This is a genomic window from Natronomonas salina (assembly GCF_013391105.1).
Classification (GTDB): Archaea; Halobacteriota; Halobacteria; order Halobacteriales; family Haloarculaceae; genus Natronomonas; species Natronomonas salina.
Genome location: NZ_CP058335.1, coordinates 1,090,822 through 1,145,650, shown reverse-complemented (window position 1 = coordinate 1,145,650; position 54,829 = coordinate 1,090,822). Strand labels below are relative to the sequence as shown.

The 54,829-nt window shown below is 69.5% G+C and carries 55 protein-coding genes (1 of these 55 cut by a window edge); 29 read left to right on the top strand and 26 right to left on the bottom strand.

Features of this window, described 5'->3' with window-relative positions:
- The 3 genes from pabB to HWV07_RS06290 form a co-directional block, all read right to left on the bottom strand.
- Positions 1–395: the 5' end (the start) of an aminodeoxychorismate synthase, component I gene (gene pabB, locus HWV07_RS06300; RefSeq protein ID WP_178333485.1), read on the bottom strand. 1,153 nt of this gene lie to the left of the window's left edge; the window shows 395 of its 1,548 coding nt (coding positions 1–395); the start codon lies at positions 393–395; its stop codon lies off the left edge, out of view.
- 39 nt (positions 396–434) lie between these two features.
- Complete coding sequence (locus HWV07_RS19895) at positions 435–1,073, bottom strand: helix-hairpin-helix domain-containing protein (RefSeq protein WP_178333484.1); 639 nt, start codon at positions 1,071–1,073, stop codon at positions 435–437.
- Positions 1,074–1,146: 73 nt separating this feature from the next.
- Positions 1,147–1,944 (bottom strand): shikimate dehydrogenase, encoded by a 798-nt coding sequence (locus HWV07_RS06290; protein ID WP_178333483.1) that lies wholly within the window; start codon positions 1,942–1,944, stop codon positions 1,147–1,149.
- A 444-nt stretch (positions 1,945–2,388) separates the two neighbouring features.
- Here HWV07_RS06290 and HWV07_RS06285 point away from each other — a divergent pair, with 444 nt between their 5' ends.
- The 5 genes from HWV07_RS06285 to HWV07_RS06265 all read left to right on the top strand — a co-directional run bounded on the left by HWV07_RS06285 (position 2,389) and on the right by HWV07_RS06265 (position 7,346).
- The gene (locus HWV07_RS06285; protein ID WP_178333482.1) at positions 2,389–3,687 is read left to right on the top strand and encodes a twin-arginine translocation signal domain-containing protein; all 1,299 of its coding nucleotides are present in this window, start codon (positions 2,389–2,391) and stop codon (positions 3,685–3,687) included.
- 159 nt (positions 3,688–3,846) lie between these two features.
- Complete coding sequence (locus HWV07_RS06280; RefSeq protein ID WP_178333481.1) at positions 3,847–5,172, top strand: D-aminoacyl-tRNA deacylase; 1,326 nt, start codon at positions 3,847–3,849, stop codon at positions 5,170–5,172.
- A gap of 139 nt (positions 5,173–5,311) precedes the next feature.
- Complete coding sequence (gene ftsZ, locus HWV07_RS06275; protein ID WP_178333480.1) at positions 5,312–6,502, top strand: cell division protein FtsZ; 1,191 nt, start codon at positions 5,312–5,314, stop codon at positions 6,500–6,502.
- 233 nt (positions 6,503–6,735) lie between these two features.
- Complete coding sequence (locus HWV07_RS06270; RefSeq protein ID WP_178333479.1) at positions 6,736–6,909, top strand: protein translocase SEC61 complex subunit gamma; 174 nt, start codon at positions 6,736–6,738, stop codon at positions 6,907–6,909.
- Positions 6,909–7,346, top strand: coding sequence for a transcription elongation factor Spt5 (locus HWV07_RS06265; protein WP_178333478.1), 438 nt, complete (start codon positions 6,909–6,911; stop codon positions 7,344–7,346). Before HWV07_RS06270 ends, HWV07_RS06265 begins: the two co-directional genes overlap by 1 nt.
- Before the next feature lie 101 nt (positions 7,347–7,447).
- Here the strand turns inward: HWV07_RS06265 and HWV07_RS06260 are convergent, their stop codons facing one another.
- Complete coding sequence (locus tag HWV07_RS06260) at positions 7,448–7,747, bottom strand: DUF7565 family protein (protein ID WP_178333477.1); 300 nt, start codon at positions 7,745–7,747, stop codon at positions 7,448–7,450.
- Between the two features lie 80 nt (positions 7,748–7,827).
- Here HWV07_RS06260 and HWV07_RS06255 point away from each other — a divergent pair, with 80 nt between their 5' ends.
- Positions 7,828–8,583, top strand: a complete 756-nt coding sequence (locus HWV07_RS06255; protein ID WP_178333476.1) for a PHP-associated domain-containing protein — start codon at positions 7,828–7,830, stop codon at positions 8,581–8,583.
- Between the two features lie 6 nt (positions 8,584–8,589).
- Here the strand turns inward: HWV07_RS06255 and HWV07_RS06250 are convergent, their stop codons facing one another.
- Both HWV07_RS06250 and HWV07_RS06245 read right to left on the bottom strand, forming a co-directional pair.
- Positions 8,590–8,895, bottom strand: coding sequence for a winged helix-turn-helix domain-containing protein (locus HWV07_RS06250; RefSeq protein WP_178333475.1), 306 nt, complete (start codon positions 8,893–8,895; stop codon positions 8,590–8,592).
- 88 nt (positions 8,896–8,983) lie between these two features.
- Complete coding sequence (locus tag HWV07_RS06245) at positions 8,984–9,493, bottom strand: CinA family protein (protein WP_178333474.1); 510 nt, start codon at positions 9,491–9,493, stop codon at positions 8,984–8,986.
- Positions 9,494–9,602: 109 nt separating this feature from the next.
- On the opposite strand from HWV07_RS06245, the gene HWV07_RS06240 reads away from it, so the two are divergent.
- Together HWV07_RS06240 and HWV07_RS06235 are read left to right on the top strand one after the other, a co-directional pair.
- Positions 9,603–10,709: a pyridoxal phosphate-dependent aminotransferase gene (locus tag HWV07_RS06240; RefSeq protein WP_178333473.1), complete on the top strand. Its 1,107-nt coding sequence runs from the start codon at positions 9,603–9,605 to the stop codon at positions 10,707–10,709.
- A gap of 188 nt (positions 10,710–10,897) precedes the next feature.
- The gene (locus HWV07_RS06235; RefSeq protein ID WP_484549448.1) at positions 10,898–12,082 is read left to right on the top strand and encodes an ArsA family ATPase; all 1,185 of its coding nucleotides are present in this window, start codon (positions 10,898–10,900) and stop codon (positions 12,080–12,082) included.
- A gap of 9 nt (positions 12,083–12,091) precedes the next feature.
- Here the strand turns inward: HWV07_RS06235 and HWV07_RS06230 are convergent, their stop codons facing one another.
- From HWV07_RS06230 to HWV07_RS06220, 3 genes are read right to left on the bottom strand one after another with little or no spacing between them, the layout of a single operon-like run.
- On the bottom strand, positions 12,092–12,262 hold the full coding sequence (locus tag HWV07_RS06230) for a hypothetical protein (protein ID WP_178333471.1): 171 nt from the start codon (positions 12,260–12,262) through the stop codon (positions 12,092–12,094).
- A gap of 22 nt (positions 12,263–12,284) precedes the next feature.
- Positions 12,285–13,598 carry a glycerate kinase type-2 family protein gene (locus HWV07_RS06225; protein WP_178333470.1) on the bottom strand — a complete coding sequence of 438 codons (1,314 nt, stop codon included), beginning with the start codon at positions 13,596–13,598 and terminating at the stop codon, positions 12,285–12,287.
- A gap of 1 nt (position 13,599) precedes the next feature.
- On the bottom strand, positions 13,600–14,427 hold the full coding sequence (locus tag HWV07_RS06220) for an SDR family oxidoreductase (protein WP_178333469.1): 828 nt from the start codon (positions 14,425–14,427) through the stop codon (positions 13,600–13,602).
- A gap of 175 nt (positions 14,428–14,602) precedes the next feature.
- Here HWV07_RS06220 and HWV07_RS06215 point away from each other — a divergent pair, with 175 nt between their 5' ends.
- Positions 14,603–15,814 (top strand): hypothetical protein, encoded by a 1,212-nt coding sequence (locus HWV07_RS06215; RefSeq protein ID WP_178333468.1) that lies wholly within the window; start codon positions 14,603–14,605, stop codon positions 15,812–15,814.
- Positions 15,815–15,902: 88 nt separating this feature from the next.
- Here the strand turns inward: HWV07_RS06215 and HWV07_RS06210 are convergent, their stop codons facing one another.
- Both HWV07_RS06210 and HWV07_RS06205 read right to left on the bottom strand, forming a co-directional pair.
- Positions 15,903–16,640, bottom strand: a complete 738-nt coding sequence (locus HWV07_RS06210; protein WP_178333467.1) for an endonuclease V — start codon at positions 16,638–16,640, stop codon at positions 15,903–15,905.
- 2 nt (positions 16,641–16,642) lie between these two features.
- Complete coding sequence (locus HWV07_RS06205) at positions 16,643–17,557, bottom strand: rhomboid family intramembrane serine protease (protein WP_178333466.1); 915 nt, start codon at positions 17,555–17,557, stop codon at positions 16,643–16,645.
- A gap of 100 nt (positions 17,558–17,657) precedes the next feature.
- Here HWV07_RS06205 and HWV07_RS06200 point away from each other — a divergent pair, with 100 nt between their 5' ends.
- The 3 genes from HWV07_RS06200 (at position 17,658) to HWV07_RS06190 (ending at position 20,420) form a co-directional block, all read left to right on the top strand.
- Complete coding sequence (locus tag HWV07_RS06200; RefSeq protein WP_178333465.1) at positions 17,658–18,098, top strand: DUF5788 family protein; 441 nt, start codon at positions 17,658–17,660, stop codon at positions 18,096–18,098.
- 4 nt (positions 18,099–18,102) lie between these two features.
- Entirely contained in the window at positions 18,103–19,854 is a 1,752-nt protein-coding gene (gene polX / locus HWV07_RS06195) for a DNA polymerase/3'-5' exonuclease PolX (protein WP_178333464.1), read from the top strand.
- 149 nt (positions 19,855–20,003) lie between these two features.
- A complete protein-coding gene (locus HWV07_RS06190) occupies positions 20,004–20,420 on the top strand; it encodes a Mut7-C RNAse domain-containing protein (RefSeq protein WP_178336002.1) in 417 nt (138 codons plus the stop codon).
- A 2-nt stretch (positions 20,421–20,422) separates the two neighbouring features.
- Here HWV07_RS06190 and HWV07_RS06185 read toward each other — a convergent pair whose 3' ends face one another.
- Complete coding sequence (locus tag HWV07_RS06185; protein ID WP_178333463.1) at positions 20,423–21,931, bottom strand: amidase; 1,509 nt, start codon at positions 21,929–21,931, stop codon at positions 20,423–20,425.
- Positions 21,932–21,998: 67 nt separating this feature from the next.
- A complete protein-coding gene (locus HWV07_RS06180) occupies positions 21,999–22,985 on the bottom strand; it encodes a cell division protein CdpA domain-containing protein (RefSeq protein ID WP_178333462.1) in 987 nt (328 codons plus the stop codon).
- A gap of 269 nt (positions 22,986–23,254) precedes the next feature.
- Here HWV07_RS06180 and HWV07_RS06175 point away from each other — a divergent pair, with 269 nt between their 5' ends.
- Positions 23,255–23,563 (top strand): HalOD1 output domain-containing protein, encoded by a 309-nt coding sequence (locus tag HWV07_RS06175; RefSeq protein ID WP_178333461.1) that lies wholly within the window; start codon positions 23,255–23,257, stop codon positions 23,561–23,563.
- Between the two features lie 69 nt (positions 23,564–23,632).
- On the opposite strand, the gene HWV07_RS06170 is transcribed toward HWV07_RS06175, so the two are convergent.
- Entirely contained in the window at positions 23,633–24,376 is a 744-nt protein-coding gene (locus HWV07_RS06170) for a 4-phosphopantoate--beta-alanine ligase (protein WP_178333460.1), read from the bottom strand.
- 182 nt (positions 24,377–24,558) lie between these two features.
- On the opposite strand from HWV07_RS06170, the gene HWV07_RS06165 reads away from it, so the two are divergent.
- On the top strand, positions 24,559–24,816 hold the full coding sequence (locus tag HWV07_RS06165) for a HalOD1 output domain-containing protein (protein WP_178333459.1): 258 nt from the start codon (positions 24,559–24,561) through the stop codon (positions 24,814–24,816).
- A 93-nt stretch (positions 24,817–24,909) separates the two neighbouring features.
- Here the strand turns inward: HWV07_RS06165 and HWV07_RS06160 are convergent, their stop codons facing one another.
- Complete coding sequence (locus HWV07_RS06160; protein ID WP_178333458.1) at positions 24,910–26,226, bottom strand: hypothetical protein; 1,317 nt, start codon at positions 26,224–26,226, stop codon at positions 24,910–24,912.
- Between the two features lie 81 nt (positions 26,227–26,307).
- Positions 26,308–27,129, bottom strand: coding sequence for a pantoate kinase (locus tag HWV07_RS06155; RefSeq protein ID WP_178333457.1), 822 nt, complete (start codon positions 27,127–27,129; stop codon positions 26,308–26,310).
- Between the two features lie 202 nt (positions 27,130–27,331).
- On the opposite strand from HWV07_RS06155, the gene HWV07_RS06150 reads away from it, so the two are divergent.
- From HWV07_RS06150 to HWV07_RS06110, 9 genes are read left to right on the top strand one after another with little or no spacing between them, the layout of a single operon-like run.
- Entirely contained in the window at positions 27,332–28,369 is a 1,038-nt protein-coding gene (locus HWV07_RS06150; protein ID WP_178333456.1) for a monovalent cation/H+ antiporter subunit E, read from the top strand.
- Positions 28,369–28,638 (top strand): cation:proton antiporter, encoded by a 270-nt coding sequence (locus tag HWV07_RS06145; protein WP_178333455.1) that lies wholly within the window; start codon positions 28,369–28,371, stop codon positions 28,636–28,638. Before HWV07_RS06150 ends, HWV07_RS06145 begins: the two co-directional genes overlap by 1 nt.
- A complete protein-coding gene (gene mnhG / locus HWV07_RS06140) occupies positions 28,635–28,949 on the top strand; it encodes a monovalent cation/H(+) antiporter subunit G (RefSeq protein ID WP_178333454.1) in 315 nt (104 codons plus the stop codon). The genes HWV07_RS06145 and mnhG overlap by 4 nt, the downstream gene beginning before the upstream one ends.
- Entirely contained in the window at positions 28,946–29,488 is a 543-nt protein-coding gene (locus HWV07_RS06135) for a DUF4040 domain-containing protein (RefSeq protein ID WP_178333453.1), read from the top strand. The genes mnhG and HWV07_RS06135 overlap by 4 nt, the downstream gene beginning before the upstream one ends.
- A complete protein-coding gene (locus HWV07_RS06130) occupies positions 29,485–29,949 on the top strand; it encodes an MnhB domain-containing protein (RefSeq protein ID WP_178333452.1) in 465 nt (154 codons plus the stop codon). The genes HWV07_RS06135 and HWV07_RS06130 overlap by 4 nt, the downstream gene beginning before the upstream one ends.
- Complete coding sequence (locus tag HWV07_RS06125) at positions 29,946–30,332, top strand: cation:proton antiporter subunit C (RefSeq protein ID WP_178333451.1); 387 nt, start codon at positions 29,946–29,948, stop codon at positions 30,330–30,332. The genes HWV07_RS06130 and HWV07_RS06125 overlap by 4 nt, the downstream gene beginning before the upstream one ends.
- The gene (locus HWV07_RS06120) at positions 30,325–31,854 is read left to right on the top strand and encodes a proton-conducting transporter transmembrane domain-containing protein (protein WP_178333450.1); all 1,530 of its coding nucleotides are present in this window, start codon (positions 30,325–30,327) and stop codon (positions 31,852–31,854) included. Before HWV07_RS06125 ends, HWV07_RS06120 begins: the two co-directional genes overlap by 8 nt.
- Positions 31,854–33,782, top strand: coding sequence for a proton-conducting transporter transmembrane domain-containing protein (locus HWV07_RS06115; RefSeq protein ID WP_178333449.1), 1,929 nt, complete (start codon positions 31,854–31,856; stop codon positions 33,780–33,782). Before HWV07_RS06120 ends, HWV07_RS06115 begins: the two co-directional genes overlap by 1 nt.
- Positions 33,779–35,578, top strand: coding sequence for a Na(+)/H(+) antiporter subunit D (locus HWV07_RS06110; protein ID WP_178333448.1), 1,800 nt, complete (start codon positions 33,779–33,781; stop codon positions 35,576–35,578). Before HWV07_RS06115 ends, HWV07_RS06110 begins: the two co-directional genes overlap by 4 nt.
- Before the next feature lie 166 nt (positions 35,579–35,744).
- On the opposite strand, the gene HWV07_RS06105 is transcribed toward HWV07_RS06110, so the two are convergent.
- The 6 genes from HWV07_RS06105 to HWV07_RS06080 form a co-directional block, all read right to left on the bottom strand.
- On the bottom strand, positions 35,745–36,389 hold the full coding sequence (locus HWV07_RS06105) for a phosphate signaling complex PhoU family protein (RefSeq protein ID WP_178333447.1): 645 nt from the start codon (positions 36,387–36,389) through the stop codon (positions 35,745–35,747).
- A gap of 281 nt (positions 36,390–36,670) precedes the next feature.
- Positions 36,671–37,975, bottom strand: coding sequence for an aspartate--tRNA(Asn) ligase (aspS, locus tag HWV07_RS06100; protein WP_178333446.1), 1,305 nt, complete (start codon positions 37,973–37,975; stop codon positions 36,671–36,673).
- Positions 37,976–38,104: 129 nt separating this feature from the next.
- A complete protein-coding gene (locus tag HWV07_RS06095; protein WP_178333445.1) occupies positions 38,105–38,530 on the bottom strand; it encodes a CBS domain-containing protein in 426 nt (141 codons plus the stop codon).
- An 82-nt stretch (positions 38,531–38,612) separates the two neighbouring features.
- The gene (locus HWV07_RS06090) at positions 38,613–39,338 is read right to left on the bottom strand and encodes a phosphoglycerol geranylgeranyltransferase (RefSeq protein WP_178333444.1); all 726 of its coding nucleotides are present in this window, start codon (positions 39,336–39,338) and stop codon (positions 38,613–38,615) included.
- 44 nt (positions 39,339–39,382) lie between these two features.
- The gene (locus HWV07_RS06085) at positions 39,383–40,552 is read right to left on the bottom strand and encodes a DUF7261 family protein (protein ID WP_178333443.1); all 1,170 of its coding nucleotides are present in this window, start codon (positions 40,550–40,552) and stop codon (positions 39,383–39,385) included.
- 105 nt (positions 40,553–40,657) lie between these two features.
- Positions 40,658–43,162, bottom strand: coding sequence for a DNA topoisomerase I (locus tag HWV07_RS06080; protein ID WP_178333442.1), 2,505 nt, complete (start codon positions 43,160–43,162; stop codon positions 40,658–40,660).
- Positions 43,163–43,382: 220 nt separating this feature from the next.
- Between HWV07_RS06080 and HWV07_RS06075 the strand changes: the two genes are divergently transcribed.
- A complete protein-coding gene (locus HWV07_RS06075) occupies positions 43,383–43,967 on the top strand; it encodes a hypothetical protein (protein WP_178333441.1) in 585 nt (194 codons plus the stop codon).
- 24 nt (positions 43,968–43,991) lie between these two features.
- On the opposite strand, the gene gatB is transcribed toward HWV07_RS06075, so the two are convergent.
- Positions 43,992–45,479: an Asp-tRNA(Asn)/Glu-tRNA(Gln) amidotransferase subunit GatB gene (gatB, locus tag HWV07_RS06070; RefSeq protein WP_178333440.1), complete on the bottom strand. Its 1,488-nt coding sequence runs from the start codon at positions 45,477–45,479 to the stop codon at positions 43,992–43,994.
- Positions 45,480–45,784: 305 nt separating this feature from the next.
- Between gatB and HWV07_RS19630 the strand changes: the two genes are divergently transcribed.
- The 3 genes from HWV07_RS19630 to HWV07_RS06055 are packed head-to-tail and all read left to right on the top strand — an operon-like array spanning position 45,785 to position 50,920.
- Complete coding sequence (locus HWV07_RS19630; RefSeq protein WP_211694235.1) at positions 45,785–46,096, top strand: DUF7518 family protein; 312 nt, start codon at positions 45,785–45,787, stop codon at positions 46,094–46,096.
- Between the two features lie 26 nt (positions 46,097–46,122).
- Entirely contained in the window at positions 46,123–49,701 is a 3,579-nt protein-coding gene (gene smc, locus HWV07_RS06060; RefSeq protein ID WP_178333439.1) for a chromosome segregation protein SMC, read from the top strand.
- On the top strand, positions 49,694–50,920 hold the full coding sequence (locus tag HWV07_RS06055) for a segregation/condensation protein A (protein WP_178333438.1): 1,227 nt from the start codon (positions 49,694–49,696) through the stop codon (positions 50,918–50,920). Before smc ends, HWV07_RS06055 begins: the two co-directional genes overlap by 8 nt.
- A 209-nt stretch (positions 50,921–51,129) precedes the next feature.
- Here the strand turns inward: HWV07_RS06055 and mtnP are convergent, their stop codons facing one another.
- The gene (gene mtnP, locus HWV07_RS06050) at positions 51,130–51,969 is read right to left on the bottom strand and encodes an S-methyl-5'-thioadenosine phosphorylase (RefSeq protein WP_178333437.1); all 840 of its coding nucleotides are present in this window, start codon (positions 51,967–51,969) and stop codon (positions 51,130–51,132) included.
- A gap of 53 nt (positions 51,970–52,022) precedes the next feature.
- On the opposite strand from mtnP, the gene HWV07_RS06045 reads away from it, so the two are divergent.
- The gene (locus HWV07_RS06045; protein ID WP_178333436.1) at positions 52,023–52,610 is read left to right on the top strand and encodes a DUF7125 family protein; all 588 of its coding nucleotides are present in this window, start codon (positions 52,023–52,025) and stop codon (positions 52,608–52,610) included.
- A gap of 1 nt (position 52,611) precedes the next feature.
- Here HWV07_RS06045 and HWV07_RS06040 read toward each other — a convergent pair whose 3' ends face one another.
- Together HWV07_RS06040 and HWV07_RS06035 are read right to left on the bottom strand one after the other, a co-directional pair.
- Positions 52,612–53,568 carry an AEC family transporter gene (locus tag HWV07_RS06040; RefSeq protein WP_178333435.1) on the bottom strand — a complete coding sequence of 319 codons (957 nt, stop codon included), beginning with the start codon at positions 53,566–53,568 and terminating at the stop codon, positions 52,612–52,614.
- Positions 53,569–53,577: 9 nt separating this feature from the next.
- The gene (locus HWV07_RS06035; protein ID WP_178333434.1) at positions 53,578–54,270 is read right to left on the bottom strand and encodes a phosphoribosyltransferase; all 693 of its coding nucleotides are present in this window, start codon (positions 54,268–54,270) and stop codon (positions 53,578–53,580) included.
- A 79-nt stretch (positions 54,271–54,349) separates the two neighbouring features.
- Between HWV07_RS06035 and HWV07_RS06030 the strand changes: the two genes are divergently transcribed.
- The gene (locus HWV07_RS06030; RefSeq protein WP_178333433.1) at positions 54,350–54,799 is read left to right on the top strand and encodes a nucleoside deaminase; all 450 of its coding nucleotides are present in this window, start codon (positions 54,350–54,352) and stop codon (positions 54,797–54,799) included.
- Positions 54,800–54,829: the final 30 nt, after the last annotated feature.

The window sequence follows — 54,829 nt, the reverse complement described above, 5'->3', positions numbered from 1 at the left end:
CAGGGGTACGGGACGTCGCAGTCGCCGCGCTCGAGGGTCTCGTTCTCCAGAATCGCATCGAGCGTCGCCAGCGAGGGCGACCGGGGGGAGCCCTCGGAACCGTCGAACGACGAACTGGGTGAGTCGTGAGACAGCGACGGCGACCCGCCCTCGTCGATCGGTTCGGCGTCGGCGCCGACGGTCACCCGCTCGACGGGGTCGGTCGCGAAGTAGCCCCACCCGGACTGGCCGCCGGTCGTCTCGAGGTAGACGTCGCCGCCGTCGCCGCGGCGCGCCCGGCGGTAGGCCTCGAAGGGGTCGGCCACGCGGACCCGGAGTTCGACCGGCACGCGCGCGTCCGGCGGCGCGTCGGCCGCCGTCGCGGCGAAGCTCGACCGGTCGGTGACGACTCGCATCACCGGTGGAGAAGCGACCGAGAACTAACCGCTTTGCGGTTACAGGTCTTCCGCGCTCTCCTGCCAGCGCCCGATGCGCTTCTCGGAGACGTCGATCTGGCCCGCCAGTTCGTCGGGGTCGGCGTCGAGGAGTTCCTGGACGGTATCGATGCCGGCGTCGTTGAGTCGCTCCGCGTACGCGGGGCCGATGCCGCTGACGTTGTCGACGGGCTCGCTGCCCTCGTCGGGTTCCTCCTCGACGGGGCCGGCCGCCTCGGCGTCTTCCGTCGCGGGCGTGTCGGTCCCGCTGTGGTCGGTGACCTCGCCGGTGACCTCCGCGTCTTCGGCGGCGTCGGCCTCCTCCGGCGGCTCCTGCGTCATCGAGTCGGTCGAGGCGCTGGCCGACGTGCCCGCGGCGGCCGCCTCCTCGACGTCGTCGTCCGTGGAGACCTCCTCGGCCTCGTCGGAGTCTGTCGCGTCTTCGATATCGGGTTCGTCGCCCACGTCGGACTCCGCATCCGTCCCCTCCTCGTCGAGTTCCGGTTCCGGTTCCGGTTCCGACGAGGACGCCTCCGCGGACGCGTCCGTCTCGGGCTCGTCGTCGGGTTCGCGCTCGACCGTGACGCTGGTCGATTCAGCCGACTCGCCGTCCGAACTGCCCAGGCCCAGAACGGATCGAATGAGTTTGGCTATTGGCATACGTGTCGCTAGGTGCCGGAGTTCACTTAAACCCCGTCCAATCGGGCAAACCGACGCTACGCGCGTGTACGCTTCAGAGAGCCGATCTGAGCGCTCGGTCCATCGTCTCCACCGGCGCGTCGCGACCCGTCCAGAGTTCGAACGCCTCGACGCCCTGGAAGAGCAGCATCCACGCCCCGTCGACGGTCGTCGCCCCGGCGGCCTCGGCCTCCCGGAGGAGTCGCGTCTCCAGGGGGTCGTAGACGGCGTCGAGGACCGCGAGTCCACCGTGGAGCGCCTCTCGCGGCACCGGCGACTCCTCGGGGGCCTCCATCCCGACGCTGGTGGCGTTGACCAGGACGTCGGCGTCGGCGAGCAGCGTCTCGAGGTCGTCGAGGCCGTGGGCGGTCGCGGCCGGGACGTCACCGGCGAGGGACTCCGCCCTGGCGACCGTCCGGTTGGCGATGCGGACGTCCATCCCCTCGTCGGCCAGCGCGAACGACGCCGCCCGGCCGGCGCCGCCGGCGCCGACGACCACTGCCGTACCGGACAGGGTGACGTCGTGGTGACCGAGCGCGCGCGTGACGCCCGCGGCGTCCGTGTTGTGCCCGGTCGGCTCCCCCGAGAAGTCGATCGTGTTGACGGCACCGATGCGCTCGGCGAGGGGGTCGGGGTCGACCAGCGGGAGGACGTCCTCCTTGTAGGGGATCGTCACGTTCAGCCCCCGGATCCCGAGGGCGTCAGCGCCGTCGAGCGCCGCCGCCAGCGCGTCCGACGACGGCTCGAACGTCACGTAGCGGGCGTCCATCCCGAGCGCCTCGTAGGCCGCCTCGTGCATCGGCGGCGACACCGAGTGGCCGACCGGGTCGCCGATGAGCCCGAAAACCTGCATGAGCGGTCCTGACTCCGCCGCGGGTGAAAAGGGTTGCCGAACGGCCGATAAATCGTATGTCGCGATAGCGAATCTCCGGGGTGTGGCCGGCGATCGACATATAAACAATCGACTACCGTGGGGCGGTTCTGATACTTAAATGGGGGTCTCCAGGAGGTCGTGAGGGCGTCCCAATCCGCTGCCGACCTCGAAAATCCTGGTTCGTCACCGTCCACGATTCGTCCTCGCGAGATAGCTGTCCCCATCCGATGATGCTGTCGACCACGAGTTCGAACACCAGGGGGCCGGCCTTCGCCAACGGCTCGTTCTCTCGCGAGGATGCGAAATCGACCGACGCGAACCCGGTAGTGTCACCCCTCGAACCCTTGCTCCATCGTAACACGACTCTACGGAGTGTTAAGGAGTTTATAAGAAAGTAGGAGGGTCCCGAGGTGTCGAGTCGTAATGCGAGGAACGAACCGCCGCCGCTTTCTGAAAGGTGCGGGCGCAACAGGAATCGCCGTCGGACTCACCGGCTGTGTAGGGGAACTCGAGAGCTATCTGGGGGGAAGCGACTCCCCCGACGACGGCAACGGGAACGGAACCGGGAACAACTCGACGCAGGAAACGGACGAGTCGACGCCGACCGACGACGGTCAGGAAGGTGAAGTGCTCGTGGACTTCTCGAACGGCGTAGAGGACTGGTACGATCTGGACTCCTACGGCTCCTTCGAGGCGATCAGTGAGGTCCGGAACGGCGAGCAGGGCATCCGCCTGACCGCCGGCGAGGACGAGCCGTACGTCGGGGCGGTCACGGCGTTCTCCGAGCCGATCGACCTCCGGGGGAAGTCCCTGTCGGTGTCGTTCATGGCGATGAGCCCCCAGAACCACCGGCTGGAGGTCCAGCCGGTCGCGCCCGACCAGGGGAACCTCCTCCGGCTCAACCGGACGAACACGGGGCCGCTGGGACACTGGATGAACCTCGATATGGGCGCGACCGGCGAGCGCGGCGACCCGGATCTCAGCGAGGTCTACGAGCTCCGCCTGATCGGCCGCCAGCGCAGCCAGGGACAGACTATCGACATGGCCATCGACCAAATCCGCGTCCTCGACGCCCCCGATACGGGCAAGGTCATGCTGACGTGGGACGACTGCCACCAGAGCCACGCCCGTGCCTTCGAGATTATGGAGGAGTTCGGGTTCGCGGGCGTCGACGGGGTCATCACCCACGCCGTCGGCGCGAGCTCGCGGCTGGATACGGGACAGCTCCGGCAGATGAACTCCAGCGGCTGGGACATCGTCTCCCACCCCCATCCCCAGGGCAGCGGCAGTGCGGTGCTGACCGAGGAGAACTGGTCGGAGAGCGAGCAGCGCGAGATCATCGAGAACTCGAAGAACTGGCTGGAGACCCGCGGCTTCGAGGAGGGTGCCCAGTACTACATCGCCCCAGGGAACACGCGTGACGCCACGAACATGGAGCTCCTCCGGGAGTACCACGAGGCGTCGATCAGCTACGGCGGCGGCAACATCGGCCTCCCGGTGACCGATCCGCACACGGTCGGCCGCGTCAACGGCACGAACCTCGATGCGATCCAGCGGTACATCGACCTCGCCGAGAAGTACAACCAGCTGGTCGCCCCGATGTGGCACTCCATCGGCGACAGCCCGGAAGCCGACATCACCGAGGCGGACTTCCGTGCGCTGCTGGAGTACATCAATTCGGCCGACGTCGAGGTCGTGACGATGTCCGACCTGGTCGGCTGACCGGGTCGACGCACCCGCGATTTCGACGCAGGCGAGCGAGTCGAAGGCGGTCCCGACGGCGACCCGGTCGCTCTCTATCGCAGTAGAACTGGGTCCGTCACCTCGAGGAGGTTACCGCCGACCGGACCGCCTTTAGCCCGCGAACGACCAGTCCGGGGTATGCTCGCAGTCGTCGTCTCCCGGGCCGACGAGGCATCCGAACACATCGGCGAACACCTGCTCGAACTCGAGTCCTGGACCGAACGCCAGGACGAGTCCCGCTCCGACGCTGACGGCGGCGGGACCTACTACCGGAGCGACGGCGTCGAACTCCGGACCTTCGACGACCTGCACCTGTACCTCGACGGCGCCGCGGCCGCGTTCGACGACCCGGACCTGCTCGTCTTCGCCTCGCGCCACTCCGGGGACACCGGTCCGCTGCTCACCGCCCACGCGACCGGCAACTTCGGCCCCGCCGAGTACGGCGGCGGCGAGGGTTCGCTCGCCCGCGCCGCGCCGAACGCGCTCCGGGCGGTCCGTCGGGCCTTCGACGACCACGCCCCGGAGGGGTACGACGCCGGCATCGAGGCCACCCACCACGGTCCGAGCACCGTCGGCTGTCCGTCCCTGTTCGTCGAACTCGGCAGCGGCGAGGCCGAGTGGGCCGACCCCGTGGGCGCCGAGGCGGTCGCTCGTTCGATCCTCGACCTCAGGGACGTCGAGCCTTCCGCGTACCGGACCGTCGTCGGCTTCGGCGGCGGCCACTACGCCCCGCGGTTCGACCGGATCCTCACCGAGACGGACTGGTGTGTCGGCCACGTCGCGGCCGACTGGGCGCTAGACGACATGGGCGACCCACAGGAGGCCCGTGCCGTCGTCGCGAAGGCGTTCCGCAACAGCGGCACCGAGTTCGCGCTGCTCGACGGCGACTACCCGGACCTGGAGTCGGTGATCGAGGACCTCGGGTTCGAGACGGTCTCCGAGACGTGGCTCCGGGAGGCGACCGGCGTGCCGCTCGAACTCGTCCAGCGGGCGGAACGAGCCCTCTCACCCGTCGACGACGGCCTCCGGTTCGGGGAGTCGGCCCGGGGGTACGACGGCGAGTTCGCCGTCGAGGAACTGCCGGCGGACCTGCTCGACGAGGCCAACGGTGTCGACCGGCCGGCCACACTCGCCGCGGTCGCCGACCGGGCGCTCGCCTACGAGACCCTCGACGGCGGGTCCCTCGCGGCCGGTTCCGTCGCGCTGGCGGCCGCCGGCGACTACCGACGGATCGTCGAGGAACTCGCGGCGGTGCTCGAGGCGAAGTACGACTCCGTCGCGGTCGACGACGGCGAGGTCGTCGCCCGGCGGGAGGCCTTCGACCCCGATCTGGCCCGCGAGGCCGGCGTCGAGGAGGGGCCGGAGTTCGGCCGGCTCTCCGCCGGCGAGGCCGTGAGCGTCGGCGAGGAGACCGTCGAACCGGCGGACGTCCGGAGCGCGCGCGAGCGGCGCTTCCCGTTCTGACCGGGAACCGCTTTTATATCGTCGTCTGGGGTTTATTCTCGATACGCGACTCAGCCGTCGTGCCAGCCGCAATTCGTATGCCGGGCGTCTGACGCCGGGGAAAGATACTTTACCCGCGTACGCCTGAGCCGCCACTATAATGGACTCGATCATCGATGACGCCATCGGCGAAGCCGAAGAGGATGGGGAGGCGTCGGCTGGGGAGCCGGCGTCGGCCGACACGAACGGAACCAGCGGCGCGACGGACGGCGGCTCGCAGGCCGACGTGAAGGGCTCCGGTACCATGACCGACGAGGAACTGGCGAGCGTCGTCAAGGACCTCGAGACCAAGATCACCGTCGTCGGCTGCGGCGGCGCCGGCGGCAACACCGTCACCCGGATGTCCGAGGCGGGCATCCACGGCGCCAAGCTCGTCGCCGCCAACACCGACGCCCAGCACCTCGCCGACGAGGTCGACGCCGACGAGAAGATCCTCATCGGCCGCCAACGCACCGGCGGCCGCGGTGCCGGCTCCGTCCCGAAGATCGGCGAGGAGGCCGCCCAGGAGAACATCGAGGACATCACGAACTCCATCGACGACTCCGACATGGTGTTCATCACGGCCGGCCTCGGCGGCGGCACCGGTACCGGCTCCGCCCCCGTCGTCGCCCAGGCCGCCCAGGACCAGGGCGCCCTCACCATCGCCATCGTCACCATCCCGTTCACCGCGGAGGGCGAGCGCCGCCGCGCCAACGCCGACGCCGGCCTCGAGCGCCTCCGCGCCGTCGCCGACACCGTCATCGTGATCCCGAACGACCGGCTGCTCGACTACGCGCCGAACATGCCGCTGCAGGACGCCTTCAAGATCTGCGACCGCGTCCTCATGCGCTCCGTGAAGGGCATGACGGAGCTGATCACCAAGCCCGGCCTCGTCAACGTCGACTTCGCCGACGTCAAGACCATCATGGAGAACGGCGGCGTCGCGATGATCGGACTCGGCGAGTCCGACTCCGAGAACAAGGCCCAGGACTCCATCCGGTCGGCGCTCCGCTCGCCGCTGCTCGACGTCGAGTTCGACGGCGCCAACAGCGCCCTCGTCAACGTCGTCGGCGGCCCCGACATGTCCATCGAGGAGGCCGAGGGCGTCGTCGAGGAGATCTACGACCGCATCGACCCCGACGCCCGCATCATCTGGGGCGCCTCGGTCAACCCCGACTTCGAGAGCAAGATGGAGACGATGATCGTCGTCACGGGCGTCGACAGCCCGCAGATCTACGGCAAGAGCGAGGTCGAGGAGGAACGCGCCGTCGCCGAGAGCGGCGGCGGCGACGACATCGACTACGTCGAGTAACGACCCGCGGTCGCGGTCCGGGCGTCCGATCGATGATCGAGGTACGCCCGAACTCGGTTCGTCTTCCCGTTCGCTGCTGATTCTCGTCCGGCGACTGTTTCCCATCGCTACCAGTCGAGAGTGACGACGCTTGCAGGTGCATGCGGAGACCCCGAATACCGGCCGTTAACCGGCCGACGCAGGAAACGACCTAACCAACAGGTAGAAAAGCCCCGAGGCGGAAACCTGCGCGTATGAACACGCCGACCGACCTCACGTCCTACATCCGCGTCCTCAAACTGGCGAGTACGCCGTCGTGGGACGAGTTCTCGAAGGTGTCGACCATCGCAGGGCTCGGCATCGTCCTCGTAGGGTTCATCGGATTCATCATCTTCGCGATCATGACCTTCATCCCCGGAGGGCCCTGATGTCAGTCTACGCCGTGAAGACGACGGCCAGCCAGGAGCGCACCGTCGCGGACATGATCATCACCCGCGAGGAGCAGGACATCCACGCCGCCCTCGCGCCGGACTCGCTGACCAGCTACGTGATGGTGGAGGCCGACGGCCCCGCCGCCATCGAGCGAGCCCTCGAGGACATCCCGCACGCCCGCAGCCTCGTCCCCGGCGAGTCCTCGATCGCCGAGGTCGAGCACTTCCTCAGCCCGAAACCGGACGTCGAGGGGATCGCCGAGGGCGACATCGTCGAGCTCATCGCCGGCCCGTTCAAGGGCGAGAAGGCGCAGGTCCAGCGGATCGACGAGGGGAAGGACCAGGTCACCGTCGAGCTGTACGAGGCGACGGTCCCGATCCCGGTCACCGTCCGCGGCGACCAGATCCGCGTCCTCGACTCCGAAGAGCGATAAAACTCGTTCCTGGCGCAGCGCGAACAACTCATTACGCCGCAGGCGAAATCGGATTCGAGAGAAGGAGCTGACTCGGTTCTTCGACGCCGATACGACGAGCGCTACGTCTGCGCCGGGTTCCCGCCCAGCCGCTCGATGACCGCCTGGACGTCCGCCTCCGCCTCGACCTCCTTGAGGACCTCCTCGCGGACGCGGATGTCGTCGGTGTCTGCCTCGTAGTTCCGGAGGTACTCGGCCCGCGAGTGCTCCGAGAAGGCGTGCCGGATGGCGAAGTAGCCGTCCGGGATGACGGTCCCGCAGATCGAACACTGGTGTCGCTCGTGGGCTTCGGCCTGGTGGACGAGCAGCTCCTCGGCGTCGTCCGAGTCGAAGTCGCACTGCGAGATTGCACACTCCCACATAGTCGGTCCCTCGGAACGCCGCGACAAAAGGGTTCCCGCGGAATCAGAACGGATAACAGCCCCGCGGGGGAAGCCGGGATATGGACGAGTTCCGCGTCGACGCCCACGTGAAGGTCCTCGACGAGCGCGTGGTCGAACGGGCGAAGTCGCGCGACATCGACGCGCTGGTGTACGCGCCGCACTTCACGCGGCTGCCGGACATCGAGGCCGAGGCCGAGCGGTTCAGCGACGACGAACTGCTCGTCGTCCCCGCCCGCGAGGTGTTCACCGGCGACTGGCGGAACCGCAAGCACGTCCTCGCGGTCGGCCTCTCGGAGCCGGTGCCGGACTTCATCTCCCTGGAGGGCGCGATGGCCGAGTTCGACCGGCAGGGCGCCGCCGTCCTCGCGCCGCACCCGGAGTTCGCGACGGTGAGCCTGGAGGCCCACGACCTGCGGGCTCACCGGGACCAGATCCACGGCATCGAGGTGTACAACCCCAAGCACTGGTCGGAGCACAACGAGCGCGCCCGCGAGCTCGCCGGCGAGTTCGACCTGCCGGCGTTCGGGTCGTCGTATGCCCACCTCCGGGGGACGGTCGGGGAGGTGTGGACGAGCTTCGAGGAGCCCCTCCGGACGGCCGACGAGCTCGTCGCGGCGCTGAAGGACGGCGCCCCGCGTCGGGTCTACCACCGTGACGGGGCCGACCACCGGCTGCGCTGCGCGGCGGAGTTCGGCCACCTCTTCTACGAGAACAGCTGGGAGAAGATCGACCGGCTCTTCCTCTCCGGGACGGAACCGACCCATCCGGACCACATCGCCTACGGCGGTCGGTTCGACGGCGTCAGCGTCTACTGACGCCCGTCAGAACGCCGTCGGCGTCGGCAGGTCGCCGGTGGTCCGCATCTCGTCGAGCGCCTCGAGGAACAGCTTCACGTCCGTGCCGTCGTCGGTCAGCGCCACGTCGCCCGTCCGGGGGTCGTAGTCGACGAGCCCGGCCTTGTCCATCTTCGGGAGGTGGACGTGCCGCAGGAGCGTCCCGTTGACGTCACAGCGGTCCTTCAGCAGCCCCACGTGGGAGGCGGCGTTCCGCTCGACCAGCTGCTCGAGGACGCGGCGGCGCTCGCGGTCGGCCAGCACGTCGAAGAGGTCGTCGGGATTCATTTCCATATTGTAGAACCGCGCCGCAGGTATGTTGGTTGGCTAATCATTTAGGTCGACGCCTGCGGCGGGACGGAACCCGCGAACCCTGCTGAGGCTACGCGTCGGTGCTGGGCGCCGACTCCGCGGCGGCCGCGAGGTCCTCCAGGGCCTGCTCGGCGATCTGTCGTTTGATCTCGGTCCGGGAGCCGTCGAAGACGTACCGCTCGACGTCGCACCGGGAGTCGCCGCTGCCCCACTCGCCGGCGCGGGCGACTCCGACGTACACCGTGCCGACGGGCTTCTCGTCGGTGCCGCCGGTCGGCCCCGCGATGCCGGTGGTGGCGAGGCCCCAGGTCACGCCCGCGCCGTCGCGGGCGCCGCGGGCCATCTGTCGGGCGACCGGCTCGCAGACCGCGCCCTCGGCGTCGAGGGTCTCGCGGGCGACGCCGAGTTCCTCGAGCTTGGCGTCGTAGCTGTAGGTGACGTACGACCGGTCGAAGTAGTCGCTCGAGCCCGAGACGTCCGTGAGCAGCGAGCCGATCAGCCCCCCGGTACACGACTCCGCGGTCGCGACGTACTCCCCGCGGTCGCGGAGCACGTCGCCGACGCGTTCCTCGATTGCCATGTCTGGTGGAGGGCAGCGACGACCTTCAATCCGGTCCCCGTTCTCCCGGCGCGGCGACGGCGGTCGCGGGAAGCGACAGACCGACGTGGCCGCCGCTCGGAGGGCCGGTATGAACGAGTACGACCGCCCGGTGTTCTTCCACCTGATGGCGTACGCCGACGCGGCGGACCGCGACGTGGTCGACATGGTCTCGGGCAACCCCGACTGGGAGGCCCCGGCGGCGCTCCGCGAGGGGCTGCGGGAGTACGCCGACGCCCCAGTCGACGAGTTCCAGTACCCCCCGAGCGAGGGGCTGACGGAGCTCCGCGAGGAGATCGCCGCCCGTCGCGGCGTCGACGTCGAGCGCGTGGTCGTCACCAACGGCGCCGGCGAGGCGAACTACCTCGCGATGGCCTGCGCGCTGCGGGCGCTCGACGGCGACGAGGTGGTCCTCGCAGACCCCGTCTACCCGTACTACTACAACCGGACGGAGATGCTCGACGCGACGCCGCGGCTGGTCGCCGCGGAGCCGGACGGCACCCTCGACGCCGACGCCGTCCGGGAGGTCGCCAGCGACGACACCGCCTTGATCGTGATCAACTCGCCGAACAACCCGACTGGCGGGGTCTATGGCCGCGAGACGAAGCGCGAGCTGGTCGCCGTCGCCGAGGAGCACGACGCCCTGCTAGTCTCCGACGAGGTGTACGACCACTTCGTCTACGAGGAGGGCGCCTTCGCGTCGGCCCTGGAGTTCGACTCCGAGCGGACGGTCGTCACGAACGCCTTCTCGAAGTCGATGGCCATCACCGGGTTCCGCGTCGGCTACGCGGTCTTCCCAGAGTGGCTCGTCGACGACGTCAGGACCCGGCACATGCTGGTCAACGTCGCCGGTCCCCGCCCCTCGCAGTACGCGGTGCTGGAGGCGCTCCGGGAGACGCCCGCGGAGTACTACGAGGAGAACCGCCGGATGCTCGAGTCCCGCATCGACGCCTTCTGCGATGCCCTCGACGAGGCGGGCGCGGAGTACACGCGACCGCAGGGGAGCTTCTACGTGATGGCGCGCTTCGACGGCTACCCCGGCACCCTCGAGAACGTCGAGCGGCTGATCGACGAGGCCGGCGTCGCCGGCATGCCGGGCGACGCCTTCGGTCGGTCCAGGGCCGACTGGCTCCGCTTCGCCCTCGTGACGCCCCGGGCGGAGGAGGCGGCCGCACGGCTGGCCGAGTACTTCGGCTGAATTCGCGGCCCTCTCGAGCGTAGCCGGACTCGCGGACGGGGATCGTCCACGGTCGGTCGGATACCGCTCGCTTCCTCGTCCGACCGACGGCGTCCACGCCGTCTGGTCCCGGCATCGTACTTGAACGGTGGGGTCGGCTGGCGGCCGTCCCCGAACGGTGCGAGTCGCCCGTGTCGACGGTCGAGAACCTGCATCGACGGGTACACAAGCCGCGAAGACCCAGCCTCGGTATGAGCGAACTCAGCGTCGAGCCGGTGGAGTCGGTCGACGACGTCGAGGTTCCGGCGGGCGTCGACGCCCCGGAGTACGTCCTCTACGGCGGGAAGGGCGGCGTCGGCAAGACGACCTGCGCGGCGGCGACGGGGCTGGCCAGCGCCCGCGACGGGACGGCGACGTTGGTCGTCTCGACGGACCCGGCCCACTCGCTGTCGGACACCCTCGATACGGACATCCCGGCGGAGCCGACCCGGATCCGCGAGGAGATCCCGCTGTTCGCGGTGGAGATCGACCCCGAGGCCGCGCCGGAGGGACCGTTCACCGGTGGCACGGGCGCGGCCGACGCGGAGGGAGATTTCGGTCCCGACGCCGAGGGGCCGTCTGCCGACGGTTCCCAGCAAGGACCGGGTGCCGAGGGCGCCGGGCCGATGGGCGGGATGGACCTCGGCGGGATGGAGGAACTGCTGGGGGGCGGCGGGCACCCGCTGGCCGGGGGCGCGATGCCGGGCGCCGACGAGGCCGCCGCGATGCAGTTGCTGCTGGAGTACCTCGACGACCCGCGGTTCGACCGCGTGGTCGTCGACACGGCGCCGACCGGCCACACCCTGCGGCTGCTCGAACTGCCGGACGTGATGGACTCGATGGTCGGGAAGATGATGGCGTTCCGCGAGAAGCTCTCGGGGATGGTGGGGAGCCTCGGGAACCTCGGCGGGCTGTTCGGCGGCGAGGACGCCGACCCCGAGGAGGGCGTCAACGACCTCCGCGAACTCTCCGAGAAGATCAAGCGGTTGCGCGAGGCGCTCCGCGATCCCGGCCGGACGGACTTCCGGGTCGTGATGGTCCCCGAGGAGATGAGCGTCGTCGAGAGCGAGCGACTGATCGACCGCCTGGAGGGATTCGGCATCCCCGTCAGGACGGTCGTCGTCAACAGGGTCAGCGAGGACCTGGCCGGGGTAGCGGGGTTCGACGAGGACTGGTTCGTCGCGCCGGATACGGAGCACTGCGAGTTCTGCCAGCGCCGATGGGAGGTCCAGCGCGACGCCCTCCAGCGCGCCCAGACGCTGTTCCGGGGGCGGGACGTCAAGCGGGTGCCGCTGTTCGCCGAGCCGGTCCACGGCGAGGCGATGCTCGGCGTCGTCGCCGCGTGTCTCGACTAGCGGGCGGAATCAGACGGCGCGGACGATACCGACGCCGAGCGCGACGATCAGCGCCGCGAGCACGCCCTGCATCACCGCGAAGACCGGGTCGCCGAGCAGAGCTGCGCGGACCGCCATCGCCGCGAACGCCAGCGCGCCGACGAGGTGCACCGCCACGATGGCGACGAAGCGTGGTTCCACACCCCCCGTTGCTGCGGTCGCGTCAAAACCGTACCGGCCGTTCGACCACGAGAACCCGGAGGTCGTCGACGTTCGTTCCGGTCGCGCCGGTCCTGAGCAGCGCCCCGCGCTCGTCGAGGAACGCGTAGCTGTCGTTCTCCGCGAGCGCACGGGACGCCGCGTCCGCGTCGGCGTCACCGACCGTCCCGGCGTCGACGAGGGCGCCGGCGGCGTCGGTGCTCCCGTCGCTGCCGTCCGTGTCGACCGCCCCGAGGACGGCGCCGTCCGGGAGGGCCGCCGCGCCGGCGAGCGCGAACTCCAGGTTCGGGCCGCCGTCGCCGTCTCCCGTCACGCTGACGGTCGTCTCGCCGCCGGAGAGCAGCACGGCGGGCGGTTCGACGGGGTCGCCGCTCTCGGCGAGCTCACGCGCGACGGCTGCGTGGAACCGGCCCGCCTCGCTCGCCTCGCCCCCGAGTCGCCTCGCGAGGACGCAGGGTTCGTACCCCCGATCGGCGGCGAGGTCGCGGGCCGCGTCGACGGCGTCCCGGCCCGACGCGAGGACGTGGTTGTCGACGTCGACGTCCGGCGCCGACGTCGTCGAGGCGTCCCGAAGCCACGCCCCGACAGTGGGGAGATCGACGCCGTAGCGGTCGAGAACGGCGAGTGCGACCTCCGGGTCGGTTTCTGTGGGGACGGTCGGACCGCTGGCGATCACCGCCGGGTCGTCGTCGACCACGTCGCTCATCAGCAGGCCGACGATTGCGGCGGGCGCGGCGGCAGCAGCGAGGCCGCCGCCCTTGACCCCCGAACACGTCCGCCGGACCGCGTTGACCTCGTCGATCGCGGCCCCCGCGTCGAGCAGTTCCCGGGTGACCGCCCGGAGGTCCCGGACCGACAGCCCCTCGGCCGGCGCACAGAGGAGCGCGCTGCCGCCGCCGGTGATCGCCGCGAGGACGAGCGTCCGCTCGTCGGCCGCGGCCGCCCGCTCCAGGACCGCCGACGCCCCCGCAACGCTCCCCTCCCCCGGCTCAGGGTGTTCGCCCTCGCGGACGGTCACCCGCTCTGGGTCGGCCGTCGGTTCGTGCGTGACGACGACGCCTCCGGAGATGCGGTCGCCGAGCAAATTCTCGAGTGCCGCGGCGAGGCCGTCGGCGGCCTTCCCGCCGCCAAGGAGGACGACCTCGTCGAACGCCGAGAGGTCGTACTCCGCGTCGCGGATCCGGAGAACGTCGCCGTCTACCGAGCAGTTGCGCTCGACGGCGCGGGCCGGCCGCCCGGCCTCGATGCCGGCCGCGAGGCAGTCCAGCGCGAGATCGTGGGCGGGCGAGTCCGCGAGGGCGCCGCGGTCGGCGAACACGCTACGTCGCGAACCGGCGGACGGCCTCGAAGACGTGGTCGCTGAGGGTGTCCGGCAGGTAGCTCGCGTAGATGAGCCACTGGGCGGCGCGGCCGACGACGTACCGGGGGTCGGGGTCGGGCGTGACCGATGCCTCGACGATCGCTTCGGCGACCTCGGCGGGGTGGACGGCGATCGGGCTGTCGGCGCCGAACAGCGAGGCGTCCTCCTGGAACTCGTAGAGGTCCTCGTAGTCGCGGGTCCGCTCCAGCCGGCCGAGTTCGTCGTCGACGCGGTCCCGGAAGCTCGACTGGACGGGGCCGGGCTGGACGACGCTGACGTCGACGCCGAACGGCTCGACCTCCAGGCGCAGGGCGTCGCTGTATCCCTCGATGGCGTGCTTGGAGGCGGCGTAGGCGCCCATCCCCGGGGCGGCCAGGCGGCCGGCGACCGAGGAGACGTTGACGATGGTGCCGTCCTCGCGCTCGCGCATGTGCGGGAGCACCTCCCGGACCAGCCGGTGGGGGCCGAAGACGTTGACGTCGAACTGCTTCTGGAAGCGGTCCTCGTCGACGTCCTCGAGCGGGCCGTGCTGGCCGTAGCCGGCGTTGTTCACCAGCGCGTCGATGCGCCCCTCCTCCTCGAGTATCCGGTCGACGACGCGCTCGACGTCGCCGGTGTCGCGGACGTCGATGGTGCCGATGTCGCAGCCGGCGTCGCCGAGCTTCTCGATGTCGGCCGGGTTCCGCGCCGTCGCGTAGACCTGCCACTCCTCGTCGAGGAAGGCGTACGCCGTCGCGCGACCGATGCCGGACGAACAGCCGGTGATGAGGACCGTCCGATTGCTCATACGGTGCCATCGACGGGCCGACAGTTAGTGGTTGAGGTATCGGCGCTCCCGCGGCCGCGATGGTCGGCGAAGACGGAATCCCGGTCTGGTACCGTCCACGTCCCGCGGAACCCCGGTATCGTGCCGTGAAACGGCGACCGCATTTATCCCGCGGAGCGCGGTATCGGAGGCCAGCATGCCGCCCGAAGACCTGCCGCGCCGTCGCTTCCTGCAGACGTCGGCGACGGCGACCGGATTGCTCGGAGTCTCGTTCGCCGGCTGCACCGACTTCGTCGGCGGAGAGGAGGAAGCCGACCGACCGGGGCCGGACCGCGACCGGCCCGCGTACGCGCCGTACGTCCCGGGCGAGGGGGTGTTCTCCTCGGAGGAGGCCGCCTTCGGGTCGACGGCGATCTTCGTCGACTTCCGGGCGCTGGCGGACCTCGACGGGCTCGTCGGGGACGGCGACTTCGACCCGACCGAGTCGATCGACGAGACGAAGCCGGGCGACGCGGCGTTCTTCGCCACGCCGACCGTCGGGCTCGTTGCCTACGCCCTCTCCATGTTCGGCCTCGTCGGTTACCCGTTCACGGACGCGCTCGTGCCGTCGTTCGACGGGTCGACCGACGACGGGAGCGGGTCGACCGACCTCGAGACCGACGTCGGCGTCGTCACCTCGTTCGGCTTCGCCTTCGTCGGCGACTACGACGTCAACGCAGTGTCCGAGTCGGCCGAGTCGTTCGCCGCCGTCGACAGCCGCGAGGGCTTCGAGATCTTCGAGGCCGGCGCGGACGACGGCGACGACTACGGCTTCTCGCTGTCCGAGGGGCTAACCTTCGCGGCGAGTTCGGAGGCGGTCCTCGTCCCGTTCCCGGACACCGGCGAGGACGTCGGCTCCACGCCCGACCCCGAGCGGGGCCACGAGCTGATCGACCGGATGATCGACGTGGTATCGGGCGGCGAACAGAACGCGGCCGAAGCCGACGGCGACGCGGACTGGGCGTTCCGCGCGGCGGGCCACGGGGCCTTCGGCGCCGTCGCCTTCGGCGACCAGGACCTGACGCCGGAGGACGAGGCCACCGACGTCTCCCCCTCCACGGGCGACGACTCGACCGGCGGCTCCGGGGCCGAGAACGGAACCGACAGTACCAGCGAACTCGTCGACCCGGAGATGGCCGCGGCGTTCGACGACATCGACCGCGTCGCCTCCGACGCGACGGCGTACGCCTCGAGCCTCGAGCCGACGGACGAGTCGGAGCTGGTCGCGCACGTGGCGCTGGGGTACGAGTCGGCCGACGACGTCCCGAGCGAGTCCGACGTCGAGGGCGTCTTCGGCGACACCAGCGGGGAGTTCTCGATGGAGACCGGCGAGCGGCACGTCTACCTCAGTTCGACGTATTCGCTCTGAGACGACCCCGCTCGACTCCTTCTACCGGGCCGTTGCTATCCGTCATCGGAACGCGTCGCCGGAGTCACTACCGGAAGGCAGCAGCGTCCTACAGGTCGTCCTTCAGGTCGTCGGCGTACTTGTCGGCGAGCCGCGTCGGCCGCGGCAGCTTGTACTCGCCGCCGCAGGCCTCGACGCAGTCGACGGCGGTCCCCGCGGAGACGCGGTGGCCGGGGGAGACGTACAGCGGGTTGATCGACCGGGAGTCGGGGTACTGCCGGCTCTGGTAGGCGTAGCCGACGACCTCGCCGTCGGGCGCGGTCATCGAGTCGTCGGCCTCGACGGCGACCCGGGTGCCCTGCGAGAGGCCGTCGGTCGGCCCGACGGGCGTCCCGCAGAGCAGGCTCTTGGCGACGCCGACCGACGGCGTGTCGAAGAGGACGCCCACGTGCGTCGCGATGCCGGCCTCCCGGAAGTGGATGCGCCCGCTGCCGTCCAGCAGCAGGAGGTCGGGGTCGGTCTCGAGGGCCTCAAGCGCCGCGACGATGGGCTCGCCCTCGCGGAAGGAGAGCAGCCCGGGGATGTAGGGGATCGAGAGGTCGGTCACGGCGTGGGCGCGCTCGACGACGTTGCCGTTCTTCAGGACGACGACCGCCGAGAGGGCGCGCTCGTCGAGGAACGCCTGGTCGACGCCGGCGACGAGGACGTCCTCGAAGGGGATGTCCGTCGCCGCGAAGTCGAGGTCGTCCTCGAAGACGGCGACGTCGCCGATCTCGTGCTGCATCGCCTCCATCTCCTCCCGGGAGAGCGAGCCGTCGGGGAGGAAGCGCGGGTGGACGACCTCCATCGTCAGGGTCGCCCGGGGCCACCGGGGCCGCCCGGGCCGCCGGGACCGCGGCCGCCGCCGAGCTGGAGGCGCTGGGGACCGCGTCCGATGCGGTCCTTGACGCGCTGGCCGTACCAGAGGCCGATGAGCAGGCCGACGAGGTGGGCGACGTGGGCGACGTTGTCCATGATGCCGCCGACCGAGAGCGCGCCGGCGACCGACAGTCCCGCGTAGCCGAGGGTCAGCAGCCAGATGGGGACCGGGATGAAGAAGTACAGCAGGACCTTCATGTCCGGACTCGTCATCGTCAGGACGCCGAGGATGGCCATGATGGCGCCCGAGGCGCCGAGGACGCCGCCGACGGGGTTGCCGATGGCGAACCCGAAGGCGATCTGGCCGAGGCCGGCGGCCATCCCGCTGATCAGGAACAGCGCGGCGAACTTCCGGGAGCCGATCTGGCGCTCGACGACGGGCCCGAAGAAGAACAGCACGATGCCGTTCCCGAAGATGTGCCAGATGCCGCCGGGGTCGTGGGAGAAGACGGACGTGACCCACGTCCAGACGTACTCGGGGTTCTCCGAGGAGAGGATGAACAGCGCCTCGAAGTACTGGGGAGCCACTGCGTAGACGACGAACTCCAGCAGGAAGACGATGAAGATGATCCCGAGGAAGAGGTAGGAGACGTTGCCGCGGAAGTAGCCCAGCGGGCCGCCGGCGCCGGTCCCGGGGATGCGGTCGAGGAGGCTGCCGGAGCCGCCGCGACCGCTCACCGAGTCGTCGAAGCCACTGTCGAAAACGCCGTCGGGGTCGTTCCACTGGTCGAGCCCTGGGCAGCCGTGGTTCTCCGGCAGCCGGTGTTCGCTGCAGAACGTGCCGCCGCAGTGCCGGCAGTTGTACGGCATGTTCTCGTGGGCGCCGCACGCGTCGCACTTCGCCATTGGCCACTCGTAGCCCGTCAGCCGGCAAAGTCGTTGGGATATGTCGCGGTCCCGGCCGGCCGGCGATTGTTATTTGCGCCTCCGGTCCGAAGGCGTGGGCGTGCAGGAGTACGAACGCAAACAGCTCCTCGAGCGCATCGACCGGGAGAGCGCGACGCTCGGCGTGGACATCCCCGAGCGCATCGACATCCAGGGCGAGACGGTCGAGCTCCGGGAGTTCGTCTTCGAGATCAAGCGCCGGGAGACGGTCCCGGCGGGCGAGCGAGAGCGGGTCGAGGAGGCCAAGAAGAACCTCCGTCGGGAGCGGCTGGAGCGCAAGCGCCGCATCGAGGAGGGGGAGATCTCCTACGAGGAGGGCGACCGGGAGGCCGACGCCATCGTCGGCATCGACCGGGCCCTGGAGGGCCTCCAGAACCTCGGCCACGAGGACATCGAGGCCGAGGCGCAGCGCCAGGAAGCGATGGACACGAAGCGCTGGATGGACTTCCTGAAGCAGGCGCTCGGCCGCGACGAGGACGGCCCGCAGGTCCGGGGGCGGTGACGCCGTGAGCGAGAACGCCGAGGTCGCGGCGCTGCTGGAGGAGATGGCCGACCACCTCGAGGCCCGCGGCGTCGACTACAAGCCGATCACGTACCGCCGCGCGGCCGACAGCATTCGGGCCCAGCCGGTCGGCGTCGGCAAGCTCTACGAGGAGGGCGGCGAGGAGGCCCTGCTGGAGATCGAGGACGTCGGCGAGGCCTTCGCCTCGAAGACCGTCGAGTACCTCGAGACCGGGACGATCGAGGAGCTCGAGGAGCTCCAAGCGGAGCTGCCGGTCGAGATGGACGCCCTCACCGCCGTCGAGGGCGTCGGCCCGAGGACCGTCAAGGACCTCTACGACGCCCTCGGCGTCGAGACGCTGGACGAACTCGAGGCCGCCGCCGAGGCCGGGGAGATCCGGGAGGTCAAGGGCTTCGGCGAGAAGACCGAGCAGAACATCCTCGAGAAGATCCCCTTCGCCAGGGAGGCCAGGAAGCGCAGCCTGCTCGGGGAGGCGCGGCCGGTCGCCGACCGCGTCGTCGGGTTCCTCGAGGAGAGCCCGGCCGTCGAGCGCGTCGACGTCGCGGGGTCGCTCCGTCGCTGGCGGCCGACCATCGGCGACGTGGACGTCCTCGTCGCCAGCGACGACGCCCAGGCCGTCGTCGACCACTTCGAGGGCTGGGCGGACGCCGACGATGTCATCGAGGCCGGCGAGAGCAAGGCGAGCGTGCGGTCCCGGGGGATGCGCGTCGACCTCCGGGTGGTCGTCCCGGCGGAGTTCGGCGCCGCCCTCCAGTACTTCACCGGCAGCAAGGACCACAACGTGAAGATGCGGAACCGCGCCATCGAGCAGGGTCTGAAGGTCAACGAGTACGGCGTCTTCGACGTGAGCGAGGTCGAGGACCCCGATGCCGGCCAGCGGGTCGGCGAGCGCATCGCCGGCGAGACCGAGGCGGACGTCTACGGGGCCATCGGGATGGCCTGGACGCCGCCGGAACTCCGGGAGAACCGCGGGGAGGTCGAGGCCGCCGTCGAGGGCGAAGCCGCGCTCCCGGACCTCCTCACCGCCGACGACGTCCGCGGCGACCTCCACCTCCACACGCGGTGGTCCGACGGCGAGACGACGATCGAGCGGATGGCCGAGGCGGCCGCCGAGTTCGGCCACGACTACATTTCTGTCGCCGACCACGCCACCGGTCCCGGGATGGTCGGCGGCGTCGGTCTCGAGGACGAGGAACTCCGCGAGCAGATCGCCGAGGTCCGCGAGGTCGCCGACGACGCGCCGGTCGACGTGTTCGCGGGCGTCGAGGCGAACATCGGCACCGAGGGCGAGATCAGCGTCGGCGACGACGTCCTCGCCGAACTCGATTGCGTCGTCGCCTCGCCGCACAGCGGCCTCGAGGGCGACGGCACCGACCGCATCGTCGCCGCCATCGAACACCCCGAGGTCGACGTCGTCGGCCACCCGACCGGCCGGATGCTGAACCAGCGTCCCGGTCACGATATCGACATCCAGCGCGTCGTCGACGCGGCCGCCGAGCACGAGACGGCCCTGGAGATCAACGCGAACCCGAACCGCCTGGACCTCCGCTCCTCCTACGTCAAGGTCGCCGTCGATGCCGGCGCGACCATCAGCATCAACACCGACGCCCACCGCCCGGCGTCCTACGAGCTTATCCGGTACGGCGTCCACACCGCTCGCCGCGGCTGGGCCGAGCCCGAGGACGTGCTCAACTGCCGCGACGCCGACGGCCTCGGGTCGTTCCTCGGGCTCTGATGCCCGTCGGCTCCTTGACGCCCGTCGGCGGAACTGGACGGCGAGCGCCCTCTCCGCTCCGGGGTGAGTGAGGCGTGGACGAGCACGACGACGAGAAGGATGGCGTCGATTCTATCCGACCAGACGAGCACCGGCTCCTCCTCGACGTCATGCTCGGCAAACTCCCGGTCTACCTCCGGCTCTGCGGGTACGACGCGGCCTACGCCGGCGACCTCGGCGTCGAGGCCGACGACCGGTTGTTCGAGATAGCGGGCGAGGAGGATCGGATTCTCGTGACGCGCGACGTACAGTTGGCGGGCAGGGCCGACCGATCGGTCCTGCTCACCGAGCGGGCGGTCGAAGCGCAACTGACCGAACTCCGCGAGGCCGGGGTCGAACTCGAGGTCGCCGACCGGCCCGTGCGCTGCGGGCGATGCAACGGGCGACTCGAACCGGTCCCCGGGAGGGAATCGACACCCGAGTACGCCCCCGGCCCCGCGGAGACGGACTGCTGGCGCTGTCGCGACTGCGGGCAGGTCTTCTGGCGGGGCAGCCACTGGGACCGGATGCGACGCGTCCTCGAGTAGGGCTACGACGCGAGAGCGGACTCCAGCACGGAAGCGGCGTTCAGCACCGTCGCGTCGTCGAACCGCTCGCCGACGAGCATCAGTCCCACGGGCAGTCCGTCCACGCGACCGGCGGGGACGCTGACCGCGGGGTGGCCGGTGCGGTTGAAGGGCGTGGTGTTGTCGACGACCGGCTCCGCCCGGAGCCAGTCGTACTGGTCGCGGTCGGGGTCGCGCTCCGGCGGCCGGGTCACCGTCGTCGGCATCGCCAGCAGGTCGACCTCGTCGAGGAGCGCGTCGTAGCGTTCGGTCATCTCCACCGTGAGGTTCATCGCACGGGCGTAGTACCGCGAGTGGTACCGCTGGTTGGTGTAGGCGCCGACGAGCAGCGGCAATTTCAGGGCGGCGGGGAAGTCGTCGCTCTGGGCGCGGCGGAACTTCCCGAAGGACTCGATCCAGGAGGTGTTGTACCACGCCTTCCAGCCGTGGCCGAGCCCCTCGCCCAGCATCGCGTCGAGCATCCCCTCGGAGGAGGCGACCGAGTGGATGTCGTCGGCGTCGAGGTGCATCGGCTCCGAGACCGACTCCACGGTCGCGCCGGCGTCGGCGAGTTCGTCGACGGCCGCGCTCGCCCGCTCCACGACGGGGGCTTCGGCGCCGTCGCGGTCGAACCCCTCGTCGAGGACGCCGACCGTGAGGCCGTCGACGTCGCCGTCCAGGGCGTCCTCGTACCGCTCGACGGGGACCGGCGCGTGGTCCCTGATGGCCCGCTCGTTGCTGCCGGCGATCGCCGAGAGGACCCTGGCGACACTCTCGACGTCGGGGCCGATTGGCCCCGGGTGGTCGATGACGTGTTCGATGCCGATACAGCCGGTGTAGGGGACCAGCCCGTAGGTCGGCTTGTGGCCGACGACGCCGCAGAACGCGGCCGGGATGCGGACGCTGCCGCCCTGGTCGGAGCCAATGGCGGCGTCGACGTCCCCGGTCGCGACGGCGACGGCGCTGCCGCCGCTGGAGCCGCCCGCCAGGTGCCCCTCGTCGTGAGGGTTCAGGATCGGGCCGAAGGCGCTGTGGCCCGTCGTCGTCATCGCCATGTCGTCCATGTTCGTCTTCCCGACGACGTCGGCGCCGGCCTCGAGCACGCGGGTCACGACGGTGGCGTCACGGTCGGGGACGTACCCCTCGACGACCTGGGAGCCGCAGGTCATCTCGACGCCGGCGACGCAGACGTTGTCCTTCATGCCGACGCGCCAGCCGTCGAGGTCGCCGCCCGGGTCGCCCTCGACGTGGCAGTCGGAGACCCAGGCGTTGTAGGGGTCGGCCTCGTCCGGCACGCGGGCGCCGGCGCTCCGCTCGCGTGGCTCGGTCCCGCCGAGCCGCGACTCAGGGTCGTAGGACAGGACCGTCTCGAAGGACTCGATCCGGTCTTCGGCCAGCTCCTCGTAGATGGCGAGTTCCTCGTCGGTGAGGTCGAGGTAGAGGTCGTCGCCGAGTTCCTGGAGGGCGTCCGCAGTCGGCGGTCGGATCGGCATGGAACCTAGACGGGCGGTCGTCGGAAGGAGGCGGAGCCTGCAATTGCAGGCCCAGAGGACGGCGTCGTCAGTTGTTAGGGGTCCACTCCTGGCAGGCGTCCATGTCGTCCATGGCCTCGCTGTGGAAGCCGCAGTAGGGGACCATCCCGTCGTCGGTGCGGACGTACCGGAAGTGCGCGCAGTTGCCGCAGTAGGTGTCGCCGACGGAGGTGGGCTTCTCGTCCAGGAGTTCGGCGTCGTCGGTGCCCGTGGGCTCGCGGATGCCGTCGTCGGTGCCCGTGGGCTCGCGGATGCCGTCGTCGCTGGCCGCGCCGCCGTCGGTGACGCCGGGGCTGGGGGACCCGAGACCGCCAGCGGCCGAGCGGTTCGAGGATTGGGTCGAGCGTTTCCGGGTCGTACTCGAGGCGGAGGACCGCGGTGTCGACGACGTCGACCCGCCACCGGTCCCGCCGGCGCGGTTCGTCTGCGTCTCGACGTGGTCGTCCGGCGTCCCGCCGAGGAGGCCGATGCCGCCGAGCCGCCCGCGGAGGTTGTCGTTCGAGACCTCGACGACGCGCGTCTCCCCGCCCTTCGTGATCTCGAGCTTGACGGTGCCACCGGGGTCGTTGCGCGCCTTGAAGTTCGCGACGGCGGTGAACAGACACCACGTCGAGACGATGGCGCCGCCGAAGTACGTGCCCGCGACGACCAGCGTCATCGTGGTGTTGCCCGACCCGCCCATCCAGTGGACCGGGTACCAGTGCCGGAACATCACGACACCGGCGAGACAGATCGCGGCGCCGGCGACGCCGGCCGTCTGGACGCGACGCGACGCCCGCGGCAGGACCGTCATCGTCCCGACGAGGACCGTCGGGAACCCGACCCCGCCGAGGACGCCCGCCACCTCGCGGGCGTCGTACAGGTCGAGGCCGAACCGGGCCCCGACGTCGGTCGACGCGACTAGCAGACCGGCGATGAGGAGGGCCGCGCCGACAGCGAACAGCGCGACGCCGACGTACAGCCGCCGGAGGCCGGCCCCGTTGCCTCCCTCGTAGACCTCCGTGAGGCTCGTCATGCCGGGGGCTTACCGCCCGACACACAAAACACTACGTCAGACGTCCGCAAGACGACCGCCGCCGCTCGGCGGTGCGCGCGCGCGCCCGCCGGGCCGGCAGAGATGTGTCAGAGATTTCCTGGGGTTACGTGATATTCATGGTATCGGTAAATAATATCTCTCTACTATCACCGGATAATGCTTTCTCTCGGTCGCTAGGCGGTTATTTCGAGGGTTTCGAGGATGCACATCCGCGGGACTTATGTGGCCGCAGCGTATGGGATTCCCCAATGACTCACGCGGACCCAACCCCCGAGGAGAACCGGACGAGCGAGCTCGTGATCGAGGCGATCGCCGACCAGGAAGGCGTCGACCCCCTGGAGTTCGAGGTCCCGCTGGGCGATGTCGTCGACCCCGACGCCCTCGACTCGATGTTCGACCCGCAGTACGACGAACGGCGGAAGCAGGGCCAGGTCGAGTTCACCTACCGGGAGTACCTCGTCACGGTCGTCTCCGCGAAGGACGGCGTCTCGGTCGACGTCGAACCGGCCGAGGAGACCGCCAACGTCGGATCTTCTGTCGGCCCCCAGGAAGCGTAGTCGGACACCGCTCGCCCCGTATCCTCTTCGCTCCGTCCCCGTTCCGTCTGTCGGGACCGGTCCGTCCGGTCACTCCATCGATCGGATCGCCCGCTCCGCGTCCTCCAGCGCTGCCGCGGCGTCGAACCCCTCGACGATTTCTGCCAGTTCCTCCTCGCTCGCGTCGGCCAGGTCGCGGGCGTGCGCCGTGATGTTCGGCACCGCCCGGATCAGGTTGTCGACGATGGGGACGGTCGCGGTCTGTGCCGACCGCGACAGCGGGTTGAGGTCGATCACGAGTTCGGTCTTGCCCATCTCGGCGAGGGCCTCGGCCCGGTCGCCGTCCTCGAGGGGGACGAGCACGACGTCGGCGCTGCCGATGCCGTCGGCGTCCACCTTCGCGCGCTCGTGGTCCAGCCCCGGGATGCGGCCGTCGGCAGTGAGTCCCTTGACCGCCTCGGCGCCGTGCTCGCGGAGGTGCGCGGCGATCTTCTCCATCCGCTCTTCGGTCCGGTTGAACAGGTTCACCTCGAGGTCGGCGCCGGTCGCCGCGGCGAGTTCGACCATCTCGCCGGGCGCCAGCGCCGCGACGTTGCCGTTGATCGAGAGGACGGCGTGGTCGGCGCGGAGCAGGTGGGCGGCCGCGACGCGCTCGGCCTCGTCGGCGCTCGGCAGCGTCTCCTCGCCGAGCAGGTAGTCGAAGGCCTCGCCGCGGCCCTGCGCGATGAGGCCCTGCCGGGAGGTGATGCCGAGGTCGACGCCCTCCTCGATGCGGTGCCGCGTCAGCAGCGACTCGTAGCGGGGGTGGGACTCGGGGATGTCCGGACCGGTCATACGCGTCGGTGTGCGACCGGTTCCTAAAAGGCTCCCGCTCTGGCGGCCGGGAGCGAAGAACCGTCTTCGCTTATAAATGAACGGGACGCCCCGTCGCGTTCTCCGGGGAGCGGACTCGTACGTGGTTTACCGGCTGAAATCAGGAGAATGTATTTACGTGTCTCTAACATCATGATTGGTACATGGCAGTCACTCATCGAACCGAACGGACTGACAGCGTGTGTTACGACGTGGTCCGCGCCGTCGCCGACTGTCACGGCATCGAGCCGCGCGACGTCGACGAGCAGCTCAGCGAGGTCGTCGACCCCGACAGCCTCTCGTCGCTGTGGGGCACCGAGGTCGGCGAGGGCCGCGTCGTCAACGGCGCGCTCTCGTTCGAGTACTTCGACTGCCGGGTCACCCTGACGAGCGACGGTCGGATCGAGGCCAAGCGCCTCTGAAGCGGGTATTCCTACCGATCTCTCCGCTCCGATAGCGACGCGTTCGGCGTGACGTCGACCCTCTACGGTCGGACGTTCCGTCGAATTCGACGGTCACGCGACCGCCGCGAGCCGGTCGAGGTACAGGTCCGCGAACGCGACCGCGGCCTCCCCGTCGAAGGTCGACCGGACGTACCGGAAGCACAGGTGGATCGTCTCACCGACGGTGACGACGCCGACGCCCAGCGGGGTCGGTCTCCAGGCCGGCGGCGAGAACCACACCGACCCCGGTTCCGTCCCCTCCAGGGCCGGTAGCGGTTCGGGGACGCGCCCGAGGTTCGACAGCATCGCCGTGTCGAGCAACCCCTCTCCGGGACCGCGCAGGAACGCCGGGAGCTGCTGCTTGAGGCCGACCGGCGTTCCGGTCGGGATGAGTTCCAGGGATTCGAGGAACGCGGCCGCCCGGTCGGGCTCCTTCAGCTCCGCCGTCTGCTCGGCGACGCGCTCGACGGTCGCGTCCGGGTCCCGCCTGTCGTCGTCGCGCGTCGTGACGCTCTCGAACAGCGCGTACATCCCCACCGCGTCGTAGCGCCACTCCGCCGGCCGGAGGTTCACCGGCATCATCAGGCTGATCTTGTCGGCGGGGTCGCCCCGGTCGGCGTTCCAGCGGCCGATGGCGAGGTGCAGCGCGGCGAGCAGGACGTCGTTGACCGAGACGCCCTCGGGGCGGTCCTCGACCAGCCGCGTGGCGAGGTCGTTGGGGACCCGCCGGGTGAGGAAGCCCCAGCCGGACTCGTCGGCGCCCTCGACCGGGGCGAGTCGGGAGGGTGGTTCCACCGCGTTCCGGAGGTGGCCGGCGGCCTCCCCGACGCGGTTGAGGCGGCCGGCGATCGACGATGGCCGCCGGTCCTCCAGCGCCGCGTGGGCGGTCTCGAGGTCGACGGCGCGCTCGAGGTCCTCGCCGCGGTAGGCGCTGCAGATGGACCGCAGCAACCGCAGTCCCCCGACGCCGTCGGCCGCGACGTGACTGTGGCACAGGAGCAACCGGTCGCCCCCGTCGGCGCCGGCGCCCTGGGCGACCAGCAGGCGGAACGGCGGCGCCGGTTCGGTGAGGTCGAAGGGCTCGCCGAAGAAGTCGGTCCGCGCCGCGGCGAGGTCCGCCTCGTCGTCGACGGCGACCGTCCGGACCGGGACGTCGTCGACCTCGTCCGGGATCGCCCAGCGGTACTGGCTGTCCCAGCCGTGGTGGTGCCGCCGCCTGGCCCGCGCGAGGGGGTGGGTCGCCGCAGCGTCGCGGGCCGCCTCGCGGAGCGTCCCGACGTCGATGGACGCGGTCGACGCGACCTCGAACTGGACGTTCCACGGCATCGACTTCCGCTCGAGGTTGTACACCGCCTCGTCGATCGGCGTGAAGGGCACTGTTCGAGCCATCGACCTGTTCCTTGCAGGAGCATCGGAACGGCAGAAACGGTAAGTCGAACTCCTCGTATGGGAGGCTCGTCCGGGCTCGCCTCAGCGGAGGTGGCCGCCGGCGAGGTGGACGTCGCAGCGATCGGCGTCGTAGCCGGCGTCGGAGAGCCCGGTCCCGAGCGCGAAGACCGTCTCGCCGAGCATCGCCATCGACGCCTCGCCGCCCGCGTCGGCGACGTCCTGTATCGCCTCGCGGAGCCGCGGGGTCAGCAGGTCGGCCTCCCGGGCGAACCGGCGGGAGGCCTGCATGAACGTCTCCAGCGTCGGGTCGGCGACGAGCGTCGACAGCGACTGCTTCCCGGCGAGGGTCAGCTGCTCGGTGTCGCCGGTGATGACCTCCTCCGTCGAGAGCTCGCCGAAGGAGAGGTACTCCACCTGGCCGGCGGCGGGGACGCCGTCCATGGTCCCGTACGCGGGCGCGCCGGGGTCCAGGCGGACCGGGAAGCCGCCGCGGGCCTGCCCGACGACGTCGCCGAGGCCGGTCCCCGACTGGACCTCGGCGCCATGGGCGACGGTGACGAGTTCGTTCTCCGAGAGGCCGCGGTCGAAGACCTCGTTGGCGGCAAGCGCCGTCCCGAGGGCCAGCGCCCCCGAGACGCCGAAGCCGGCGCCGACGGGGACCTCCGTCTCGGCGACGACGCGGGCGTCGACCCGGAGGGCCTCGAGCACGCGGTCGACCGGCTCCACGGCTACGGACTCGCCGTCGAGTTCGAGTCCGTCGCCGGGTTCGACGCGGACGGTCACGCCGTCGCTCAGGGCGACGCCGGCGCCCCGGGAGCCGGCCTTCGTGGGGTCGTCGTCGGGGTGGGCGCTGAAGAACCCGGTCACGTGACCGGGGACGAACGCGCGCGCCGACTCTGTCATGGGACCGCCTGCGACGCCCGCCGAGTTAAGGGTTCTTGCCTGGAGCGCGCTCCCGGCGGCCGGCCTCCATCCCGCGGGGCGCCGCCCGACGGCGGCCGGCCCGACGGACCGGAAGATAAACCGTTTTGATGCGTGGTGGGCGAATAGGGGATAGTGACAAGCCGTGTCTGACCCAGCTTCCGAGACGGACCCGGGCGGTGCGGTGCTCGTCCCAGTGGGGGAGTCGGTCTCACTGCGGAACACGGTCGCCTACGCGGTCGAGACGGCCATCGAGGGCGACGACCCGGCCGTCCACTTCGTGGCGCCGGTCGCGTGGGACGAGTACGACGGCGTCTCCGACCCGGCCCGCGAGGAGACCGAGGACCTGCTCGAGCGGGTCGACGTCTGGGCCCGCGAGGACGCCGGCGACGCCGACCTGTCGGTCGAGACGGCCGTCATCGGCGCCGACGAGTACCTGTTCAGCCCGGACGACTACGCGCGCGTCATCGCGGAGTACGCCGACGCGCACGGCCTCGAACGGGTCGTCGTCGACCCCGAGTACAGCCCGGGCGGCAACGTCCCGCTGCTCCGGCCGATGGAGGTCGACCTCGCGCGGCGCGGCCTCGCCGTCGAGGAGGCGCCCGTCGAGACGCCGGTCCGCGCGCCGCGCCTGGAACGGGCCGGGGGTGCCCTGCAGTTCGGCGCGCTGTTCGGCCTCTCCTTTCTGTTCTACCAGCTTCTCGGCGGCTTCACCATCCTGACCGGCGAGGCCTACGACTTCTACTACGAACTGATCACCGGCGGGTTCGCCGCCGCGGTGGTCGCCGGTGCGCTCCACCGCATCACGCTCGCGCGCCGCCCGGGGGTCCGCCGCTGGTTCGGCATCGCGGCGCGGCTCCTGCTGTTCGTGCCGTACCTCCTCTACGAGATCGTCGTCGCGAACCTCCAGGTGACGTACATCATCCTGCACCCGAAGCTGCCGATCGAACCCCGGATGACCCGGGTGCGCGCCGTCGTGTGGGGGTCGTCGCCGATCACGACGCTGGCGAACAGCATCACGCTGACGCCCGGGACGCTGACGGTCAAGACGGAGGGCCAGGACCTCTACGTCCACTCGCTGTTCGCGGGCGCCCGCGAGGGGCTGTTCGACGGGGGACTGGAGCGGGCCACGCGGTTCCTCTTCTACGGCCGCGGCTCGCTGCCGGTCGCCTCGCCCGAGGAGCGGGACGATGCCGAAGTGCTCCAGGAGGGTGAGGACTGATGCTGACGGAGGCGTTCCTGGCCACGGCGACGGCGCTGGCGGTCCTCGCCATCCTCGTGCTCTACCGCGCGGTCAAGGGCCCGACGACGCAGGACCGCGTCATCGCCGTCAACGTCCTGGGGACGAACACGGTCGTCATCCTCGCGGTGCTGGCGGTCGCGCTGGACAGCCAGTCGTTCCTCGACATCGCGCTCGTCTACGCGCTGTTGAACTTCGTGATGGCCGTCGCCATCTCCAAGTTCACCGTCAAGCGGGGTGACGTCATATGAACGTCCAGGAGGTGGCCGTCGTCGCGCTGCTGGCCGGCGGCGTCTTCTTCACGTTCGTCTCCGCCGTCGGCGTCCTGCGGCTGCCGGACGTCTACGCCCGGGCGCACACGGCCTCCCAGACGGACACGCTCGGCGCCGGGCTCGTCGTCGCTGCCGTGGTCGTCGCCTACGGCTTCGAGACGGAGGTCATCAAGGCGCTGTTGCTCCTCGTGTTCATCTTCGTGACGAACCCGACGGCGGCCCACGCCGTCGCCCGCGCCGCGTACGCGGAGGGAGTCGAACCGTGGACGGAGGGGGACGAGCGACGATGAGCGCAGTCGGGTACGCGCTGGCCGCGTTCGTCGTCGCGACCGCACTCGCGACCGCCGCCCTCCGGGACACGCTGGCGGCCATCGTCGTCTTCGCCGCCTACAGCCTCGGGATGGCGCTGTTCTACACGCTCCTGCTCGCGCCGGACGTCGCCATCACCGAGGCGGCAATCGGCGCCGGCGTCACGACGGTCCTGCTGTTGGTCACCATGGCGAAGACGACGCGGCCGGCGACCGACCGCGTCCTCGAGCGTGTCGACTGGCCCGCGGCGTTCGTCTGCGCCGGCCTGGCCGGCGTGATGCTGTACACCGTCGGCGCGATGCCCGTCGAGAACTTCGCCGGCGGCCTGACGCCGGTCACCGGCAACCCCGAGGTGACCGGCCACTACCTCGCGGAATCGTACCACGAGACGCACGTGCACAACACCGTGACGGCGGTGCTGGCGGCCTACCGCGGCTTCGACACCTTCGGCGAGGCCGTGGTGGTCTTCGCCGCCGGCGTCGCCGTCCTCGTCGTCCTGCAGCGGGAGGAATTCATATGAGTCAGCCGGATACCGACGCCCCGTACACGGAAAGCGAGATAATCATGACCACCGTCAGGTTCGTCACGCCGTTCGTCCTCACGTACGGCCTCTTCATGACGTTCCACGGCGCCGACTCGCCGGGCGGCGGCTTCCAGGGCGGCGCGCTCGTCGGCGTCGTCGTCCTGCTGCTGGCGTTCGCCTTCGGCGCCCGGCCGACGCGGGAGTGGATCGGCAACGGCCTCGTGACCGGCCTCGCCGCCGGCGGCGTGCTCGTCTTCGCCGGCGTCGGCCTCGCCGCGCTCAGACTCGGCGGTAACTTCCTCGAGTACGACCGGTTCGTGCCGCTGCTCGGCGCCGACGGCACGAAGTACGGGATGGAGGCCATCGAGATCGGCGGCGTCTCCGCCATCGTCGCCGGCGTCATCATGGGGCTGTTCTTCCTCACCGCCGCCGGCTACGCCGGGGGTGAGAACCGATGATGGAGGTCCCGGTCCTCCAGGTGGACTTCCTGGCCACCCGGTACGCCTACGCGACGTTCGCCGTGCTGTTCGCCACCGGGCTGTACATGATGGTGGCCAGCCCCAACCTCGTGAAGAAGGTCATCGGGCTGAACCTCTTCCAGAGCGCTATCTTCCTGTTCTTCATCTCGATGGCGTACGTCGCCGGCGCCGAGGTCCCCGTCGTCCCCTCGGCGGGCGGCGCGGTCGGCGAGTACGTCAGCCCGCTGCCGCACGTCATCGTGCTGACCGCCATCGTCGTCGGCGTCAGCCTCACCGCGGTCGCGCTGGCGCTCATCGTCCGCATCTACTCGGAGTACGGCACGCTCGACGAGCACACCATCCGGGAGGTGGCCGATGAGTAACCTCGAACTCCCGCTGCTCGTCGCCGTCCCCATCGTCGCGGCGACGCTGCCGCTGCTGTTCGGCCTCAAGTTCGACGAGGTCGGGTGGCCGGTCGCGCTGCTCGCGACGCTCGTCGAGACCGGCCTCGCCGCCCGGGTCGTCGGGCGGGTCTACGCCGGCGAGCGCTACTTCCACCAGCTCGGCGGCTACGACCGGCAGTACGGCATCGAGCTGGCCGCCGACGGCCTCTCGGCGGGCGTCGTCGCGCTGATCGCCGTCGTCGCGCTGCTCGTCCTCGGGTTCGCCCGGCGGGCCGGCCCGCGGCGGAACAGCTTCTACAGCGCCTACCTGCTGCTGCTGGCCGGGCTGATGGGCGTCTCGCTCACCGGGGACGTGTTCAACCTGTTCGTCTTCCTGGAGATTACCGGACTGGCGACGTACGCGCTGGTCGCGGCCGACCGCTCCGGTCGAGCGGCGCTCGCGGCGCTGAAGTACCTCATCCTCGGGACCGCCGGGGCGTCGCTGTACCTCGTCGGCGTCGGCTACCTGCTGCTGGCGACCGGGACGCTGAACATGGCCGAACTGGCTGGGACGCTCGGCTCGGAGGTCGCCTACACCGACCCGATGGTCGTCGCCTCCTTCGGCTTCGTCGCGGTCGGCCTCTCGGTCAAGGCGGCCGTCTTCCCGCTGCACACCTGGATGCCGGACGCCTACGCCGAGTCGCCGGACACGGTGACCGCCTACATCTCCGGGCTGGCGTCGACCGTCGGCGCGTACGCGCTCGCGCGGCTGATCTACTCGGTGTACACCGTCGAGTTCTTCGCGGCGGTCCCGCTGGCCCAGCGCGCGTTCGTCGCCGCGGCGACCCTCAGCGTCGTCGCCGGGAGCGTCCTCGCGGTGACCCAGTCGGAGGTCAAGCGGATGCTGGCGTACTCCTCCGTCGCGCAGTTCGGGCTGGTCGTCGCCGCCTTCGGCCTCGCCACCGAGCAGGCCGTCCTCGGCGGCGCCATCCACCTCGTCGGCCACGGGCTGATGAAGTCCGGGCTGTTCCTCGCCGTCGGCGTCCTCGGACTCGCTCACGGCACCCGGGACGTCGGGGGGTACGCCAACCTCGGCTACCGGTCGCCCGTGACCGTCGCCGCCCTGGGCGTCCTGCTGCTCGGCCTCGTCGGCGTCCCGCCCTCCATCGGCTTCCTCGGCAAGTGGTACATCGCGTGGGGCGCCGTCGAGGCCGGCGCGCCCGTGGTGGCGGGCGTCGTCCTGTTCAGCACGCTGCTGACGCTGCTGTACGCCGCCCGCCTGCTCGAGACGCTGTACTTCCGCCCCGCGGACGACGCCGAACCCGCGGGTCCCTCGCCGACCGCCGACGGGGCAGTGCGGTCCGACGGCGGTGACGCGTCCGCCGACCCGGACGCCGACCCCTCCGTCTCCGTCGGCATGGTCGCGGTGACGGCCCTCGTCGCCGCGCTGACGGTCGCGCTCGGCTTCGCCGGGCCGGCCTTCGAGACGCTGCTGGCTCCCTTCATGGAGGTGTTCCTCTGATGGACGACCTACGCCCACTGTACGCCGTGCTGGTGTCGCTCGTCGCGATGTTCGGCATCTTCGCCGCGCACCGACGTCCCAACGTCCGCGAAGCCGTCACGATCGTCGCCGCCTTCGCGAAGTTCGGCATCGTCGCGTCGATGGTCCCGGGCGTCCTCGCGGGCGAGACCTACGAGTTCTCCGCCGGCGAGTTCGTCGCCGGCGTCGAGTTCGTCCTCCGGGCCGACCCCCTGGGGACGCTGTTCGCCTTCCTCGCGAGCCTGCTGTGGATCGTCACCTCGTTCTACAGCATCGGCTACATGCGCGGCCTCGAGGAGCACGGCCAGACGCGGTACTTCGCGTCGTTCGCCGCCTCGCTGTCGGCGACGATGGGCATCGCCTTCGCCGGCAACCTCGTCACCATCTTCCTGTTCTACGAGCTGCTGTCGGTGGCGACGTACCCGCTTGTCGCCCACGACGAGACCGGCGAGGCCCGCTCGGCGGGCCGGAAGTACCTCGCCTACACGATGTTCGGCGGCGGCGTCCTCGTCCTCGCCGGGACGGTACTGGTCTTCTGGCTGGTCGGCACCGTCACGTTCACCGCCGGCGGCATCGAGGGGCTGGCGGCGATCGACCCGATGTACGCCCGCCTCGCATACGCCATCCTGGCCATCGGCTTCGGCGTCAAGGCCGGGCTCATGCCGCTGCACCAGTGGCTCCCGGTCGCGATGGTCGCGCCGACGCCCGTCTCGGGGCTACTGCACGCCGTCGCGGTCGTGAAGTCCGGCGCCTTCGGCGTCGCGCGCGTGACGCTGTACGTCTTCGGCCCCGAACTCGCCTACGACCTCGGGATGGCGGTCCTGGTTTCGGGGCTGGCGGCGTTCACGCTGCTGGCGGCCTCGTTCATCGCCATCCGCAAGGACCACCTCAAGCAGCGGCTCGCGTACTCGACGGTCAGCCAACTCAGCTACATCGTCCTCGGGCTGGGGCTGTTCGGCTGGCACGGGCTCGTGGGCGCGTTGCTGCACATCCCCGCCCACGCGTTCATGAAGCTCACCCTGTTCTTCTGTGCCGGCGCCATCCACGTCGAGACCCACACCGACCACATCTCGAAGATGGCCGGCATCGGCAGGCGGATGCCCGTCACCCTGGGCTGCTTCGCGCTCGCCGCCGCCGGCATGGCCGGGATGCCGCTGTTCGCGGGCTTCGTCTCGAAGTACTACATGCTGATCGGCGGCCTCGAGATGGGCGGCGTCGGCCTCTACCTCGCCGGCGCGCTGCTCGTCTCCGGCGTCCTCAACGTCGCGTACTTCTGGCCGGTGGTGTACACGGCGTTCTTCGAGACCGAGGACGACCACGACGCCAAACCGGTCGTCGACTTCCGGCCCGGCGGCGAGCGGCGGTCCGTGCTGCCGAAGGCCGACGGCGGGAACCCGATCGACGACGCGGAATCGGACGACGCCGAAGCCGACGCGGAGGACGGGACGAGCGCTGACGGCGACGCGGACGAGGACGTCGAGATCGACCCCGCCGACCTCCAGCCGGACTTCTCGGGGGCGTCGGGGGAGCGCCGGGACTACAGCGAGCCGGCGCCGCTCGTCGACGGCGAGTACGCCGTCGACCAGAACCCGAGCGACCACGTCGTCGAGGAGGAGTTCGACGGGCCCGAGACGACCACCCCCGCCGACGACGAGGCGCCGAGTCCGGAGCACCACGACGACGGCCACGGAGGCGCCCACCACGAAGGCCCGCCGGCCGAGGGCTGGCGGCGGCTCACGCCCCGGGAGGCGCTCCTCGGGCGGGAGACCACCTGGTTCATGCTCGGCCCCATCGTCGCCGCCGCGACGGGCGCCATCCTGCTCGGCGTCGTCCCGGACCAGGCGGTCTTCCTCGACCTCATCGAGGTCATCGTCGACAGCGTGGTCGCCGGGACGGAGGTGGCGCGATGATCGAGTCGGTCCCGCCGTTCGCGTACGTGCTCGCGGCCGCCTTCCTGGTCGCGGTGCTGCCGGCCCGCGTCGGACACCTCCTCGGCGGCCTGGCGACGGCCGCCGTCGGCGTCCAGGCGCTCCTGCTCGAGAACGGGACGTACCTGGACGCGGGGTTCCTCGGGTTCGACGTCGTCTTCCTCAACGTCGACGACCCGGCGCGGCTGGTCGCCGTGGCGGTCGCCACGCTCGCGACCGCCGCCGTTCTCTACGCCGCCGCGACGGACGTCGACCGCGTCCGGACCGCCTTCGCGCTCTCGTACGTCGCCAGCACCGTCGGCGTCGTCTTCGCGGGCGACTGGCTGACGCTGATCTTCTTCTGGGAGCTGATGGCGGTGACGTCGACGCTCCTGGTGTGGCACTACGGCGGCGAGGCGGTCCGCGCCGGCTTCCGGTACGCGCTGTTCCACGCGACCGGCGGGACGATACTGCTGGCCGCCGTGGTCGTCCACTACGCCTCGGTCAGGTCGTTCCACTACGCCGACAACTTCGGTATCGCCGAGGCCGCCGTCCCGCTGGCGGCGGTCGGCATCGGCATCAACTGCGGGTTCATCTTCCTGCACTCCTGGCTGCCCGACACCTACCCCCGGCCGCACGTCGCGTCGTCGGTGTTCCTGTCGGTCTTCACGACGAAGACCGCCGCCTACGTCATGTACCGGGCGTTCCCAGGCGAACAGCTGTGGCTCGCCTACATCGGCGGCGCGATGGCAGTCTACGGCGTCTTCTACGCCCTGCTGCAGTACGACCCGCGGCGCCTCCTCACCTACCACATCCAGGCGCAGGTCGGGTACATGCTGGTCGGCATCGGCCTGGGGACCGAGCTCTCAACCGCCGGCGGGCTCGCCCACATGTTCAACAACGTCCTGTTCAAAGCGCTGCTGTTCATGGCCGTCGGCGTCGTCATCTACCGGACCGGCGAGGAGCACATCAAGAACCTCGGCGGCCTCTGGAACGTGATGCCACTGACGTTCCTGGCGTACCTGATCGGCGCGGCCTCCATCACGGCGGTCCCGGGGACCAACGGCTTCATCTCGAAGGGGATGGTCCTCGACGAGGCCCACCACGTCCACAACTACGAGTTCGGGCTCTCGGGGACGGCCGCCTACGGCGACGTCCTCTGGTGGGCGCTCATCGTCGGCGCCGTCGGGACGTTCATGTCGTTCGTCAAGCTGGGCTACTACATCTTCTTCCACGGCGAGAACACCGTCGAACCGGCGGACGCGACGCCCGGCCAGACCGTCGCGATGCTCGCCGTCGGCGGTTTCTGCCTGCTCTACGGGCTCGTCCCAGACCTGCTGTTCGAGCTGCTGCCGCTGTCGGCGGAGGCGATCTCGGAGCTGCACCCTTACAGCACGGGCCACCTGGTCGAGAGCGCGGTCCTGCTCGTCGTCGGCTTCGCGGCGTTCTTCGCGCTGAAGGGCCCCATCGGGCGGCTCGCGTCGATGCCTGACGTCGACCGGGTGCTGTTCCCCGCAGCCTTCTATAGCGGCTGCGGCCTCGTCTGGGGGATCACGGAGCTGTGGGCGGCCGTCGACCGCGTCGTCATGGCGACGGCGGGCGCGTCGATGCGCGTCGGCTCGGACCCCGGCGGCTACGCCTACCGGGCCGCCGAGCGTGTCCCCGGGGTCGCCGTCGAGGGACTGCCGCGCGAGGCTGACCGCCGCTCCCTGCGGCTCCGCGCCTCCGTCGGCACGAGCGTCTTCATCGCCATCGCCGTGCTGTTCGGCGCGCTCGCCGTCCTCCTGGCGTACCTGTAGGACGGCGTCACCCGGGGCTTTCGAGTCGTCCTGTTCTCGAAATCAGTCGACTACCATCGACCGTCGGTCGTATCTCATACCCGGGGCTACCGCTGGGTGACGTGAAAGAACGAGAAGGTGTGGGCGTTCGAACGTGGAGACCGCAGTCGAGTCGCGCCGGGTCGAATTACGCCGAGAGGTTCGCGCTCTCGGTGACGTCCTCGACCTGCCGGGTGACGTCCTCGACCTGGGTCTGGAGCGTCTCGGCCTGCTCCTCGAGCTGCTGCTGGATCTCCTCGATCTGCTCTTCGAGCTGCTGCTGGAACTCCTCGCCGCGGTTCTCCAGTTCGGTCTCGAGCTCGTCGATCTGGTCCTCGAGGTTCTCGACGGCCTCGACGGTCTGGTCCTCGAGGTCCTCGTTGACCTCGACGATGGCCTGGACCTGCTCGTCGAGCTGCTCGAGGAAGTTCTCGAGGAACTCGTCGACGGACTCGTTGCCCTCCTGGAGATTCTCCTCGAAGGCGTCGAAGGCGTCGGCCTGGCTGTCCTCGATGGTGTCGAGCTGCTCCTCGACGGTCCCGCGGAACTCGACGACGACGTCCTGCTGGCCGGGGACGGCCGCATCGAGGGCGTCGAAGTACGCGTCGACGCTGGAGCGGAAGAGGTCGTTGCTGCGCTCTTGGACGTCCCGGGTGGTCTGGAGGTTGTCGACGAACGTCTCGTTGACGTTCTGCTGGAACTCGACGCCGCGCTGGACGGCGTCGTAGGTCTGCTCGACGGTGTTGCGCTGCATTTCGAACACGAGGCTTACGGGGGAGTCGTTCTGGCTCATTGTATCTGGAAGGAGGCCTCCCAGCGGTATAAACCTTGCCCCGAAATACCACTCGTTACCATCGAGGTACATTGAGGGACACGGAACAGCGGATGCCGGTCCTTTTGTCGGTGGGTCGATGGTGCGGTCGCTCTCGGTCGATGTCTGTGGAAAGAGAGACTGCGAGCAGACTGTATCGTCTGAGTCCCCGCCCGACGGGTGCGCCGTCGCCTACGGCGACAGGCGCTGCCGGTCCTGCGAGACGCACTCCGTGCGCCTCGCTGGTACCCAACGTCTTCGCCCTACGGGCTCAGACGCTGCCGGTCTCGCGGGAACAGCACCGCCTCGCGGATGTTCCCCAGGTCGAGCATCGTCATCAGGAGGCGCTCGGCGCCGAGGCCCCAGCCGGCGTGCGGCGGGATGCCGTACTGGAACATCTTGGTGTAGTACTCGAAGGCGTCCGGGTCGAGCCCCTGCTGTTCGAAGCCCTCGATGAGCTGCTCGCGGCGGTGCTCGCGCTGGCCGCCCGAGACGAGCTCCATCCGCGGGTGCATCATGTCGAAGCCCGTCGACAGCTCCGCGTCGTCGTCGTGGTCCATGATATAGAACGGCTTGATCTCCGCGGGCCAGTCGGTGATGAAGTAGTGGCCGCCGACGTCGTCGCCGAGGGCCTTCTCGCCCTCCGTCGGCAGGTCGTCGCCCCAGACCAGCTGCTCGTCGAGCTCGCCGGTCGCGTTGATGCGCTCGATGGCCTCCTCGTAGGAGAGCCGGGGGAACGGCGTCTCCGGCGGCTCGAACTCCTCGGCGAGGTCGAGGGCCTCTAGCTGCGTCTCGCAGTTCTCGGCGACGGCCTCGTAGGCGGAGACGACGACGGACTCGCAGACGTCCATCGCGTCGTGGTGGTCGCAGAAGGCGCCCTCGAAGTCGATGGAGGTCGCCTCGTTGAGGTGTCGCGGCGTGTTGTGCTCCTCGGCGCGGAAGATGGGGCCGATCTCGAAGACGCGCTCGAGGTTCGAGCCCGCGATGAGCTGCTTGAACAGCTGCGGGCTCTGGTTCATGAACGCTTCGCGGCCGAAGTACGTGATCGGGAACAGCTCCGTCCCGCCCTCGGTGCCGGTGGCGACGATCTTCGGCGTGTTGATCTCGGTAGCGTCGGCCTCGCGGAACGCCTCCCGAACACCGCGGAGCACCTCGGCGCGGATCTCGAAGATGGCCTGGCCCTCCTCGCGGCGGAGGTCGAGCGTCCGGTTGTCGAGCCGCGTCGAGAGTTCGGCGTCGACCTTCCCGGAGGGGTCAAGCGGCAGTTCCGTGTCGGCCTCCGAGACGACCTCGACGGACTCCGGCGTGACCTCCACGCCGGTCGGGGCGCGGGGCTCCTCCTCGACCTGGCCGGTCACGGAGATGACCGATTCCCGGGCGACCTCCAGTCCCGTCTCCACGAGGTCGTCGTCCATCTCCTCCTTCTCGAACTTCACCTGGATCCGCCCGGTGGTGTCGCGCAGAATGAGGAAGGCGATCCCACCGAGGTCGCGGACTTCGTGGACCCAGCCGGCGACGGTGACCGAATCGCCCGGCTCGGCATCCGCGGTGTACGTGCGGTTCTCCATACCCCGGGTTCACGGGGCCGACCCTTAAGCCCCACTTTTCGGACACGGCGCGGACGGCCGGGGGGACCCGACCCTCGCGAGCGACGCTACGAGAGAAAACGGAGCCGCTGACGGAGGACGGAAGCCGACTTACGGGCTGTAGTCGGGCGACTGCGCCTCGATGGTGTCGGCGATGTCGTCGAGCTGTTCGCCGACGGTCGCGACCACGTCGTCGGTGCTCACGATGCCCGACAGCTGGCCGCCGTCGTCGACGACCGGGAGCCGCCGGACGTTCTCCTCCTGGATGGTCCGGGCGGCCTCGATGGACTCCGCGTCCTCCTGGATCGTGACGGGGTCCTCGGTCATCAGGTCCTCGACGGACTGCTGGGCGACGTCGTCGCCGTCGCCGACCGCCAGCGCGACGTCGCGGTCGGTGACGAGCCCCACCGGCTCGTCGTCCTCCGTGACGACCACGGCGCCGACCTCCTCCGACTCGAACTGGTCGACGACCTCGTCGACCGTCTGGTCCGGCGATACCGTGACGACTTCCTCGGGGCCGAGATTTCCTACGGGCATTGGACCAGGAACTTGCCGCCTCGCGCGGGTGAACGTCACGCCTGCAGATTAAAGTGTGCCGCCGCCGGGAGCGCCGCTCCGTTCAGGCGCCGTCGGCGAGTTCCGCCGCCGCGTCCTTCGCGCCCTCGACCGTCTCGCGGACGGCGTCGACGCCCTCGTCGTGGACGAGGTCGCCGACGATGACGGTGTCGGCCCGCGACCCCATCTCGTAGGCAGAATCGTAGTCGCCGATGCCGCCGCCGTAGAAGACCGTCGCCTCGTCGACGCCGTCGGCGGCGGCCTGCACCACCTCGGGGTCGCCGAGCATCCCCGAGTACTCGACGTAGACGATCTCCTGGCCGAGCATCTGCTCGGCGATCTCCGCGTACGCGGCCACGTCGTCCGCCCCGAGGTCGCAGTCGGCCTGGGTGTAGTCGGCGACCGACGAGTCGGGGTTCAGCACGATGTACGCCTCGGTGTATGTGTGCGTCCAGTCGATGTCGTCGTCGAGTCGGGCCCACTCCTTGTGGGCGCCGGTCATCCAGAAGATGTCGCCGGCGTTGAGCACCACCGGGACGAGGTAGCCGTCGAGGCCGTCGCGGTGGACCACCGCCGCGACGTTCGACGGCTCGATGTAGACCGGGATGTCGTACTTCGTCGTCGCCTCGACGAACCGAGCCATCTTCTCCTCGGTCATGCCCGTCGTGCCGCCGATCTCGAGGGCGTCCGTCCCCGTCGCGCAGACGTCCTCGAACGTCTCGCCCTCCACGAGCGTCTTGTCGGGGTCGATCTTGACGACGTGATCCCAGTCGGCCCAGGGCGCGCTCATACCCCGTGAGAGCGAGCGGTCGGCTAAAATATTGTCGTATTGCCTCACCGGGCCGCGGGCGGGAAGGTCACGTTCCGGGTGTAGGTGATGCGGTCGTCTTGGTAGGTGGATTCGACAGAAACGTCGTAGATAGCGGTATTCGTATATGGTTTCTCATTACTGTTGGGTGAGTCCTTGAATACGTCGTGATTACAAGACATACCGAGTGTCAGGATACATTCGAGTGTCCCCATCGCACTCCCGATGATACCGTCGTCTTCGTATTCTTCACTTACGCTATCCCTGAATGCGACTTCCTCTTTGTCGACGATGAACTGGTAAGAGCCAGCAACTTCGTCTGCTCCGACGTAATAGAGGTTGTACTCATCAGGCGCGAATGCGTCTTGTAGTGCAGGACAATCAGTTCGATCGTCTTCACTTACTAGCTCTCCAGATGTGAATCGGATTGTTGCAGCATCTCCCTTCACGCTACAAACCGACCGAATCGTCTCATTCTGAACTATGTCCCCATCTCGTTCCAGTTCGGTGGTGACGGCAGCGACGGAGTTGTTGACGGTGTCGTTGACGAGATATATCCTCCACATCTCGTCTCCGCCTTCAGTTTGCACCCAGAATTCGTCGCTACCCGTCAATGCGGTATCGGTCAGGTCGACGAGGTCAGCGATGAGACCCTGGCGAGTTTGCTTCAAGGAGTCCTTCTCAACCGTCATCTCGAAATCACGGACTTCCGAGTCAGTCACTACCAGCCAGGTTGTACGTCCCTCGATGCCCAGTGGATCAATTGTCAGATCAAGCACCGACTGATCGAGATCGTCGTCAGCTGGCATGAAATCGACCGTATCACGTTGTACCACTCGTGTGCCGTTCGTAATGCTATTCAACTCGGTAATGTAACTCCTCCCGTTACGGGCTTCCCTTCCTCCCATGAGAGTATTCCACGTGCTCACGTTTTGACGGATACGAGAACGGCGGACAGAGTAACTGCTGTCCTCATCGATAGCGTAATTCGCATTATCGATCGACCCTTGCAGCCGATCTTCGGTCACTGTATCGACTGACATCGCCTCGGCCGTACTCGTGTCGCCCCGCGTGGCCATGTTCTCGGTGTAGATGGCACTGTTGAGCACGAGCGCCAGTCCGACGAAAATGACGGCGAGCAACAGAGCGGCGATAATGATGATTTGGCCAGACTCGTCTCTGTTCCAGGTTCCCATCCTCGTTACCTCTTCTCACGTCAATGGGTCACAGATACTTAAACAACTGGTAATAACAGGCTAGATTCCGGTGCTGAAACGCTCTAGAAAGGGGAAAACCGGATATCAGTCCGCGGCCGCGCCCGCGCTGGCCTGGGTCTGCCACTCGCGGATGCGGTCCTCGGAGACGCCCTGGACCTCGCTGGCGACCGAGGCGGCGTCGGCGCCCTGGAGGTCCTCGAGGGACTCGATGCCGGCGGCGGCGAGCTTCTCGGCGGTCTTGGCGCCGACGCCGTCGAGGTCCTCGATCTCCGAGGCGGCCTGTCGCTCCTGGTACTCCGCGTAGTTGCAGATGGGACAGCCCAGCTCCCAGGGGTCGTCGTCGTCCTCGCCGTCGCGGACGTGGAGGTGCGGGAGGCCGTGCTCGTCGCAGGTCTCCTCTGTCACCACGATGTCGCCGCGGCGGGGCAGCGGCAGCGAGTACTCGCAGTCGGGGTAGCGGGTGCAGCCGACGAGCCGGGAGCCCGAGCGGAGCTGCTTGATGGCGAGTTCGCCGTCGTGTTCGTCACCACACTCGGGGCAGGCGCCGATGACCTCGTCGTCGGCCTCGTCGGCCTCCTCGGCCTTGCAGCGCGGGCAGCCGTGGACGTAGGTGCTCCGGCCGGCGAGCATCTTGACGTGCCGGAGGTCGTGCTCCTCGCAGCGCTCGTCGAGGACGGTCGGCTCGCCCTGGCTCGGCAGCGGGAGGGTGTTCTCGCACTCGGGGAAGCCGTCGCAGCCGACGAAGTACGACCCGCGGCGCGAGCGCCGGACGAGGAGGTCCTCGCCGCACTCGGGGCAGGGACCGAGGGTCTTGTCGGCCTTCATCGACTCGCGGAGGTGCTCGCCGATCTCCTCGCGGGAGTCGTGGAGCTCGTCGAAGATGACCGAGAGCATCTCGCGGGACTCCTCGGTGACGTCCTCGAGGCCCTTCTCGCCCTCGGCGATGGCGCGCATGTCGGCCTCGAGCTGGGCGGTCATGTCTTCGTCGACGATGCGGTCGGCGAACTCCTCGGCGGCCTCGACGACCGCCATCGCCAGCTTCGTCGGCCGCGGCGGGTCGCTCTCGATGTAGCCGCGGTCGTAGAGCTTCTGGAGGGTGTTGTGCCGGGTCGCCTTCGTCCCGAGGCCGAGATCCTCCATCGTCTCGATGAGCCGCGACTGGCCGCGCCGGCGGGGCGGTTGGGTCTGCTTCTCCTCGATGCGGGCCTCGGTGACGTCGAGCACCTCGCCCTCCTCGACGGCGGGGACGTAGTTCTCGGAGGTCGAGAAGTACGGGTAGACGTCGTGGTAGCCGGCCTCGACGAGCCGCTTGCCGTTGGACTTCAGCAGGCAGCCGTTGGCGTCGGCGACGACCTTCAGGTGCTCCCACTCGGCCGCGTCGGCGACCGTCGCGAAGAACCGCCGGACGACGAGTTCGTAGACCTTCCACTCGTCGTCGGAGAGGTCCTGCTTGCCGGGGATCTCGCCGGTCGGGTGGATCGGCGGGTGGTCGGTCGTCTCCTCGTCGCCCGAGGTCGGGTCGACCTCGTCGGCCTCGAGCAGCGCCTCGGCGTCGTCGCCGAAGGGGTGGTGGCCGACGAAGTCCTCGAGCAGCTCCTCGGGGTCGAGGTCGTCGGGGTAGACCGTGTTGTCGGTCCGCGGGTAGGTGATGTAGCCGGCGGTGTACAGCTCCTCGGCGACGCTCATGGCCTTCTGGGCCGACAGCCCGAGCGACCCGGCCGCGCGGATGTACTGGGTGGTGTTGAACGGCTCCGGCGGGTCGTCGGTGCGGCGCCGGCGGTTGACCGACTCGACGATGGCTTCGCGGGCGCCCTGCAGTTGCTCGAAGGTCTCCGAGGCGCGCTCCTCGTCCCAGAGGCGCTCGTTCTCCGTGCCGTCCTCGCGGTAGAAGTACTGGGACTCGAACTCCTCGTCGTCCTTCTGCAGATCGGCGAACAGCTCCCAGTAGTCGTCGGGGTCGAACGCCTGGATCTCCCGTTCGCGGTCGACGATGAGCTTCAGCGTCGGCGACTGCACCCGGCCGACGGAGATGAAGTCGTCGCCGAGCTGCTTGGCCGACAGCGACAGGAAGCGCGTCAGCGCCGCGCCCCACAGCAGGTCGATGATCTGGCGGGCCTCGCCGGCCGCCGCCAGGTCGAAGTCGAGGTCGTCGGGGTTCGCGAACGCGTTCTTCACCTCGTTCTCCGTGATGGAGGAGAAGCGGACGCGCTTGATCGGGACGTCCGCGACCTCGTCGATGAGTTCGTAGGCCTCCTTGCCGATGAGCTCGCCCTCGCGGTCGTAGTCGGTCGCGATGACGGCCTCGTCGGCGTCCGCCGCGAGCTGCTGGAGGGTCCGGACGATGTTCTCCTGGGTCGGCGTCTTCACGACCTGGGCGTCGACCAGCTCGACGGGCTGGACGTCCCGCCAGTCGGAGTACTCGGGCGGGAAGTCCACGCCGACGACGTGGCCGGAGAGGCCGACGCAGCGCTTGTCGCCCCAGCGGTACACGTTGACGCCGTTGCGCCGTTCGGCCGACGCGCCGCCGTCGGAGAGGATCTCCGCGATCCGGCGGGCGGCGTTGTCCTTCTCGGTGACGATGAGTTCCACGTTGCCGTCGAGTACGCCGACTCCGGGTTTCAACCTTTCGTCGCAAGAGTCTTCAGACCGCGGTACAGCACGCCTGCGTGCGTGTGAGGGCGTGCGACGGGCGCTCGCGTGCGCGGACGCACGGTGAGCTATCCCCCGGCCTGCGGACGGCTCCCGGCTGCGCTCCGGGTCGCCGGCGGGGTTCCGGCACGCTCTTGGCACGTCGGCGACGACGTCCGGTATGGACGAGGCCGCCGCCCGGAAGCTCCGGTTCGTCGCCCTGCAGGTGGTCGGCGCCGTCGCCGTCATCCACCTCGTGGCCGGCGCCGCGGAGCTGGCCCGCTTCGCCAACGCGGGGCTGCTGGTCACCTACCTCACGGGCGACCAGTTGCTGAGCCAGCCCGAACCGCTGCTGTTCACCGTCTCCGCGCTGGCTATCCTGGCGGGCGTCCTCGCGGTCGGCCTCGGCTACCTCGACTACCGGAAGGCCTACGCGCTCGGGATCGCGATGATGGCCGTCTACCTGCTGAGCTGGCTGGCCTGGCACTCCTTCCTCGACCACGGGCTGTTCGGCGGCGGCGAGCAGGCGGCCGAGGACCACAGCCACGCCGGGCTCGTCGAGATTCTGGCGACCCACTACGTCGAACCGATGGTCGGAATCTTCACCGGCGCCGACCAGCCCGGGCAGGTCACCCTCGCCGTGATCTCGAAGACCCTCGAGACGGTCGCCGCCGCGGTGCTCCTCGCGCTGTACCTCCTGGACCCCCGCGTCGAGGACCCGGAGAACCCGGTGGTGGCGATGGGCGGCGAGACGGAGGAGAACTGAGCGCCGTCGAACCGAGGGGCCCGACTACTCCAGCTCTTCGCGCAGGAGTTCGTTGACCGTCCCGGGGTCGGCGCTGCCCTGGGTCTTCTGCATCACCTGTCCGACGAGGAAGTTCAGCGCGCCGTCCTCGCCTTCGTGGTAGTCCTCGACGGCGTCGGGGTTCTCCTCGATCGCCTCGGTGACGGCGTCGGCGACGACGTCCTCGCCGGTCTTGCCGAGGTCCTCCTCCTCGACGACGGTCTCGGGGTCGAGGCCGTCGTCGAGCATCCGCCGGAGGACCGTTTCCTCGGCGTTCTTGACGGTGATCTCGTCCTCGTCGACGAGTTCGACGAGGCGGGCGAACTCGTCGAGGCGGTCGTCGACGTCCGTGATCGCCATGTCGCGGTAGTTCAGTTCGCCGAGGAGGTTGTCGGCGACCCACGTCGCCGCGAGGTCGGGGTCGAACGCCTCGGCGATCCGCTCGTAGAAGTCCGCGACCTGCTTCGTCGAGGTGAGCTTCGAGGCCGACTCGGCGTCGAGGCCGTACTCCTCGCGGAAGCGCTCGCGGCGGGCGTCCGGCAGTTCGGGGATGTCGATCTCCGCCTTCCAGTCGCTGACCCGGAGCGGCGGCAGGTCGGCCTCCCGGAAGTAGCGGTAGTCCTTCTCCTCCTCCTTCGAGCGCATCGAGACGGTGATGCCGCGGGACTCGTCCCAGTGGCGGGTCTCCTGTTCGACCTCGCGGCCGCGCTGGATGGCGTTCTTCTGGCGGGTCTCCTCGTAGGCCAGCGCCTTCTCGGCGCCCTTGTGGCTGGAGATGTTCTTGACCTCGGTGCGGTTGGCACCCTCGAGGGTCGCCTCGCTGACGGCGCCCGCGTCGTCGATCTCGTCGGCGTCGACGATGGAGAGGTTGGCGTCGACCCGGAGGCTGCCGTCGCGGGTGGCGTCGAAGACGCCGAGGTACTCGAGGACCTCCTCGAGCTTCGCGAGGAAGGCGCGGGCCTCGTCGGCGCCGCGGAAGTCCGGCGCGGTGACGATCTCCAGCAGCGGCGTGCCGGCCCGGTTGTAGTTGACCATCGTGTACTCGGCGGTGTCGATGGAGCCGCCGGCGTGCTGGAGGCTGCCGGGGTCCTCCTCGAGGTGGGCCCGCTCGATGCGGACGGTCCGGCGCTCGCCGCCGACGGAGAACTCGAGTTCGCCGCCGTCGCAGATGGGCGCGTCGTACTGGGTGATCTGGAAGTTCTTCGGGAGGTCGGGGTAGTAGTAGTTCTTCCGGTGGAAGCGGGTCTCCTCGGGGATGTCGGAGTCCAGCGCCTTGCCGACCTTCACGGCGGCCTCGACGGCGCCCTCGTTGAGGACGGGGAGGGCGCCCGGCAGGCCAAGACAGACCGGGCAGGTCCGGGTGTTCGGGGCCTCGTCCTCCTCGGCGTCCGTCGAACAGCCGCAGAAGATCTTCGTCGCCGTCTCGAGCTGGACGTGGACCTCCAGCCCGATGACGGCCGCGAGGTCTCGCTGCTCGGCGGTCTGTGCGGTCATTGGTGTGTGATTTTCGCCCGGACGCTTTAGCCTAACGAACGGGTCGGGCCGGACGGCCGCCGAGGCGACGGCGGCAGCGCCGGGAGCGACGCCGCCGGGTGACAGGCGCTGGACACGACCGCCTCCTGAGAGGAACCCGGTCCGCGACGACGGGCTGCTTCGACCGGTTCCAGATACTGACGGGTAGCGCCCGTCTGGCGGCCCGGCCGAGCGACTCGTCGGTCGGAAGACCAAGTAGTGAACGTATCAGAACACGAGTGAATGTCTGACGCACCTTTATACGTGCGGGGACGCGCTTACTCCACATGGCTGGGAACCGAGTGGAGGAACTTGAGGCCAAGGTGCGCGAACTCGAAGCGACGATCGACGGACTGACCGACGAACTCGTGGAGACGAAAGAGCGGTTGCAGGCGATCGAGGACGAGACCGGCGTCCAGGCGGACGTCATCGAGCGGCGGTCGACCCCCGCCCGCGACCGGCAGCGCGACGAGGTAGCGTCCGACGAAGAACCCGCAGACGACGCAGGGACCGAGTCGGCCGACGACGTTAACTCCGACGAGAACGAGGGGGAGGATAACGCGGACACCGGGTCCGGCGACGACATCATCGTCGCCTGAGTCGGGGTCCCACCACGAGCAACCCCATGCACATCAAAGAGCTCGTCCTGGACAACTTCAAGAGCTTCGGCCGCAAGACGCGAATCCCCTTCTACGAGGATTTCACCACGATCAGCGGACCGAACGGATCGGGCAAATCGAACATCATCGACTCCATCCTGTTCGCGCTCGGATTGGCCCGCACGTCGGGCATCCGCGCGGACAAGCTGACGGACCTCATCTACAACCCGAGCGACGACGACGAGGCCGACGACTTCGCCGGCGAGCGCGAGGCGTCCGTCGAGGTCATCCTCGACAACGCCGACGGCACGCTCGCCCGCGAGCAGGTCGTCTCCGCCGCCGGCTCCGAGAAGGTCGGCGACGTCGACGAGATTTCCATCCGTCGGCGGGTCAAGCAGACCGACGAGGACACCTACTACTCCTACTACTACCTCAACGGTCGCTCGGTGAACCTCTCGGACATCCGAGATCTGCTCTCGCAGGCCGGCGTCACGCCCGAGGGGTACAACGTCGTGATGCAGGGCGACGTCACCGAGATCATCACGATGACGCCCGGCTCCCGCCGGGCGATCATCGACGAGATCGCCGGCGTCGCGCAGTTCGACGCCAAGAAGGAGGACGCCTTCGAGGAGCTGGAGGTCGTCCAGGAGCGCGTCGACGAGGCGGAGCTCCGCATCGAGGAGAAGGAAGAGCGCCTCGAACAGCTCGAGGACGAGCGGGAGACCGCCCTCCAGTACAAGGACCTCAAGGAGCAGAAGGAGGAGTACGAGGGCTACCTGAAGGCCGCGGAACTCGAGGACAAGCGCGAGGAACTCGAGGAGACCCGCGAGAAGCTCGAGGTCAAACGCGAGAAGCTGCAGGACCTCCAGCGCGAGCTCGACGAGCGGCAGGGGAAGGTCACCCGCCTCGAGGAGGACCTCGCGGACCTCAACGCCGAGATCGAGCGGAAGGGCGAGGACGAACAGCTCGCCATCAAGCGCGAGATCGAGGAGATCAAAGGCGAGATCGCCCGCCTCGAGGACAGGATCGAGTCCGAGGAGGAGCGCATCGAGGAGGCCGAGAACAAGCGCCGGCAGGCCTTCGTCCAGGTCGACCGCAAGCAGGAGACCGTCGAGGAGCTCGAGGCCGACATCCGCAACAAGAAGGTCGAGAAGTCCTCGCTGAAGGCCGACGTCGAGGAGAAGGAGGACGAACTCGCGGAGGTCGAAGCCGAGATCGAGGCCGTCGACACGGAGTACGAGGAGGTCCGGGACGCCCTCGAGGAGAACCGCGAGGCCATCCAGGAGCTGAAGGACGAGAAGAACGAGCTCCAGCGCGAGCAGGACCGCCTGCTCGACGAGTCGCGGCGGCGCTCCCGCGAGGAGCGCGAGAAGCAGGAGGAGATCGAGGAGGCCGAGTCGAAGCTGCCGGAGCTCGACGCCGAACTCGAGGACCTCCAGAAGGAGCTGCGGAAGGCCGAGCAGAACCGCGACAGCATCACGAGCGTCGTCGAGGACCTCCGCGAGGAGAAACGCGAACTCCAGCAGGACCTCGACGACGTCGACGACGAGCTCTCGGCGAAGCAGCAGGAGTACGCCGAGCTCGAGGCCCGCGCCGGCGAGAGCGGCGACACCTCCTACGGCCGGGCGGTGACGACCATCCTGAACGCGGACATGAACGGCGTCCACGGGACGGTCGGACAGCTCGGCGGCGTGGACTCCCAGTACGCCACGGCCTGCGAGACCGCGGCGGGCGGTCGCCTGGCGAACGTCGTCGTCGACGACGACGGCGTCGGCCAGCGCTGCATCGAGCACCTGAAGTCGCGGAACGCCGGCCGGGCGACGTTCCTGCCGATGACGAAGATGCAGAACCGGTCGCTGCCGTCGGCGCCGGACCTGCCGGGCGTCGTCGACTTCGCGTACAACCTCATCGACTTCGACTCCCAGTACGAGAGCGTCTTCTCCTACGTCGTCGGCGACACCCTCGTCGTCGAGGACATGGAGACCGCCCGGGACCTGATGGGCGACTTCCGGCTGGTCACGCTGGACGGCGACCTCGTCGAGAAGTCCGGCGCGATGACCGGCGGCTCCCAGTCCGGCAGCCGCTACTCGTTCACGAAGAGCGGGAAGGGCCAGCTCGAGCGGGTCGCCGAACAGATCACGGAGCTGGAGGACGAGAAGCAGTCCCTGCGGTCGGACGTCCGGGACGTCGAGGAGCGCCTGGACGACGCCCGAGACCGGCAGTCCGACGCCGCCGAGCAGGTCCGCGACATCGAGACCGACGTCGCCTCCGTCGAGAAGGACCGCGAGGAGGTCGAAGACCGCATCGAGCGCCTCGAGGACGAACTCGAGGAGATCGAGGCCCAGCGCGAGGAGGTCGCCGAGGAGATGGAGGCCATCGAGGCCGACATCGCGGCCAAGGACGACGAGATCGCCGCGGTCCAGGAGGAGATCGACGACCTCGAACAGGAGCTGCAGGACTCCGCCATCCCGGAGCTGACCAGCGAGGCCGAGGCGATCCGCGAGGAGATCGCGGACCTCGAGGAGCGGATGGACGACCTCGACGGCGCACTCAACGAGCTACAGCTGGAGAAGCAGTACGCCGAGGAGGCCATCGAGGAGCTCCACGACGACATCGAGGCCGCCCAGAACAAGAAGGCCAAGGCCGAGGAGGCCGTCGCCGACCTCGAGGACGAGATCGAGGAGCAGGAGGACAGACTCGAGGAGAAGGAAGCCGCCGTCGAGGAGCTCGAGGACGAGCTGGCCGACCTCAAGGGCGACCGCGAGGAGCTGAAAGACGAGCTCGCCGACGCCAAGGAGACCCGCGACGAGCAGAAGGAGAAGGTCTCCCGCGTGCAGTCGAAGCTTGAGGACCTCGAGGACGCCGAGAACCGCCTGGAGTGGGAGATCGACGAGCTGTCCTCGCAGGTCGAGGAGTACGACCCCGAGGAGATCCCCGACCACGAGACCGTCAAGTCCGAGATCCAGCGGCTCGAGGCCGAGATGTCGGCCCTGGAGCCGGTGAACATGCTCGCCATCGACGAGTACGACGAGGTGGCCGACGAGCTCGCGGACCTCGAGGAGAAGCGGGACACGCTTGTCGAGGAGGCCGACGAGATCCGCGACCGCATCGAGCAGTACGAGGCCCGGAAGAAGGAGACGTTCATGGAGGCCTACGAGGGCATCAACGAGCAGTTCCAGGACATCTTCTCGCGGCTCTCCGGCGGCACCGGCGAGCTGGTCCTCGACGACCCCGAGGACCCCTTCGAGGGCGGGCTGACGATGAAGGCACAGCCGGGCGACAAGCCCGTCCAGCGGCTCGACGCGATGTCCGGCGGCGAGAAGTCGCTGACCGCACTGGCGTTCGTCTTCGCCATCCAGCGGTTCAACCCGGCGCCGTTCTACGCGCTCGACGAGGTCGACGCGTTCCTCGACGCCGCCAACGCCGAGATGGTCGGCGAGATGGTCGAGGAGCTGGCCGGCGACGCCCAGTTCGTCGTCGTCTCTCACCGCTCGGCGCTGCTGGAGCGCTCCGAGCGCGCCATCGGCGTGACGATGCAGGACAACAACGTCTCGGCGGTGACTGGCATCGACCTGTCGGCCGAGGGGGTGCCGGCCGATGACTAGCGAGGACGACCGCAGGGAGTCCTCGGAGAAAACGAGCGGTGAACGAAGTGAGCCGCGAGATAGCGAGGATCGACCGGGGGGAGATCCTCGGGAAACGCGAACGGGGAGCGAAGCGACCCGTGAGCCAAGCGGGGACGACCGCAGGGAGTCCCCGAAGGAATCGAGCGGCGAACGGAGTGAACCGCGAGATAGCGAGGACGACGGTTCCGAGGACGCAGACGACATCCCGCTGAACATCGCCAGCCACGACGCGGAGAAGGAACGCCGGCAGCGGGAGGCGGCGGACGACGGGATGGACGCGCTGACCGGGTCGACCGAATCAGAGGCAGGCGGCGAAGAGCAAGAGGAAGTCGATGACGAGGCGTCCGACCAGGACGACGTCCTCTCGGAGTTCGACATCTCCGAGCCCCGGTCGGACGACGACGAGGTCGAGCCCGTCGAACTGCTGGTCCAGCTTGCGGAGGACGGCGAGATCGACCCGTGGGACATCGACGTGGTGACGGTCACCGACAAGTTCCTCGCGCGGCTCGACGGCTCGGACCTCCGGACCGGCGGACGGGCGCTGTTCTACGCGTCGGTGCTGCTGCGCATGAAGAGCGACGTCATGTGGGTCGACGAGGACGAGCAGGACGAGGAGGAGTGGGCCGACGAGCCCTGGGAGATGCCGGAGGGCGAGCGGCCGGAGGGGGGCGGACCGGCGGTCGACCCGTTCCAGAAGCTCGAGCGGGAGATGGACCGCCGCATCGAGCGGAAGACCGCCCGCGGGATGCCGGAGACGCTGGACGAACTCGTCCGGGACCTCCGCGAGCGGGAGCGGGACACCTGGTGGAAGGAGTCCCGGACCTACGACACCTCGGAGTCGCCGTCGGGGTTCTCCCGGGGGACACAGACCCTGGACTACCACGGCCACGACGACTTCCGGATGGACGACGAGCCGACGGCCGACGACGTCACGGGGACGGCCCACGACGAGCACATGGAGGACATCATCAACGACGTCTACGTCGAGCTCCAGTCCCACTACGACCAGGGCCGCGACGAGGTGCTGTTCGCCGAGATTCGGGAGGCCGGCGGCTCCGTCGTGAACTCCTTCCTCGGGGTGCTGTTCCTCGCCCACCGCGGGCAGGTGCGCCTCCAGCAGGACGACCTCTTCGGCGACCTCTGGATCCAGGACCCGGCGGCGATGCCGGCCGAAGAGGCAGCCGCGGCCGACGTCTGACCCGCCACCGAAACTCCGGACGCGTTTGCCGGTAGATTTATCTCGAGTGGGTTGTTACGTTATGGCATACCATGACACCGACACGGTTCAGGGAGCGGCTCGCTGAGACGAGAGACCGCGTGGACCCCGACGACGTCGTCATGGCGCTGACGTACGTCCGCGAGGACGGCCGCCAGCGCTGAGTCCCGCGCCGGAACGCTGCTCGACGATCAGTAGTCGCCGAGCAACAGCGACACCTTCTCGCGGGTCTCGCGGTCGATGGCCTCCGGCGGCGTGTTGATCGCGTCCTCGAGCGCGTCGTGGCACTCGCAGTCGTACCCGTCGAATGAGCGGAGGAACGAATCGAGGATCGACGACATCGAGTCCTCGTTGGCGGCGGCGTGGCCGAGCACCGTCTCCAGTGAGACCTCCTCCTCGTCGTGCCAGACGTCGTAGTCGGTGACGCCGGTCAGCGCGGTGTAGCACAGTTCTGCCTCCCTGGCGAGTTGGGCCTCCGGGACGGTGGTCATGCCGATCACGTCGAAGCCCCGGTCGCGGTAGAACTCGCTCTCGGCCGTCGTCGAGAACTGCGGGCCCTCGATGCAGACGTAGGTGCCGCCGTCGACGACATCGGCGTCGGTCGCCCCGGTGCAGTCGAGCAGCCGCTCCGAGAGGTGCGGGCAGTAGGGGTCGGCCATCGAGACGTGGACGACGAGGCCGTCGCCGAAGTACGACCGCGGCCGGTCGCGGGTGCGGTCGAACAGCTGGTCGGGGACGACGAGCGTCCGCGGCGGGAGGTCCTCCCGGAGGCTGCCGACGGCGTTCGTCGCGACGACGTGCTCGACGCCGACCTGCTTGAGCGCGTGGAGGTTCGCCCGGTAGGGGACGTTGGTGGGATCGTACTGGTGGTCGCGGCCGTGCCGCGGGAGGAACGCCACCTCGGTGCCCGCGAGTTCGCCGACCTCCAGCGGCGCGCTGGGGTCGCCGAAGGGCGTCTGGACGCGCTCCTCGTGGGCGTTCTCGAAGCCGAGCGCCTCGTAGATCCCGCTGCCGCCGATGATGCCGAGCATGGTGGCCGTACGGCGGGGGAGTCCTTTATTTGCGGGGCGGCCCTCCGTCGGGTATGCTCCCGACCGGGCTGACAGAGCTCGACCGCAAGCTCCGCGGGGGCGTCCCGCCTGGCTCGCTCGTCGCCCTCACGGCACCGCCGGACACCCAGTCGGAGCTCCTCCCCGAGCAGGTCGCGCGCGCGAACGACTCGACGTACGTGACGACGCTCCGCGACGAGGCGACGGTCGCCGAGCGGCTCCCCGATGCGACGGTGCTGCGGGCGACGTCCGAGGCCCTGCTGTCCGACCCGGCGAGCTACCTCGACGTCCCCCAGGGCGGCTGCCTCGTCGTCGACGCGGTGACGCGGCTCGAACGGGAGACCGAGACGTACCGGGAGTTCCTCGAGGCTGCCTCGCGCCAGGCTCGAGAGGCCGACGGCGTGGTGCTGCTGCACGCCCACGAGACGGCGCCCGAACCGCCGGAGCGGTGGCTCACGCTCGCCCGCGCCGACGTCACCTGGCGGCTGTCGCTCGTGGTCAACCCCCTGGCGGTGGAGACGCGGCTCGCGGTGACGAAGAACCGCCACGGGTCGGCGCTGACAGAGCCGCTGAAGCTCCGCCTCACCGACCACGTCGCCATCGACAGCAGCCGCGACATCTGACCTACAGCAGGAGCCCTGACTGCAGCAGCGCGATGAGTCCCGTCAGCAGCGGCACGCTCAGCAGCGTCGTCACGAGGACGCAGGTGCTGACGTACTCGGGGACGCTGACGCCGCCGGCGCGGCTGTCGGCGGCGAACTCCACCGTGAGGATGACCGGTGTCACCGCCGCGGGCATCGCGCACTCGACGACGAACACTCGGGCGACGGTGGGATCGTCGAACCCCAGCGCCAGGGCGACCGCCAGGCCGACGAACGGCGAGACACCGAGCCTGAGGGCGGTCGCGGTGCCGGCCTGCGAGAGCGCGGGCCCGTAGTTCGTCCGGGCCAGCTGGAGCCCGAGGATGAGCAGCATCACCGGGATGGCCGAGTCGCCGACCAGGCCCAGCGCCTCCATTCCGGCGCTGTCGACCGGCGGGACGACGCCGAGCGCGCGGACGAGCAGCGCCCCCGCGACGGCGTAGACCAGCGGGATGCGGAACACCTTCTCGACGCCCGCCAGTCCGCCCGAACCGCCGGCCCGCGAGGAGACGTAGACGCCCAGGGTGTACAGCAGCACGGACTGCACCGACATCCAGAGGACGGCGGTCTGCCGGCCCACCTCGCCGAAGGCGAAGTCCGAGACGGGGATGCCGAGGTTGCCGGCGTTGCCGAAGGCGGCGACCAAAACGAGCGCGCCCACCAGCGGGTCGGGGCCGCCGGCGACCCGTCCGACGCCCTCGCCGACGAGCGCCATGAGGCCGGTGAAGACGACGACGCCGACGACGAGGCGGGCGACCGCGCCGCCGGAGAGGTCGCTGACCGCGAGGCTGTGGAAGACGAGCGCCGGCGCCAGCACGTAGACGGTGACGGTGTTCAGTGGCTGGGGGTCGACGTCCTTCAGCCGCCCGAGGACGAACCCCACCGCCGCGATGGCGACGACCGGGAGGATGGCCGACGCGAAGATGCCGAGGAGGTCCACCGGCCCGCGTCAGGCGAGCCGCCAGGCGTCGTCGCCCGCCCGTTCGGCGACGCCGCGGCGCTCCATCTCCGAGAGCACCTCGTCCAGGCGGTCCGGCTGGGCGATCTCCATCTCGATGCGCTCGATCCGGTGGTACGAGGAGAGGTAGTGGCGGACGTCCGCGCGCGTGAAGGCGTCCTGGTCGGCCTTCTCCATCACGCCGCCGACGAGGTCGATCATGTCCTCGATGAAGTTCCAGGGGTAGACGACCCAGGTCCACTCCTCGAGGCGCTCGCCGACGAACTCCGGTTCGAACTCGCTGGTCTGCAGCAGCTGCAGCGTCGCCGTCCGGACCGCCCCGCAGTCCCGGTCGGTGACGTACTCGTGGGCCCGCCGGATGGAGCCGCCGGTGTCGGCGATGTCGTCGATGACGAGGACGTCCTTGCCCTCGACGCTGCCCTCCGGCATCGGGTAGCGGATCTGCGGCTCGTCGGCCTTCTCGCCGGTGCCGACGTAGTGCTCCATCTTCAGGCTCGTCAGGTCGTCGAGCCCCAGGAAGTCGCAGATGCAGCGGCCGGCGAACCAGCCGCCGCGGGCCAGCGCCACCACGACGTCGGGCTCGAAGTCGGCGGCCTTCACCTGGTCGGAGACCCCGCGGCAGAGCCCGTAGATGTACTCCCAGTTCGTGATGGTGCACTTGAACTCGTCGGGGAGGTCGGACATGCTCGGGGCAAAGCGGGGCACCGCCGTTAATCTGTCCGTCCGCCCGAACGGCTATGTAGCCGGTGGCGATAGCCTCCCTATGGCCGACTTCGATTCGTTCGACCACGAGGCCCACGTCGCCGAAGCCATCGACCTGGCGTACGAGGCGATCGAGCGCGGCGACCGGCCGTTCGGGTCGGTGCTGGTCCGCGACGACGAGGTGATCATGCGGGAGTCCAACCGCGTGGTGACGGAGAAGGACGTTCGCCGGCACCCTGAATTGCACCTCGCCTACCGGGCCATCCGGGAGCTGTCCCCGGCGGCCCGGTCCGAGACGGTCATGTACACCAGCACCGAGCCGTGTCCGATGTGCAGCGGCGGGATGCGATACGCCGGGTTCGGCCGGGTCGTCTACAGCGTCGGCGCCGACGAGGTCGTCGAGTTCGCCGGCGGCGAGCCGGCGACCCGGGCCGCCGAGATCCTCGACTGCGAGGTCGTCGGGCCCGTCGCCAACGACGCCGGCCGCGCCGTCCACGAGACGTTCTGGTAGGGGCCGCCGCCGGCCCGGGATCTCCTGGCG

Bases quoted from the DNA above. Each gene is read 5' to 3' on its own strand.
- HWV07_RS06255 (WP_178333476.1), top strand. From the start codon at position 7,828: ATGGACGAGTTCCGCGTCGACGCCCACGTGAAGGTCCTCGACGAGCGC.
- smc (WP_178333439.1), top strand. From the start codon at position 46,123: ATGCACATCAAAGAGCTCGTCCTGGACAACTTCAAGAGCTTCGGCCGC.
- HWV07_RS06265 (WP_178333478.1), top strand. From the start codon at position 6,909: ATGTCAGTCTACGCCGTGAAGACGACGGCCAGCCAGGAGCGCACCGTC.
- HWV07_RS06095 (WP_178333445.1), bottom strand. From the start codon at position 38,530: ATGCCCGTAGGAAATCTCGGCCCCGAGGAAGTCGTCACGGTATCGCCG.
- HWV07_RS06115 (WP_178333449.1), top strand. From the start codon at position 31,854: ATGGACGACCTACGCCCACTGTACGCCGTGCTGGTGTCGCTCGTCGCG.
- HWV07_RS06245 (WP_178333474.1), bottom strand. From the start codon at position 9,493: ATGGCAATCGAGGAACGCGTCGGCGACGTGCTCCGCGACCGCGGGGAG.
- HWV07_RS06160 (WP_178333458.1), bottom strand. From the start codon at position 26,226: ATGGCTCGAACAGTGCCCTTCACGCCGATCGACGAGGCGGTGTACAAC.
- HWV07_RS06130 (WP_178333452.1), top strand. From the start codon at position 29,485: ATGAGTCAGCCGGATACCGACGCCCCGTACACGGAAAGCGAGATAATC.
- mtnP (WP_178333437.1), bottom strand. From the start codon at position 51,969: ATGCTCGGCATCATCGGCGGCAGCGGGATCTACGAGGCGCTCGGCTTC.
- HWV07_RS06260 (WP_178333477.1), bottom strand. From the start codon at position 7,747: ATGTGGGAGTGTGCAATCTCGCAGTGCGACTTCGACTCGGACGACGCC.
- HWV07_RS06125 (WP_178333451.1), top strand. From the start codon at position 29,946: ATGATGGAGGTCCCGGTCCTCCAGGTGGACTTCCTGGCCACCCGGTAC.
- ftsZ (WP_178333480.1), top strand. From the start codon at position 5,312: ATGGACTCGATCATCGATGACGCCATCGGCGAAGCCGAAGAGGATGGG.
- HWV07_RS06055 (WP_178333438.1), top strand. From the start codon at position 49,694: ATGACTAGCGAGGACGACCGCAGGGAGTCCTCGGAGAAAACGAGCGGT.
- mnhG (WP_178333454.1), top strand. From the start codon at position 28,635: ATGAACGTCCAGGAGGTGGCCGTCGTCGCGCTGCTGGCCGGCGGCGTC.
- HWV07_RS06240 (WP_178333473.1), top strand. From the start codon at position 9,603: ATGAACGAGTACGACCGCCCGGTGTTCTTCCACCTGATGGCGTACGCC.
- HWV07_RS06030 (WP_178333433.1), top strand. From the start codon at position 54,350: ATGGCCGACTTCGATTCGTTCGACCACGAGGCCCACGTCGCCGAAGCC.
- HWV07_RS06155 (WP_178333457.1), bottom strand. From the start codon at position 27,129: ATGACAGAGTCGGCGCGCGCGTTCGTCCCCGGTCACGTGACCGGGTTC.
- HWV07_RS06215 (WP_178333468.1), top strand. From the start codon at position 14,603: ATGCCGCCCGAAGACCTGCCGCGCCGTCGCTTCCTGCAGACGTCGGCG.
- HWV07_RS06290 (WP_178333483.1), bottom strand. From the start codon at position 1,944: ATGCAGGTTTTCGGGCTCATCGGCGACCCGGTCGGCCACTCGGTGTCG.
- HWV07_RS06035 (WP_178333434.1), bottom strand. From the start codon at position 54,270: ATGTCCGACCTCCCCGACGAGTTCAAGTGCACCATCACGAACTGGGAG.
- HWV07_RS19630 (WP_211694235.1), top strand. From the start codon at position 45,785: ATGGCTGGGAACCGAGTGGAGGAACTTGAGGCCAAGGTGCGCGAACTC.
- HWV07_RS06090 (WP_178333444.1), bottom strand. From the start codon at position 39,338: ATGAGCGCGCCCTGGGCCGACTGGGATCACGTCGTCAAGATCGACCCC.
- HWV07_RS06285 (WP_178333482.1), top strand. From the start codon at position 2,389: ATGCGAGGAACGAACCGCCGCCGCTTTCTGAAAGGTGCGGGCGCAACA.
- HWV07_RS06045 (WP_178333436.1), top strand. From the start codon at position 52,023: ATGCTCCCGACCGGGCTGACAGAGCTCGACCGCAAGCTCCGCGGGGGC.
- HWV07_RS06280 (WP_178333481.1), top strand. From the start codon at position 3,847: ATGCTCGCAGTCGTCGTCTCCCGGGCCGACGAGGCATCCGAACACATC.
- HWV07_RS06120 (WP_178333450.1), top strand. From the start codon at position 30,325: ATGAGTAACCTCGAACTCCCGCTGCTCGTCGCCGTCCCCATCGTCGCG.
- HWV07_RS06165 (WP_178333459.1), top strand. From the start codon at position 24,559: ATGGCAGTCACTCATCGAACCGAACGGACTGACAGCGTGTGTTACGAC.
- HWV07_RS06190 (WP_178336002.1), top strand. From the start codon at position 20,004: ATGCTCGGCAAACTCCCGGTCTACCTCCGGCTCTGCGGGTACGACGCG.
- gatB (WP_178333440.1), bottom strand. From the start codon at position 45,479: ATGACCGCACAGACCGCCGAGCAGCGAGACCTCGCGGCCGTCATCGGG.
- HWV07_RS06270 (WP_178333479.1), top strand. From the start codon at position 6,736: ATGAACACGCCGACCGACCTCACGTCCTACATCCGCGTCCTCAAACTG.
- HWV07_RS06105 (WP_178333447.1), bottom strand. From the start codon at position 36,389: ATGAGCCAGAACGACTCCCCCGTAAGCCTCGTGTTCGAAATGCAGCGC.
- HWV07_RS06110 (WP_178333448.1), top strand. From the start codon at position 33,779: ATGATCGAGTCGGTCCCGCCGTTCGCGTACGTGCTCGCGGCCGCCTTC.
- HWV07_RS06220 (WP_178333469.1), bottom strand. From the start codon at position 14,427: ATGAGCAATCGGACGGTCCTCATCACCGGCTGTTCGTCCGGCATCGGT.
- HWV07_RS06135 (WP_178333453.1), top strand. From the start codon at position 28,946: ATGAGCGCAGTCGGGTACGCGCTGGCCGCGTTCGTCGTCGCGACCGCA.
- aspS (WP_178333446.1), bottom strand. From the start codon at position 37,975: ATGGAGAACCGCACGTACACCGCGGATGCCGAGCCGGGCGATTCGGTC.
- HWV07_RS06185 (WP_178333463.1), bottom strand. From the start codon at position 21,931: ATGCCGATCCGACCGCCGACTGCGGACGCCCTCCAGGAACTCGGCGAC.
- HWV07_RS06175 (WP_178333461.1), top strand. From the start codon at position 23,255: ATGACTCACGCGGACCCAACCCCCGAGGAGAACCGGACGAGCGAGCTC.
- HWV07_RS06170 (WP_178333460.1), bottom strand. From the start codon at position 24,376: ATGACCGGTCCGGACATCCCCGAGTCCCACCCCCGCTACGAGTCGCTG.
- HWV07_RS06205 (WP_178333466.1), bottom strand. From the start codon at position 17,557: ATGGCGAAGTGCGACGCGTGCGGCGCCCACGAGAACATGCCGTACAAC.
- HWV07_RS06085 (WP_178333443.1), bottom strand. From the start codon at position 40,552: ATGGGAACCTGGAACAGAGACGAGTCTGGCCAAATCATCATTATCGCC.
- HWV07_RS06210 (WP_178333467.1), bottom strand. From the start codon at position 16,640: ATGGAGGTCGTCCACCCGCGCTTCCTCCCCGACGGCTCGCTCTCCCGG.
- HWV07_RS06180 (WP_178333462.1), bottom strand. From the start codon at position 22,985: ATGACGAGCCTCACGGAGGTCTACGAGGGAGGCAACGGGGCCGGCCTC.
- HWV07_RS06250 (WP_178333475.1), bottom strand. From the start codon at position 8,895: ATGGAAATGAATCCCGACGACCTCTTCGACGTGCTGGCCGACCGCGAG.
- HWV07_RS06145 (WP_178333455.1), top strand. From the start codon at position 28,369: ATGCTGACGGAGGCGTTCCTGGCCACGGCGACGGCGCTGGCGGTCCTC.
- HWV07_RS19895 (WP_178333484.1), bottom strand. From the start codon at position 1,073: ATGCCAATAGCCAAACTCATTCGATCCGTTCTGGGCCTGGGCAGTTCG.
- HWV07_RS06075 (WP_178333441.1), top strand. From the start codon at position 43,383: ATGGACGAGGCCGCCGCCCGGAAGCTCCGGTTCGTCGCCCTGCAGGTG.